The organism is Pseudomonas nicosulfuronedens, from assembly GCF_005877905.1.
GTDB classification, from domain to species: Bacteria; Pseudomonadota; Gammaproteobacteria; order Pseudomonadales; family Pseudomonadaceae; genus Pseudomonas; species Pseudomonas nicosulfuronedens.
Window position 1 is genome coordinate 1 of the sequence record NZ_SWDV01000008.1, and the last position, 57671, is coordinate 57671.

48 protein-coding genes (1 of these 48 running past the window's edge) are annotated in these 57671 nt (G+C 65.2%); 28 read left to right on the plus strand and 20 right to left on the minus strand.

Annotated elements, in window-relative coordinates; all coding sequences use genetic code 11:
* Positions 1-71: 71 nt before the first annotated feature.
* On the plus strand, positions 72-1235 hold the full coding sequence (locus tag FAS41_RS08320) for a type III PLP-dependent enzyme (protein ID WP_045209531.1): 1164 nt from the start codon (positions 72-74) through the stop codon (positions 1233-1235).
* A 281-nt stretch (positions 1236-1516) separates the two neighbouring features.
* Here FAS41_RS08320 and FAS41_RS08325 read toward each other — a convergent pair whose 3' ends face one another.
* The 3 genes from FAS41_RS08325 to FAS41_RS08335 form a co-directional block, all read right to left on the minus strand.
* Complete coding sequence (locus FAS41_RS08325) at positions 1517-3319, minus strand: phosphoethanolamine transferase CptA (protein WP_138521157.1); 1803 nt, start codon at positions 3317-3319, stop codon at positions 1517-1519.
* A 98-nt stretch (positions 3320-3417) separates the two neighbouring features.
* Complete coding sequence (locus FAS41_RS08330) at positions 3418-4212, minus strand: tetratricopeptide repeat protein (protein WP_138521159.1); 795 nt, start codon at positions 4210-4212, stop codon at positions 3418-3420.
* A 6-nt stretch (positions 4213-4218) separates the two neighbouring features.
* On the minus strand, positions 4219-4899 hold the full coding sequence (locus FAS41_RS08335; protein WP_138521161.1) for a Fe2+-dependent dioxygenase: 681 nt from the start codon (positions 4897-4899) through the stop codon (positions 4219-4221).
* A 201-nt stretch (positions 4900-5100) separates the two neighbouring features.
* On the opposite strand from FAS41_RS08335, the gene FAS41_RS08340 reads away from it, so the two are divergent.
* Both FAS41_RS08340 and FAS41_RS08345 read left to right on the plus strand, forming a co-directional pair.
* Positions 5101-7404: a TonB-dependent receptor gene (locus FAS41_RS08340; RefSeq protein ID WP_138521163.1), complete on the plus strand. Its 2304-nt coding sequence runs from the start codon at positions 5101-5103 to the stop codon at positions 7402-7404.
* A 187-nt stretch (positions 7405-7591) separates the two neighbouring features.
* Entirely contained in the window at positions 7592-10141 is a 2550-nt protein-coding gene (locus FAS41_RS08345; RefSeq protein WP_246084846.1) for a sulfite reductase flavoprotein subunit alpha, read from the plus strand.
* A 279-nt stretch (positions 10142-10420) separates the two neighbouring features.
* On the opposite strand, the gene lpxO is transcribed toward FAS41_RS08345, so the two are convergent.
* Positions 10421-11320 carry a lipid A hydroxylase LpxO gene (gene lpxO, locus FAS41_RS08350; RefSeq protein WP_138521409.1) on the minus strand — a complete coding sequence of 300 codons (900 nt, stop codon included), beginning with the start codon at positions 11318-11320 and terminating at the stop codon, positions 10421-10423.
* A gap of 130 nt (positions 11321-11450) precedes the next feature.
* Here lpxO and FAS41_RS08355 point away from each other — a divergent pair, with 130 nt between their 5' ends.
* Genes FAS41_RS08355 through FAS41_RS08365 form a run of 3 tightly spaced genes read left to right on the plus strand, consistent with a single transcriptional unit; the run spans position 11451 to position 13794 of the window.
* Positions 11451-12206, plus strand: a complete 756-nt coding sequence (locus FAS41_RS08355) for a 5-oxoprolinase subunit PxpA (protein WP_138521167.1) — start codon at positions 11451-11453, stop codon at positions 12204-12206.
* Positions 12203-12880, plus strand: a complete 678-nt coding sequence (gene pxpB / locus FAS41_RS08360; RefSeq protein ID WP_138521169.1) for a 5-oxoprolinase subunit PxpB — start codon at positions 12203-12205, stop codon at positions 12878-12880. Before FAS41_RS08355 ends, pxpB begins: the two co-directional genes overlap by 4 nt.
* Positions 12877-13794 carry a 5-oxoprolinase subunit C family protein gene (locus FAS41_RS08365; RefSeq protein ID WP_138521171.1) on the plus strand — a complete coding sequence of 306 codons (918 nt, stop codon included), beginning with the start codon at positions 12877-12879 and terminating at the stop codon, positions 13792-13794. The genes pxpB and FAS41_RS08365 overlap by 4 nt, the downstream gene beginning before the upstream one ends.
* Before the next feature lie 2 nt (positions 13795-13796).
* On the opposite strand, the gene prfH is transcribed toward FAS41_RS08365, so the two are convergent.
* The 3 genes from prfH to FAS41_RS08380 form a co-directional block, all read right to left on the minus strand.
* Complete coding sequence (gene prfH, locus FAS41_RS08370) at positions 13797-14408, minus strand: peptide chain release factor H (RefSeq protein WP_138521173.1); 612 nt, start codon at positions 14406-14408, stop codon at positions 13797-13799.
* Entirely contained in the window at positions 14408-15544 is a 1137-nt protein-coding gene (locus FAS41_RS08375) for an RNA ligase RtcB family protein (RefSeq protein WP_138521175.1), read from the minus strand. Before FAS41_RS08375 ends, prfH begins: the two co-directional genes overlap by 1 nt.
* A 210-nt stretch (positions 15545-15754) precedes the next feature.
* Entirely contained in the window at positions 15755-16237 is a 483-nt protein-coding gene (locus FAS41_RS08380; RefSeq protein WP_138521177.1) for an Lrp/AsnC family transcriptional regulator, read from the minus strand.
* Between the two features lie 135 nt (positions 16238-16372).
* Between FAS41_RS08380 and FAS41_RS08385 the strand changes: the two genes are divergently transcribed.
* Entirely contained in the window at positions 16373-16999 is a 627-nt protein-coding gene (locus FAS41_RS08385; RefSeq protein WP_138521179.1) for a LysE family translocator, read from the plus strand.
* Between the two features lie 102 nt (positions 17000-17101).
* Here the strand turns inward: FAS41_RS08385 and FAS41_RS08390 are convergent, their stop codons facing one another.
* The 8 genes from FAS41_RS08390 to FAS41_RS08425 form a co-directional block, all read right to left on the minus strand.
* Positions 17102-17761, minus strand: coding sequence for a hypothetical protein (locus FAS41_RS08390; RefSeq protein ID WP_138521181.1), 660 nt, complete (start codon positions 17759-17761; stop codon positions 17102-17104).
* A 161-nt stretch (positions 17762-17922) separates the two neighbouring features.
* Complete coding sequence (locus tag FAS41_RS08395) at positions 17923-18894, minus strand: peptide ABC transporter ATP-binding protein (RefSeq protein WP_138521183.1); 972 nt, start codon at positions 18892-18894, stop codon at positions 17923-17925.
* Complete coding sequence (locus tag FAS41_RS08400) at positions 18891-19868, minus strand: ABC transporter ATP-binding protein (protein ID WP_138521185.1); 978 nt, start codon at positions 19866-19868, stop codon at positions 18891-18893. Before FAS41_RS08400 ends, FAS41_RS08395 begins: the two co-directional genes overlap by 4 nt.
* Positions 19869-20016: 148 nt before the next feature.
* Positions 20017-20928: an ABC transporter permease subunit gene (locus tag FAS41_RS08405; RefSeq protein ID WP_138521187.1), complete on the minus strand. Its 912-nt coding sequence runs from the start codon at positions 20926-20928 to the stop codon at positions 20017-20019.
* Between the two features lie 14 nt (positions 20929-20942).
* Positions 20943-21953 carry an ABC transporter permease subunit gene (locus tag FAS41_RS08410; protein ID WP_054906646.1) on the minus strand — a complete coding sequence of 337 codons (1011 nt, stop codon included), beginning with the start codon at positions 21951-21953 and terminating at the stop codon, positions 20943-20945.
* Between the two features lie 97 nt (positions 21954-22050).
* Entirely contained in the window at positions 22051-23655 is a 1605-nt protein-coding gene (locus FAS41_RS08415) for an ABC transporter substrate-binding protein (RefSeq protein ID WP_138521189.1), read from the minus strand.
* Positions 23656-23704: 49 nt separating this feature from the next.
* Entirely contained in the window at positions 23705-25306 is a 1602-nt protein-coding gene (locus FAS41_RS08420) for an ABC transporter substrate-binding protein (RefSeq protein WP_138521191.1), read from the minus strand.
* Positions 25307-25528: 222 nt separating this feature from the next.
* The gene (locus FAS41_RS08425; RefSeq protein ID WP_138521193.1) at positions 25529-26245 is read right to left on the minus strand and encodes an SIMPL domain-containing protein; all 717 of its coding nucleotides are present in this window, start codon (positions 26243-26245) and stop codon (positions 25529-25531) included.
* Positions 26246-26476: 231 nt separating this feature from the next.
* On the opposite strand from FAS41_RS08425, the gene FAS41_RS08430 reads away from it, so the two are divergent.
* From FAS41_RS08430 to FAS41_RS08490, 13 genes are all read left to right on the plus strand, one after another.
* The gene (locus FAS41_RS08430; protein ID WP_138521195.1) at positions 26477-27733 is read left to right on the plus strand and encodes an ATP-binding protein; all 1257 of its coding nucleotides are present in this window, start codon (positions 26477-26479) and stop codon (positions 27731-27733) included.
* Positions 27734-27757: 24 nt separating this feature from the next.
* Positions 27758-28318 carry a response regulator transcription factor gene (locus tag FAS41_RS08435; protein WP_017518181.1) on the plus strand — a complete coding sequence of 187 codons (561 nt, stop codon included), beginning with the start codon at positions 27758-27760 and terminating at the stop codon, positions 28316-28318.
* 67 nt (positions 28319-28385) lie between these two features.
* A complete protein-coding gene (locus tag FAS41_RS08440; RefSeq protein ID WP_138521197.1) occupies positions 28386-30119 on the plus strand; it encodes an ABC transporter ATP-binding protein/permease in 1734 nt (577 codons plus the stop codon).
* A gap of 190 nt (positions 30120-30309) precedes the next feature.
* Entirely contained in the window at positions 30310-31278 is a 969-nt protein-coding gene (locus FAS41_RS08445; protein ID WP_138521199.1) for a peptidoglycan DD-metalloendopeptidase family protein, read from the plus strand.
* A complete protein-coding gene (locus tag FAS41_RS08450; protein WP_246084843.1) occupies positions 31259-31624 on the plus strand; it encodes a hypothetical protein in 366 nt (121 codons plus the stop codon). The genes FAS41_RS08445 and FAS41_RS08450 overlap by 20 nt, the downstream gene beginning before the upstream one ends.
* 18 nt (positions 31625-31642) lie before the next feature.
* Positions 31643-32077, plus strand: a complete 435-nt coding sequence (locus tag FAS41_RS08455; RefSeq protein WP_138521201.1) for a bactofilin family protein — start codon at positions 31643-31645, stop codon at positions 32075-32077.
* A 69-nt stretch (positions 32078-32146) separates the two neighbouring features.
* Entirely contained in the window at positions 32147-33088 is a 942-nt protein-coding gene (locus tag FAS41_RS08460) for an AEC family transporter (RefSeq protein WP_138521203.1), read from the plus strand.
* Between the two features lie 186 nt (positions 33089-33274).
* Positions 33275-34066, plus strand: a complete 792-nt coding sequence (locus FAS41_RS08465; RefSeq protein ID WP_246084848.1) for a YfaP family protein — start codon at positions 33275-33277, stop codon at positions 34064-34066.
* A gap of 38 nt (positions 34067-34104) precedes the next feature.
* Positions 34105-35856 carry a DUF2138 domain-containing protein gene (locus FAS41_RS08470; RefSeq protein WP_138521207.1) on the plus strand — a complete coding sequence of 584 codons (1752 nt, stop codon included), beginning with the start codon at positions 34105-34107 and terminating at the stop codon, positions 35854-35856.
* Positions 35857-35870: 14 nt separating this feature from the next.
* Positions 35871-36485, plus strand: a complete 615-nt coding sequence (locus FAS41_RS08475) for a DUF1175 domain-containing protein (protein WP_246084849.1) — start codon at positions 35871-35873, stop codon at positions 36483-36485.
* Positions 36482-41035 carry an alpha-2-macroglobulin family protein gene (locus FAS41_RS08480; protein WP_138521211.1) on the plus strand — a complete coding sequence of 1518 codons (4554 nt, stop codon included), beginning with the start codon at positions 36482-36484 and terminating at the stop codon, positions 41033-41035. The genes FAS41_RS08475 and FAS41_RS08480 overlap by 4 nt, the downstream gene beginning before the upstream one ends.
* 3 nt (positions 41036-41038) lie before the next feature.
* Positions 41039-42682: a DUF2300 domain-containing protein gene (locus FAS41_RS08485; RefSeq protein WP_138521213.1), complete on the plus strand. Its 1644-nt coding sequence runs from the start codon at positions 41039-41041 to the stop codon at positions 42680-42682.
* 5 nt (positions 42683-42687) lie between these two features.
* On the plus strand, positions 42688-43503 hold the full coding sequence (locus FAS41_RS08490) for a YfaP family protein (protein ID WP_138521215.1): 816 nt from the start codon (positions 42688-42690) through the stop codon (positions 43501-43503).
* An 84-nt stretch (positions 43504-43587) separates the two neighbouring features.
* Here the strand turns inward: FAS41_RS08490 and FAS41_RS08495 are convergent, their stop codons facing one another.
* From FAS41_RS08495 to gatC, 5 genes are read right to left on the minus strand one after another with little or no spacing between them, the layout of a single operon-like run.
* Positions 43588-43929, minus strand: a complete 342-nt coding sequence (locus FAS41_RS08495) for a carboxymuconolactone decarboxylase family protein (protein ID WP_138521413.1) — start codon at positions 43927-43929, stop codon at positions 43588-43590.
* Between the two features lie 59 nt (positions 43930-43988).
* Positions 43989-44372 carry a septal ring lytic transglycosylase RlpA family protein gene (locus FAS41_RS08500; protein WP_138521217.1) on the minus strand — a complete coding sequence of 128 codons (384 nt, stop codon included), beginning with the start codon at positions 44370-44372 and terminating at the stop codon, positions 43989-43991.
* 54 nt (positions 44373-44426) lie between these two features.
* A complete protein-coding gene (gene gatB, locus FAS41_RS08505) occupies positions 44427-45872 on the minus strand; it encodes an Asp-tRNA(Asn)/Glu-tRNA(Gln) amidotransferase subunit GatB (protein ID WP_138521219.1) in 1446 nt (481 codons plus the stop codon).
* An 11-nt stretch (positions 45873-45883) separates the two neighbouring features.
* Positions 45884-47338 carry an Asp-tRNA(Asn)/Glu-tRNA(Gln) amidotransferase subunit GatA gene (gatA, locus tag FAS41_RS08510; RefSeq protein ID WP_138521220.1) on the minus strand — a complete coding sequence of 485 codons (1455 nt, stop codon included), beginning with the start codon at positions 47336-47338 and terminating at the stop codon, positions 45884-45886.
* 19 nt (positions 47339-47357) lie between these two features.
* Entirely contained in the window at positions 47358-47645 is a 288-nt protein-coding gene (gene gatC, locus FAS41_RS08515; protein ID WP_015475813.1) for an Asp-tRNA(Asn)/Glu-tRNA(Gln) amidotransferase subunit GatC, read from the minus strand.
* A gap of 239 nt (positions 47646-47884) precedes the next feature.
* On the opposite strand from gatC, the gene mreB reads away from it, so the two are divergent.
* The 8 genes from mreB to tldD all read left to right on the plus strand — a co-directional run.
* A complete protein-coding gene (gene mreB, locus FAS41_RS08520; RefSeq protein ID WP_017518164.1) occupies positions 47885-48922 on the plus strand; it encodes a rod shape-determining protein MreB in 1038 nt (345 codons plus the stop codon).
* Between the two features lie 93 nt (positions 48923-49015).
* The gene (mreC, locus tag FAS41_RS08525; protein ID WP_138521222.1) at positions 49016-50077 is read left to right on the plus strand and encodes a rod shape-determining protein MreC; all 1062 of its coding nucleotides are present in this window, start codon (positions 49016-49018) and stop codon (positions 50075-50077) included.
* Complete coding sequence (gene mreD / locus FAS41_RS08530) at positions 50077-50565, plus strand: rod shape-determining protein MreD (protein ID WP_138521224.1); 489 nt, start codon at positions 50077-50079, stop codon at positions 50563-50565. The genes mreC and mreD overlap by 1 nt, the downstream gene beginning before the upstream one ends.
* Positions 50566-50625: 60 nt before the next feature.
* Positions 50626-51210, plus strand: a complete 585-nt coding sequence (locus FAS41_RS08535) for a Maf family protein (RefSeq protein ID WP_138521226.1) — start codon at positions 50626-50628, stop codon at positions 51208-51210.
* 47 nt (positions 51211-51257) lie between these two features.
* Positions 51258-52715 carry a ribonuclease G gene (gene rng / locus FAS41_RS08540; RefSeq protein ID WP_045209573.1) on the plus strand — a complete coding sequence of 486 codons (1458 nt, stop codon included), beginning with the start codon at positions 51258-51260 and terminating at the stop codon, positions 52713-52715.
* 158 nt (positions 52716-52873) lie between these two features.
* Positions 52874-56692, plus strand: coding sequence for a YhdP family protein (locus FAS41_RS08545; RefSeq protein ID WP_138521228.1), 3819 nt, complete (start codon positions 52874-52876; stop codon positions 56690-56692).
* 67 nt (positions 56693-56759) lie between these two features.
* Positions 56760-57608, plus strand: a complete 849-nt coding sequence (locus tag FAS41_RS08550; protein ID WP_138521230.1) for a carbon-nitrogen hydrolase family protein — start codon at positions 56760-56762, stop codon at positions 57606-57608.
* Positions 57609-57610: 2 nt separating this feature from the next.
* Positions 57611-57671, plus strand: the beginning of a protein-coding gene (gene tldD, locus FAS41_RS08555; RefSeq protein ID WP_138521232.1) for a metalloprotease TldD. 1382 nt of this gene lie beyond the right edge of the window; 61 of the gene's 1443 nt are visible here — the first part of the coding sequence; the start codon lies at positions 57611-57613; the stop codon falls past the right edge of the window.

Consider the following 57671-nt stretch of genomic DNA (forward strand, 5'->3'; position numbering starts at 1 on the left):
CCCAGGGCCAAGATCCAGTACTAGAAGCAATCTGGCGACTTCAGAAGTACTTCCCATTGGCCTTCCCAACCATGTCCATCAAGGTCGAGGATTACTTCGCCCCCGAAACCTTCCAGCGTATGAAGGCGTTTGCCGACAAGCAGGAAACCCCCTTCGTTGTCATCGACAAGCAGACCATCGCCGATGCCTACGACCAGCTGACCGGCTGCTTCCCGTTCGCCAAGATCTACTACGCCGTGAAGGCCAACCCGGCCACCGAAATCACCGAGTTGCTGCGCGACAAGGGTTCGAATTTCGACATCGCCTCCATCTATGAGCTGGACAAGGTGATGAAGACCGGCGTGCGCGCCGAACAGATCAGCTACGGCAACACCATCAAGAAAGCCCGCGACATCCGCTACTTCTACGAGAAGGGCGTGCGCCTGTTCGCCACCGACTCCGAGGCCGACCTGCGCAACATCGCCAAGGCCGCGCCGGGCTCCAAGGTCTACGTGCGCATCCTCACCGAAGGCTCCACCTCCGCCGACTGGCCGCTGTCGCGCAAGTTCGGTTGCCAGTCCGACATGGCCATGGACCTGCTGGTGCTGGCCCGCGACCTGGGTCTGGTGCCCTACGGTGTGTCCTTCCATGTGGGTTCGCAGCAGCGCGACATCGGTGTATGGGACGCGGCCATCGCCAAGGTGAAGGTCATCTTCGAGCGCCTGAAGGAAGAAGACGGCATCGAGCTGAAGCTGATCAACATGGGCGGAGGATTCCCGGCCAACTACATCGCCAAGACCAACAGCCTGGAAACCTACGCGGAAGAAATCATCCGTTTCCTCAAGGAAGACTTCGGCGACGAGCTGCCGGAAATCATCCTGGAGCCGGGCCGCTCGCTGATCGCCAACGCCGGCATCCTGGTCAGCGAAGTCGTGCTGGTGGCGCGCAAGTCGCGTACCGCCGTGGAGCGCTGGGTGTTCACCGATGTGGGCAAGTTCTCCGGCCTGATCGAAACCATGGACGAGTCCATCAAGTTCCCGATCCACGTGGAGAAGGCGGGCGAGTTGGAAGAAGTGGTGATCGCCGGCCCGACCTGTGACAGCGCGGACATCATGTACGAGCACTACAAGTACGGCCTGCCACTGAACCTGGCTGCCGGCGACCGCCTGTACTGGCTGTCCACCGGCGCCTACACCACCAGCTACAGTGCGGTGGAATTCAACGGCTTCCCGCCGCTGAAGGCGTTCTACCTGTAAGCCTCGCCTCGATGAAAAAGCCCCGCCGATGCGGGGCTTTTTCATTATCTGCCGGCGGCGCTTTTCGTAGGGCGAATAACCTGGAACAGTTTATCCGCCGTCTCTGAATGGCGGATAACGCTGGCGCGTTATGCGCCCTACCAACTTTGTGGTGCGTGGGCGCCGTGTAGGAGCGGGCCATGCCCGCGATCGCGCCCATGGGGCGCTCCTGCAGGTGCGGGTGGTGCTTGGAAAGAAAAACGCCCCGCAGTGCGGGGCGTTTTACGGTGCGTCGGGAAGACTCAACCCTCGTTGGGCTGCGCCTTCACCGGTGCCTGTGCCGTGGCGGGCGCCTTGGTGCCGTCGGCGATTTCCTGCTGCGTCGCGGCCTTGTCCTGCGGCAGCTTGTCGAACTCGTGCAGGCCATCCTTCTTGTACGGATCGCCGATCCAGCGCGGGGCGGCGGCAAACTGCTCGTTCACCAGGCTCTTGGCCGGTTCGTAACGGTCGTAGCTCAGGCCCGCAAGGTCCGACAGGGTGTGGATCAGGTGCGAGCTGCTGTAGGAACGATTGGCCACTGCCTGCAGGTCGCGCGGGTGCTCGGCCTGCCAGCTCGGCGAAGTCCAGACCATGAACGGAATGGTGTACATCGGTCGGGTCGGGTCCATCTCGTTGCGGCCCAGGCGGTCGTGGTTGCCCGAGCTGTAGACCTCCTCACCGTGGTCGGAGAGATAGAGCATGAAGCCGTTGGCGTTGGCGGCCGAGTAACGCTTGATCAGGCTCGACACCACGAAGTCGTTGTAGCGCACCGCGTTGTCGTAGAAGTTGTAGGTTTCCACCTGGTCATCCGACAGGGCCGAGGGGGCGCCCTGGCGGTCCTTGAAGTAGGCGAACTCGTCCGGATAGCGGTAGCGGTAGTCCATGTGCGTGCCCAGCAGGTGGATCACGATGAACTTCTTCTGCGCCGGGTCCTTCAGGGCCTTCTCGAACGGGTCGAGCACCACGCCGTCGTACTGGCTGGCGTTCTGGTTGCGCTGGTTGTTCAGGTACGCCTGCTCGTCCGTCTGCTGGGAGAAGGTGGTGAGCATGGTGTTGCGCTTGGTCATCGTCTGCTGGTTGGTGATCCAGAAGGTCTTGTAGCCCGCCTGTTTCATCAGGTTGATCAGCGACGGATCGGTGAGGAAGCGGTCCGGGTTCTGCTCATCGCCGAAGGTGAGGATCTGCTGCATCACCTCGATGGTGTAGGGGCGCGGCGCGACCACGTTCTGGAACACGGTCAGGCCCTGGCCGCTGGCGGCAAGGGCGTCGAGGTTCGGCGTGGTGTCGCGGCCGTAGCCATAGAGGTGCATGTGCTGGCGAGTGGTGGATTCGCCCAGGACCAGCACCAGGGTGCGCGGCTCGTTACCGCTGCTGTCCTTGAGGTTCTGCAGGGGAGGCAGGGAGGCGTTCTGCTGCAGCAGCTTCTGCATGTTGTCCAGTTGCTGGCGGTACTGGACGTAACCCACCACCAACTGCCACGGAACCGCCGGCTCCATGCGCGACTGCACCTTTTCCACCGCCTGGGCGAAGGTACGCTCCTGGGTGACCATCTGCTTGTAGAAGGGATAGAACAGGTTCAGCACGACCAGCAACACGGCCAGCGGTATGCGGGCATAGGCCGGCATGTTGATCGGACGGATGCGCTTCCACAGCACCACGGCGACCACGGTGTAGGCCAGCAGTGCCAGGCACAGCCAGAGGCTGAAGTACTGGCTGAAGTACTCGCCGGCCTCGGCGGTGTTCGACTCGAACATCACGAAGATGACGCTCTGCGAGAACTCCTGCTTGTAAATGCCGAAGTAGCTCAGGCCCACCAGCGAGGCGCCCCAGAGCACCAGGCCGATGATGGCGGCGACGCCCTTGGTGAAGCGCGGCAGCAGCAGCGGCGGTGCGAGCCACAGGCTGCTGAGGAAGAACGCGTCACGGAAACCGGCGAAGCCAGTGGTGCCGCTGAACAGGATCAGCGCCTGGGTAACGCCGGAGAAGTACCAGAAGAACAGCAGGAGCCAGCCCAGGGCGGCCCAGTCCACGCGTTTGCGCGCTGCGGGAGATGTGGTGTTCGACACTTGCGCCTCGTCGTTGCCAGGCGGCTGCCGAAACGGTCCGGCAGCCAGATTAGCCGGCAAAGCTAGCAGGGTGGGCGTGAAAATTACGTCAAGGGGCGTCAGGCGACGCCCATCTGCTCGGCGAGGTGACGCAGGTCCGACTCGTCACCCAGTTCGGCGGCGCGCTGGAAGTAGGCCAGGGTCAGCTCGCGCAGGCTCGGCGGCATGGAGGCCGCCAGCTGCTGGCGGGCCACGCGCAGGAAGTTGAGGTTGCCGCCTTCCAGTGCGCGCTCCAGCCAGACGCGCGCGGCGGGCAGGTCGCCGCGCTCGGCGAGCACCGAGGCGTGGCTGAACTGGCCACGGAAGTCACCGGCCTCGGCCGACCGACGGTACCACTGGTGCGCCGCGTCCAGGTCGCGCGCTACCACCAGGCCTTCCTCGTGGAAGCGTCCGACGAGGTTCATCGATTTGGCGTGCCCCAGCGCCGCCGCGCTTTGGTAAAGCGCCAGCGCGCGGGCGTCGTTGCGCTGCACGCCACGGCCGGTGGAGAGCAGGTTGGCGAGGTTGTACATCGCCCAGTCGAGCTTCTGCTGCGCCGCTATCGCGTAATGGCGAGCGGCGGCGGCCTCATCCTGCGGGCAACCCCAACCGTGTTCGAGGCAGCGCCCGAGCATGTTGCGCGCCATGGCGTGGCCGCGTTCGGCAGCGATGCCGAACCAGGTCAGGGCCAGGCTGACGTCCTGCTCGATGCCGTGGCCGTCGAGGAGGATCTGCCCGAGCAGCGCCTGGGCTTCGAGGTCGCCCTCGCGGGCGCCGGTCAGGATAAGCCGGGCGGTCTGCCGCGGGTCATCGGCGAGTTGGCCGGTGAGGTCCTCGACATTGATTTCTTCAGTGCGACGCAGGACGAAACTCATGACAGATCAGACATCCACCCAGCGGCGCAGCAGGTTGTGGTAAGTGCCGGTCAGCTCGATCAGCGCCGGATGGTCCGGCACGTCGCGGGTCAGCGCCTGGATCGACTGGTCCATCTGGAACAGCAAAGCGCGCTGGCTGTCCTCGCGTACCAGGCTCTGGGTCCAGAAGAACGAGGCGATGCGGGCGCCACGGGTCACCGGGTTGACCTTGTGCAGGCTGGTAGCGGGGTAGAGCACCAGGTCGCCGGCCGGCAGCTTCACCTGCTGGGTGCCGTAGGTGTCCTGGATCACCAGTTCGCCGCCGTCGTAATCCTCCGGGTCGCTGAAGAACAGGGTCGAGGACACGTCGGTGCGCACCCGCTCGCGGCCGCCCTGGGCATCGCGTACGGCATTGTCGATGTGAAAGTCGAACGAGCCGCCACCGGTGTAGCAGTTGAACAGCGGTGGGAAGACCTTGCTGGGCAGGGCTGCCGACTGGAACAGCGGGTTGCTCCACAGGCGCTGCAGCATGGCTTCGCCGATTTCGCGGGCCAGCGGGTGGTCCTGCGGCAGTTGCAGGTTGTGCTTGGCGCGGGACGACTGGTAACCGGCGGTGACCTTGCCGTCGGCCCACTCGGCCTGTTCCAGGGCCGCGCGGATGCGCGCCACCTCATCGCGGGTGAAGACGCCGGGAATGTGCAGCAACATGGGCCGGTTCCATCAGTTTCGATAATTTGCCAATGATAATGATTTGCAACATATCGGTACAACCGGCATACCCCTACTTCCGACAGGGAGAAAGTGTAAAAGTTGTAAATCATGTGCGTATGGTAATGAATGTGAATTGATACAAATTCTCAGTTGCAATAAATTGCGCGGCCTTCATGAACCCCTGGGGAGGGAGTTTCGATGTCGCGTCAATCCACCGAGTTCGCCGGCAGCAAGCCGCGCCTTCTAGTCAGCGCTGTCGGCGTGGCGATCACCGCCATGTCCGGCGCTCAACTGGCCCACGCTGACGAAGCGCCGAAGAAGTCCGGCCAGGACGTGCTGTCCCTGGACGCCGACACCGTCGTCGGCAGCCAGCAACAGGACCCGACCACCTACAACGTCGAGAAGTCCGCGTCGAAGAAGTACACCGCGCCGCTGCTGGATACGCCGCGTTCGGTGACCGTGGTGCCGCAGCAGGTGATCAAGGACACCGGTGCGCTGACCCTGCAGGACGCCCTGCGTACCGTGCCGGGCATCACCTTCGGCGCCGGTGAAGGTGGCAACCCGACCGGTGACCGTCCGTTCATCCGCGGCTTCGACGCGCAGAGCGACACTTACGTCGACGGCGTCCGCGACACTGGCGCGCAATCGCGTGAAGTCTTCAACCTCGAGCAGATCGAAGTCAGCAAGGGTCCGAACTCTGCCTTCGGCGGCCGCGGCTCGGCCGGTGGCAGCCTGAACCTGATCAGCAAGCAGGCCAAGGCCGGCAACTTCACCGACGGCAGCTTCACCTACGGTTCCGACCAGACCCGTCGCTACACCCTCGACACCAACCAGGAATTCCTCGACGGCAATGCCGCGTTCCGCCTGAACCTGATGACCCACGACCAGAACGTCGCCGGTCGCCAGGCCGTGGATGCCAGCCGCTGGGGTATCGCGCCGTCCCTGACCTTCGGCCTCAACGGCCCGACCCGCGTCACCGTCAGCCATTACCACCTGGAAAGCGACGACACGCCGGACTCGGGCATTCCGTACGCCAAGAGTGCCGACCGCAGCAAGCACAACCCCGACAAGCCGGTGAACGTCGACCGCGACAACTACTACGGCCTCGAGGATCGCGACTTCCAGAAGAGCCGCATCGACACCAGCACCCTCACCTTCGAACACGACTTCAACGATGCCCTGAGCCTGCGCAACACCCTGCGCTACGGCACTGCGCACCAGGACTACATCTGGACCCAGCCCGACGACAGCCAGGGCAACATCAACAACGGGACCGTCTGGCGCCGCAACAACAACCGCATCAGCACCACCACCACCGCGACCAACCAGACCGACCTGTTCGGCGAGTTCTACCTGGCCGGCTTCAAGAACAGCTTCACCACCGGCCTGGAATTCACCCGCGAAGACAGCAAGCGCGACGGCTACACGGTGAACACCAACACCGGCTCCAGTGCCGGTGCCAACAAGTGCCGTCCGGCCATCGTCGGCGCGCCCAGCGGCTACAACTGCACCAGCCTGGAAAACCCCAATCCGCACGATCCGTGGAACGGCAGCATCGTCCGTAACTACAAGCCGCTGAACACCGTGGCCACCACCAAGGCCATCTACGGCTTCGACACCATCGACCTGAACGAGCAATGGCAGGTCAACGTCGGCGCGCGTTTCGACAGCTTCGAGACCACCGCGAAGAACCATGGCGTGAGCCCGACCACCAAGTTCGAGGACAGCTCCAGCTTCTGGAACTGGCAGGCCGGCGTGGTCTACAAACCGGCGCCCAATGGCAGCATCTACGCCTCCTACGCGACCTCCGCGACCCCGCCCGGCTCGATGCTGGACAACGGTGACACCGGCAACGCCGTGGATACCTTCGCGGTGAAGAACAACCTGGAGCCCGAAGAAACCACCAACTACGAAATCGGTACCAAGTGGAGCTTCCTCGACGAGCGCCTGGAGCTGACCGCGGCGATCTTCCGCACCGACAAGGACAACGCCCGGGTACTGGTCTCCAACCAGACCTACGACAACGCCGGCCAATCCCGCGTCGACGGCATCGAACTGTCCGCCAGCGGCAAGATCACCGACAAGTGGAAAGTGTTCGCCGGCTACAGCTACCTCGACAGCGAGCTGGTCAAGGCGGGCAAGTCCGGTCGTAGCGGCACGGTGAACGCCACCGCGGCCTCCAACGACGGCAACCAGATGCCCAACACCCCGGAAAACAGCTTCAGCCTGTGGACCACCTACGATGTCCTGCCCAACGCCACCATCGGCGGCGGCACCTTCTACGTCGACAAGGTCTACGGCGACGTGGCCAACACCATGTACGTCCCGGACTACTGGCGCTACGACGCGATGGCCGCCTACAAGCTGAGCAAGAACGTCGACTTCCAGCTCAACGTGCAGAACGTCTTCGACAAGAAGTACTTCGATAAGGCCTACGCCTCGCACTACGCGTCCCAGGCGGCCGGCCGCACCGTACTGCTGTCCACCAACTTCCACTTCTAAGGCCGCGCACCTCTGGCGACCTGCCCCGGCCGATGCTCCTCGACCGGGGCTTTTCTTTGTCCGGGGCTGGCGCCCGTTCAACGAAGGTAAGGCCAGGGTAAAGATTGTTAAATGGGCTGCGTTTGCGAGCCATTCTCATTAAAATGCCCGCCCTGCGTGATGGGTCTGCGAAGGTGAAACCGCGGTGTTGAAGAAAGTCCTGTTCCAGTTGCATTGGCTGTTCGGTATCAGCGCAGGTCTGGTGCTGGCGCTGATGGGCATCACCGGGGCGATGCTGTCGTTCCAGGATGAAATCCTGCGCGCCATCAACCCCGACAGCCTGGTGGTGGAAAAGCGCGCCGAGTCCGTGCTGCCCATGGACGAGCTTATCCGCCGGGTGGAGAGCGCCGAGCCGGGCAAGAAGGTGTCCTTCCTCTGGCTCAAGACCGAGGGCGTGGAATCCGCGCGTCTCTTCTTCACGCCGCCGCCGGGCCAGCGCCGTGGCGAATCGCTCTATGTCGACCCGTACACCGCAGAAGCTCTGCCCGCGCCCGTGGGCGAGGGCGCCTTCATGTTCATCATGCAGCTGCATCGCTTCCTCGCCGCTGGCGAAGTCGGCCAGCGGATCACTGCCGCCTGCACCCTGATCCTGGTCTTCTTCTGCCTCTCCGGGCTGTACCTGCGCTGGCCGCGCAAGGCGCTGAACTGGCGCATCTGGCTGACTTTCGACTGGCGCAAGAAGGGCCGCGCCTTCAACTGGGACCTGCACGCGGTGGCTGGCACCTGGTGCCTGGTGTTCTACCTCCTGGCCTCGCTGACCGGCCTGTACTGGTCCTACGAGTGGTACCGCAACGGCCTGTTCAAGCTGCTCGACGATGCCCCCGCCGGCCAGGCCAAGGGCGGCCAGCGCGGTGGCGGCAAGCGCGGCCCGGCGCCCGAGGGACCGCCGCCGGTGGTGGATGCCACGGCCATCTGGAACACCGTCGCGCAGACCGGCGGCCCCAACATGACTGCCTACAACCTGCGCCTGCCGCCGGTGAAGGGTCAGCCGGCCACCGTGTTCTACCTCCTCGATGACGCCGCCCACGAGCGCGCCTTCAACGAGATGACCATCGACCCGGCCAGCGGCAAGCTGCTCAAGCATCGCCGCTATAACGACAGCAGCGCCGGCAAGCAACTGCTCACCAGCGTCTATGCCCTGCACGTGGGCAGCTACTTCGGCCTTACCGGTCGCATCCTGATGATGCTCGCCAGCCTGGCGATGCCGCTGTTCTTCATCACCGGCTGGCTGCTCTACCTGGACCGCCGCCGCAAGAAGCGCGCCGCGCTAGCGGCCCGTGGCGGTCTGGAGAACACGGCCGGTGGTGCCGACTCCTGGCTGGTGGGCTACGCCAGCCAGAGTGGCTTTGCCGAGCAACTGGCGTGGCAGAGCGCCGGTCAGCTGCAGGCCGCCGGGCTGCCGGTACGTGTCGAGCCGCTGGGCAATCTGGACCGCGCGCAGCTGGAGCAGACCCGTAATGCGCTGTTCGTGGTCAGCACCTTCGGTGAAGGCGAGGCGCCGGACAGCGCCCGTGGCTTCGAGCGCCAACTGCTTGGCCAGACCCTGGGGCTCAATGACCTGCGCTTTGCCATCCTCGCCCTGGGCGACCGTCAGTACGAACATTTCTGCGGCTTCGCCCGGCGTATGCAGGGCTGGCTGCAGGGGCAGGGCGCGCGCCCGCTGTTCGATGGCGTGGAAGTGGACAACGGCGACGCCGCCGCGCTGCATGACTGGCAGGTGCGCCTGGCCGAACTCTCCGGCACCGCGCCGCAAGTGGCCTTCACCGTGCCAGCCTTCGAAGTCTGGACGCTGAGTGGCCGTGAGCACCTCAATCCCGGCAGCCAGGGCGAATCCACCTGGCTGTTGCGCCTGAGTGCGCCGAACGATTCGCAGATCGACTGGGCCGCTGGCGACCTGGTGGAAATCGTCCCGCGTCAGCCACAGTTCCTCGTCGCCCGCTGGCTCGCCCGCCTCGGCCTGGATGGCGCCGCCCAGGTGCAGGTGGATGGCCTGGCGATGCCGCTGAAGGACGCCTTGGCTGGCTGCCTGCTGCCGGCGAACCTCGAGCATCTGGTCGGCCAGCACGGTCAGGCGGTGTACGACGCGCTGATCAAGCTCTCGGTGCGCCAGTACTCCATCGCCTCGCTGCGCAGCGCAGGGGCCATGGAGCTGATCGTGCGCCAGGAGCAACATGCCGACGGCTCACTGGGCATCTGTTCCGGCTGGCTGACCGAGTACCTGCCCGAAGGCGGCAGCCTGCTGATGCGCCTGCGCCGCAACCGCAGCTTCCACCTGACCGAGGAGGATCGCCCGCTGATCCTGATCGGCAATGGCACCGGCATCGCCGGCCTGCGCGCACTGCTGCAGGCGAGCGTGGCCGAGGGCCGCTCGCGCAACTGGTTGCTGTTCGGTGAGCGCAACATTGCCCACGACTTCTACTGCCGCGAGGAACTGGAAGGCCTGTTGGCGCGCGGCGAACTGCAGCGCCTGGACGTTGCCTTCTCCCGCGACCAGGACGAGAAGGTCTACGTGCAGGACCGTCTGCGTGCCAGCGGCGAAGTGCTCGCCCAGTGGCTCGATGACGGCGCGGCAATCTACATTTGCGGCAGCCTGCAAGGCATGGCCGAGGGCGTCGATTGCGCGTTGCGCGAGATGCTTGGCGACGCCGAGGTCGAGGCGTTGCTGGAGAGCGGGCGCTATCGGCGCGACGTGTACTGATCCTGCGTTGGGTGTAGGTCAATCGCGACGAAGTGGCGTTTTTTTTGTAGGAGCGAGCTTGCTCGCGAGCAGATATCCCGGCAGCTCCGGAGCTGGCTGGGTTCGCGAGCAAGCTCGCTCCTACAGGGAAACACTGCACTGCGCTCCCGGCAGTTTCGTAGGGCGCATGAAGTGCCAACGTTATTCGCCCTACGCACAGCTCCTCAAATGGCACAAACAAAAAGGCCCCCGCGAATGCGGAGGCCTTTTTTGGCTATCGGGGCGCTTGAATCCAGCCGCTCAGATCCACAGGAACAGTGCCAGCACCGCCGCGAAGAAGCCCCACTTCTGCAGGTAGTACAGCTTGCGGTTGCGCTTCTTCAGCGCCTTGCCCTGCAGGCGGATCTTGTACAGCGAGGCGAAGGCGCGGTTGATGCCGCCGGTCTTGTCGCCCGCGTCGTTGGGGGATGCGGCCGCGGCCATCACATTGCGGCTGAACCAGCGGTTGAACGCCGTCACCCAGCCATACTTCAACGGGCGCTCGATGTCGCAGAAGAGGATCACCCGGTCATGGTCCGTGGTGTTCTCGGCGTAGTGGATGTAGGTCTCGTCGAACACCACCGCCTCGCCATCGCGCCAGTGGTAGCGCTCGCCGTCCACCTCGATGAAGCAGCCCGGATCATTGGGCGTCAGCAGGCCAAGGTGGTAGCGCAGCGAACCGGCGTAGGGGTCGCGGTGGCGCACCAGGCGCGAGCCCGGCGGCAGCTCGGCGAACATCGCCGCCTTGACCGACGGAATCTGCCGCAGCAGTTCGGTGGTCTTCGGGCACAAGGCGTCGGCGGACGGGTGGCTGTCGTCGTACCACTTCAGGTAGAAACGCTTCCAGCCGGTCTTGAAGAAGGAATTGAAACCCACGTCGTTGAGTTGGTCGGAGCGCTTGATGCTGCCGGCGTCGCGCAGGTGCAGGGCTTCGCTGCGGATGGCTTCCCAGTTATCGCTGAGCAGGCGCATCTCGGGGAATTCGTCGGTCGCCAGGTAGGGGCGGCTCGGCACCTTGGAGAACAGGTACATGAGGCAGTTGATCGGCGCCAGGAAGCTGGAGTGGTCGCTCAGCTGGCGCGTGAACTTATGGCGCACCCGCCCACGCAGGTGGACATAAACGATGCTCAGGCCGAAGGCGGCCAGGATGGCGGCTTTGATCATTCGGGGGTGGTATCCGTTACTACAGACCGGGGATAGTACTCCTCCTGAACGTGACTGAGTATTCTCCGAAGGCCAAAGGCCAGCCGGTGCAGTAACCTGTGTCGGAGACAGAACCCAGGACCGACCGATGACCGAGCGCACGACGCCAATCCTGCTGAACTGCGACATGGGCGAAAGCTTCGGCGCCTGGCGCATGGGTGACGACACCCACGCCATGCCGTTGATCGACCAGGCCAACCTCGCCTGCGGCTACCATGCAGGCGACCCGTTGACCATGCAGCGCACCGTTCGTCTGGCGGTGGAGCAGGACGTCAGCATCGGTGCGCACCCGGCCTACCCGGACCTGGCCGGCTTCGGCCGCCGCCACATGAGCTGCTCGCCCGAGGAAGTCCACGCCCTGGTGCTCTACCAGATCGGCGCGCTGGACGCCTTCTGCCGCGCCGCCGGTACTCAGGTGGCTTACGTGAAGCCCCATGGCGCGCTGTACAACGACCTCGTGCGTGACGATGCGCTGCTCGCCGCGGTGCTCGATGCCTGTGCCGCCTACCGCAAGCGCCTGCCGCTGATGGTGCTGGCCCTGGCTGATAACAACCGCGAACTGCAACTGGCTGACGCTGCCGACGTGCCGCTGATGTTCGAAGCCTTTGCCGATCGTGCCTATCTGCCCGATGGCCAGCTTGCTCCGCGCCGCCTGCCCAACGCCGTGCACCACGAGCCGCAGCGCATCCTCGACCAGGCCCTGGCCATCGCCCGTGGGGAACCCTTCCCTGACATTGACGGCAACCCATTACGCCTGCGCGCCGACAGCCTCTGTGTGCATGGCGACAATCCCGAATCCCTGGCGGTGCTGCGGCGCCTGCGTGGCCTGCTGGACCAGGCATGATCCGCGTCGAAGCCTTCGGCGCCACGGCGCTGCTGATTACCCTCGCCGAGCAGCCCGACGACAGGTTGCCCTTGCGCATTGCCCGCTTGGCCGAGCGCTTGCGCGCCGAGCTGGGCGTTGCGCTGGCGGATTGCGTGCCGGGCTGGACCACCTTGCTGCTGCATTACGACCTGCTGCGCATCGACCTGCCTCAATTGCAGCTCCGCGTGCGAGCGGCCCTGGCGGACTGGCCTGATGACTTCCTCGCCGACCGCGCCGGGCGCCTGCATGAAATCGCCGTGTGGTATGCCGGTGAAGACCTCGCGGAAGTTGCGCGACTCTGCGGGCTCACCTCCGCCCAGGTGGTCGACCTGCACGCCGGGCGCGACTATTGCGTCGGCGCCATCGGCTTCTCTCCCGGCTTCGCCTACCTCGGCGAGCTGGACGAACGCCTCGCCTTGCCGCGCCGGGCGACGCCGCGCACGCATGTGCCCGCCGGCAGCCTGGCGATTGCCGAGCGGCAGACGGCGGTTTATCCACAGGCCTCGCCCGGTGGCTGGCATCTGCTCGGCCGCACCGCGCAACGCCTGTTCGATCCCGGTCAACAGCCGCCTTGCCCGTTGGCCGTGGGTGATCGCGTGCGTTTCGTACCCCTCGATAAGGCGGCTTATCGCGCGGCCGGAGGCGAGCCATGAGCCTGAAAGTCATCGCCTGCGGCCCGCTGTGTCTGCTGCAGGACGGCGGTCGGAAAGGCTGGCAGCACCTGGGCGTTTCGCCCGGCGGCCCTGTGGATAAACAGGCCGCGGCCTGGGCCAATCGACTGCTCGGCAATATGCCAGGCGTGCCGTTGCTGGAAATCGCGCTGGGCGGGGTGGTGCTGGAAGTGCAGGCGGACACCTGGCTGGCGCTGACCGGTGCCGACGTGCCGGCAACTCTGGATGGCGAGCCGCTGCCGGGTTGGTCGCGCTTTCGCGCAAGGGTAGGGCAGCGCCTGAAACTGGGCTTCGCCCGCGCCGGTCAACGGGCCTATCTCGCCACTGCCGGAGGCTTCCATGCGCAGTCGATTCTGGGCAGCATTGCGACCCAGACGCGGGAAAAGCTCGGAGGAATTGGCGGCAATGGCCAGCCGCTCCAAGCCGACGATCTGCTGGAATGCGCAGCCCACGGCGAAGGTTTCACTCTCGGTGCCAGCGTGCCCTGGCCTTATCGACCGGACTACTGCGAGACCCCTATCCTGCGCGTGCTGCCCGGCCCGGATGCTTTCAGCGAGGAGCAGCGCCAGGCCTTCTTCGAACAGCGCTGGCAGATCAGCCCGCAATCCGATCGCATGGGCGTGCGACTGCGCGGCGAGGCACTGAGCGCGCCTCGCCGGCAATGGTCGCTGGGGATCGTGGAAGGCGCCATCCAGGTACCGCCGGATGGCCAGCCGATTGTCCTGCTGGCCGACCGCCAGACCATGGGCGGCTACCCGTTGCTGGGCGTGCTGCATCCGCTGGACATCGGCCGTCTGGCGCAATGCCCGGCGCATAGCGATGTGCGTTTCGTGGCGGCGAGCGTGGAACAGGCGCAGGCGGACCTGCGCGCCTTCCTGCGCTTCTTCTCCGGCTGACCTCAGCCTTCGAAGCGTTCGCCACGAAACACCCGGCGCGGATTGCCGCGTTGCAGGTGGTGATGCACCAGCCGGCGTTCGGCACGCAGCTCGCTGCTCGCCTGCTCCGCGCGTTCCTCCAGCTTGCGGGCAATCAGCAGCAGCGCCAGACGTTTGTTGGCGTGCTGACTGCGCTCGCTCTGGACCTTCACGCTCAGGCCGCTGGCAACATGGGTGGCGCGCACCGCCGAGTCGGTGGTGTTGACGTGCTGCCCGCCGGGACCGGAGGAGCGCAAGGTTTCGAAGCGCACTTCACCTTCGAGGCTGGCCGGTGGCGCGTTGAATCGTGCGCCGCCGAAGTACCAGTTCTTGCGCCCGTGGTTGGGCCGGTAAGGGCTGGCGCAGACCCATTGCAGGGTGCCGCTCCACTCCTCGGCCAGGGTTGCTGCCGAGTCGCCGTCCAGCGCCAGCAGCACCGAGAGCAGGGTGCCCCGGCGCGGGCCGGCTTCTTCCTCGATCGTGCGAGCCTCGACCCCGCTGGCTTCGGCCTCGCGCAGCAGTCGCTGCAGGGCCTTGGCCACGGCCAGTGCGCATTCGTCCGGCCCCTGGGCCGCGGTAAGTTGCAGCAGGATCATCAGCAGCACTCCCCGCGGGTCTTGTAGGTCAGCACCGGCTTGAGTCGAGCCAGTACCCGCAGCAGGCCCGCTTCGCGCAGTGCACCGACTACCGAGTCGATGGCTTTGTAGGCTTCCGGCGCCTCCTCGTAGATCAGCCCGCGATCACCGCAGATCACCCGGCTGCCCAGCGCGGTGCGGGCCAGTTGCTCGACGCGATAGCGCGCCGAGAGACGGTCCTTGCACTCGCTGCGCATCCACTTGCGCCCCGCGCCGTGAGCGAGGGAAAAGAGGCTGCGCGGATCGGCGACCGGCTCCACCAGGTAGCTGTAGTCGCCGCGCGAACCGGGGATGACCATCACCCCGCGATCCGCCGGCGTCGCGCCCTTGCGGTGCAGCCAGCCGTTGATGCCTTCGACTTGCGCGGGGCTGACGAGGTTGTGGTTCACGTCCAGCACCTGCGCACCATCTGCACGCAGACGGTCGAGCATGCGCAGGGCGATCAGCTGACGGTTGGCTTCGGCGAAACGCAGCGCGCCGTCGTGGCGAGCCAGGTAGTGCGCACAGTCGTCGGTGCCTTCCTCCAGGCCCTGGTGGCTGAAGCGGTCCACCTGCTCGCGCAGGATGGCTTCGCCCAGGCCGCGCGAGCCGCTGTGCACCAGCAGGAGCAGGTGGCGACGGTCGAGACCGAGGGCTGCCACGGCGGCTTCGTCGTAGAGCTGATCGAGCTGCTGCAGCTCGGCGAAGTGGTTGCCTCCGCCGATGGTGCCCAGCGAGTGCTCGTGGCCGCAGGGTGGCAGAGCGAAGCCGGCAATGCGCTCGCTCCAGTCTTCGTCCAGCGGGCCGTCGAGGTTGCCCAGGCGCTTCTCCAGCTTGTCCAGGTTCAGCTTGGCGGTGGCGATATCGGTGCGCCACAGCGCCATGCCGCAGCCGATGTCGTTGCCCACCAGCGCCGGATACAGGCGGCCGATGGAGAAGAACGCCGCGCCGATCGGGTAGCCGCGCCCGGGATGCAGGTCCGGCATGCCGGCGACCCGTTGCATGCCCGGCAGGCGGGCGGTGGTTTCAAGTTGCTGGATCGCTTTACCTTCGATCCAGGTGTCGTCCGCGGCAATCAGGGTGATGCCGGCGGACAGATTTTGGATGCAATTGCCCATTGTCCAATCCCATGAGGAATGAAACGAAAAAAGAGGATGGGGGCAGGCCGGAGCCGGGCAATGCGATGCCGCCAAAGGGGCGGCGGGGAAACGATTACGCCAGACGCGACCTGCAAAGGGTGATCAGTGCTTGCATGATGTCTCTCCTTTGCTGTCGGTGGATGGGACGGTGGCGAATGATAGGCGCGCAGCCGCCCGCGCGCAATCCCGCTATTTCGGCAGGTGCCGCAGCGGCAGGGGGGCCGACTCCTTCACCGTCTGGATGGCGAAGTTGCTGCGGATATCGCTGACGCCCGGCAGCTTGAGCAGGGTGCCGGTGAGGAACTGCTCATAGGCGCGCAGGTCGGGCAGCACCACTTGCAGGAGGAAGTCCGACTCGCCGCTGACCAGGTGTACCGAGATGACTTCCGGCAGGTCGATCACTGCCTGGCGGAAGGCGGCGGCACTGGTGTCGCTGTGGCGTTCCACTTTCACCCCGACGAACACGGTCAGCCCCAGGCCGACTTCGTCGCGCCCCAGCTCCGCGTGGTAGCCACGAATCATGCCGGCTTCTTCGAGAATGCGGACGCGCCGCAGGCAAGGGGAGGGCGACAGGCCGATTTCTTCGGCGAGCTGCACGTTGGTCAGGCGGCCGTCGCGCTGCAAGGCAGCGAGAATGCGGTGGTCATAGGCGTCCAGTTTTTGGATTGGCATGAGTGACTACTCAATTGGCTTTAGGTTGGCAGGATATGCCAATTGTTAGCGCCAGGATGGTCGAATACGCAAGCACCTGCCTGGGCCTTCAGGCATAGAATCCTTATCCGCAATCACTGCTTCGGAGTGGCTCTTGTGGATATCGGCGTCTTCCTGCTGGCCCTGGCGATGGTCTACCTGCTGCCGGGGCCGGACATGATTCTCCTGCTGCACACCGGTGCCCGTGACGGTTGCCGCGCGGCGCTGGCAACTGCGCTCGGGTTGGGCCTGGCACGCGGCTGCCATGTGGCGTTGGCGGCGACCGGACTCGCACTGCTGTTCCGCACGGCGCCCTGGACCTTCGATGGGGTGCGCATCGGTGGCGGCCTCTACCTGGCGTGGATCGGTCTGCAACTGCTGCGTGCTCCGGTGGGCCTGCCGGAGGCAACCGGCGCGGTCGGGTTATCCACAGTCAGCTATCGGCGTGCATTCAGCCGGGGCTTGCTGACCAATCTGCTCAACCCCAAGGCGCTGCTGTTCTGTTCGGTGTTGCTGCCGCAGTTCATCCACCCACAGAACGGTCCTCTGGCGCTTCAGTTCGCACTACTGGGCGGCGTATTGGTAGTGGTCGGGCTGGGCTTCGACAGCTTCTATGCGGTCAGTGGCGAGCGCATGGGCCGCTGGCTGGCGCGGCACAGGACGATGCAACGGATGCAGCAGTGGGGCTTCGGCGGCATCCTGCTGGGGTTCGGTGTGCGACTGGCGCTGATCCGCGATCTGTAAGGCTGAAGTCTTTCGTAGGAGCGAGCTTGCTCGCGAACCAGTTTGCCAGCAGCTTCGAAGCCTGGGTTGTTCGCGAGCAAGCTCGCTCCTACAAGGATCTGCTCAGAGGTCTTGCGGTTGGATCTTCCACAGCCGTGCCACGGACGGATTCTGCGGATTGCGCGCGACTACCAGCAGGCCAACGTCGCCACCGCTCAGTTCCCGCACCAACTGTTCGCCCTTGCGTTGCTGCATGCCTTCGGCGAGATAACCCAAGGCAATGCTCGCCGCGGCCGGGTGGGTGGCGACTGGCACGTAACTGCCATCGTCCATGTCCAGCACCACATGCCGTTCTCCGGCATCTGGCGCGGGAACGTGCAGGTCGGCCTTGCGCAATTGCGCCATGGCTTCGCTGCGGTGTGCGCTGGACATCCGTTCTTGCAGCGCACGCTCCAGCGGCAGGAATGCTTCCCTGGGTTCGGCTTTCGGCTTTGCCGGAGGTGGCGGTGTGGGTGGCTCAGCTCTGACCGGTGCAGGTTTGGGGGGCGCTGGCGGAGTTGCAGCCGGAGGCGCTGGCGTGACATCCAGCTCTTCCTGGTCGAGACCGTCCCAGTCGATCTCGTCGAGATCGACTTCCTCCGTCGCCTTCTTCTTCGGCGCCGGTCGCTTCCGAGACTTGACTGCTTCGCGCACGTCCATCCGCCGCTGACGCTTCCACTTGTGCAACTGCACGTTGGCGACGATGGCGGTGACGAGGATGAGCAGAAGGAAGAACAGCAGCATGGAAGATCGTGGCCCTGTGGATAACGGCCACGGCGCGCAGGCGGTGGCGGGGTGCCACCCTGGCGGTATTGTCTGGCTCAGGCGATAGGCCTGGTCCGGCTACGTTGTAGGACGCAGCTGTTTCCGAAAGAGGGGCCGGCCTATGACCGGCCCGTTTCGGTTCAGTTCAGGAACTGCTCCGCATGGTGGCAAGCCACCTGGCGCTCATCGAGCAGGCGCAATTCCGGGACTTCGGCCTTGCAGCGCTCGGTCGCATACGGACAGCGCTTGTGGAAGGCGCAGCCAGTGGGTGGGTTGAGCGGGTTGGGGAGTTCGCCCTGAATTTTGATCTTGGGCTTGTCCGGATCGGGGTGGATGGCCGGGGTTGCCGATAGCAGGGCCTGGGTATAGGGGTGCAGCGGGCGCTCGTAGAGCTTGTCCGCCGGGCCCATCTCCGCCGGGCGGCCGAGGTACATCACCAGCACGTCGTCGGCCACGTGGCGGACCACGGCGAGGTTGTGGGAGATGAACACGTAGGCGGTGCCGAACTCCTGCTGCAGGTCCATGAACAGGTTGAGCACCTGGGCCTGGATCGACACGTCCAGCGCCGAGGTCGGCTCGTCCGCCACCAGCACCTTGGGCCGCAGCATCATTGCGCGGGCGAGGGCAATGCGCTGGCGCTGGCCGCCGGAGAACATGTGCGGGTAGCGCTGGTAGTGCTCGGGACGCAGGCCGACCTGCTTCATCATCGCCTGAACCCGTTCGCGGCGTTCGACGCGGGAGAGACTGGTGTTGATGACCAGCGGTTCGGCCAGCTGGTCGCCGATCTTCTGCCGCGGGTTGAGCGAGGCGTAGGGGTTCTGGAAAACCATCTGCACGTCACGGCGCAGTTGCTTGCGGGTGTCGTGGTCGGCGCCTTTCACCTCGTGGCCGGCGATCTGCAGCGAGCCGGAGGTGGGCTCCTCGATCAGCGTCAGGGCACGGGCGAGGGTGGATTTGCCGCAGCCGGATTCGCCGACCACGGCGAGGGTCTTGCCGGCCTGCAGGTCGAAGGACACGCCGTTGAGCGCGCGGACCAGGGCGTGCGGCTTGAACAGGCCCTGGGATATTTCGTAGTGACGGGTCAGGTCGCGGGCGGTCAGTACGGCGCTCATCGGGCCACCTCGGCGTTCAGGTTGAGCGGGTAGAAGCAGCGCACGGCTCCGCGCTCATGGGCGTCCAGGGCTGGGCGCACGCTGCGGCAGTTGTCCTGCACGTAGGGGCAGCGCGGTGACAGCAGGCAGCCCTGCGGACGGTCGTACTTGCCGGGGACGATACCGGGCAGGGTGGCCAGGCGTTCCTCGCCGGCGCTGTGCTCGGGGATCGCCTTGAGCAGCGCCTCGGTGTACGGGTGGGTCGGCAGGTCGAACAGCGCGGGCACCTGGCCGATCTCCACGGCTTGCCCGGCGTACATCACGCAGACGCGCTGGGCGGTCTCGGCGACCACGGCGAGGTCGTGGGTGATCAGGATCAGTGCCATGCCCTGGTCGCGCTGCAGGTTCAGCAGCAGCTCCATGATCTGCGCCTGGATGGTCACGTCCAGCGCGGTGGTGGGCTCGTCGGCAATCAGCAGCTTCGGCTCGCCGGCAATCGCCATGGCGATGGCGACGCGCTGGCTCATGCCGCCGGAAAGCTGGTGCGGGTAGGCGTCGAGGCGCTGCGCAGCGCCGGGGATTTCCACCCGTTCGAGCAGCTCCAGCGCGCGCTGGCGCAGGGCCTTGCCGCGCAGGCCGAGGTGCAGCTTGAGCACTTCCTCGATCTGGTAGCCGACGGTGAAGCTGGGGTTGAGGGCGGTCATCGGGTCCTGGAAGACCATGGCGATGTCCTTGCCGACGATGCGCCGACGCTCGCGGCCCTTCAGGCGCAGCATGTCGGTGCCATCGAACTGCATGGTGTCGGCGGTGATGATGCCGGGGGCGTCGATCAGGCCCATCAGGGCCATCATGGTCACCGACTTGCCGGAGCCGGATTCGCCGACGATGGCCAGGACTTCGCCCTTGTCCACTGAGAGGTCGAGACCGTCCACCACCGGGATGGCGTTGCGGTCGCCGAAGCGCACCGAAAGATTGCGCAGGTCGAGGAGGCTCATACGGCGGTCTCCATCAGGCTTCTGTTCTTTTTGTAGGAACGAGGGGGACGCCTTAGTCCTTGCTCGCGAACGGGGAACGCGGAGGAGTGCAGGTTCGCGAGCAAGCTCGCTCCTACAGACAGCGGGAAGGTATTCATCTGTCTGCTCCTCACGCCGCGTTCTTCAGCTTCGGGTCCAGCGCATCGCGCAGGCCGTCGCCCATCAGGTTGATTGCCAGCACGCTGAGCAGGATGGTCAGGCCGGGCAGCGAAACGACCCACCAGGCGCGCTCGATATAGTCACGCGCGGAGGCCAGCATGGTGCCCCACTCGGGCGTCGGCGGTTGCACGCCGAGGCCGAGGAAGCCCAGGGCCGCAGCGTCGAGGATGGCCGAGGAGAAGCTCAGGGTGGCCTGCACAATCAGCGGCGCCATGCAGTTGGGCAGCACGGTGACGAACATCAGGCGCAGGGTGCCGGCGCCGGCCAGGCGCGAGGCGGTGACGTAGTCGCGGTTCAGCTCGCCCATTACGGCGGCGCGGGTCAGGCGCACGTAGGCCGGCAGCGAGACGATGGCGATGGCGATCACGGTGTTGATCAGGCCTGGGCCGAGGATGGCGACGATGGCCACCGCCAGCAGCAGCGAGGGCAGAGCCAGCATGATATCCATCAGGCGCATGATCACCGGGCCCAGGCGGGTCGGCGAGAAGCCGGCGAGCAGGCCGAGGAAGATGCCGGGGATCATCGAGATCAGTACCGAGGTCAGGCCGATCATCAGCGACAGCCGAGCACCGTGCATCAGCCGCGAGAGCAGGTCGCGGCCCAACTCGTCGGTGCCCAGCAGGAACTGCGTGTTGCCGCCTTCGAGCCACAGCGGCGGAGTGAGCAGGAAGTCGCGGAACTGCTCGCTCGGATCGTGGGGCGCGACCCAGGGCGCGAACAGCGCGCAGAACACGATGACCAGCATGAACAGCAGGCCGCCGACCGCGCCCTTGTTGCGCGAGAAGGCTTGCCAGAATTCTTTCAGCGGGGACGGGTAGACCAGGCTCGGGTCGCTGGCGGGAGCTTTGGCGTTGGCAGTCATGGCGTCGGCTCCGGTTAGCGTTGGTGACGGATGCGTGGGTTGGCGAGGCCGTAGAGGATGTCCACGATGAAGTTCACCAGGATCACCAGGGTCGCCACCAGCAGGATGCCGTTCTGCACCACCGGGTAGTCGCGCCGGCCAATGGCGTCGATCAACCATTTGCCGATGCCGGGCCAGGAGAAGATCGTCTCGGTCAGTACTGCACCGGCGAGCAGCGTGCCGACCTGCAGGCCGAACACGGTGAGGACCGGGATCATGGCGTTGCGCAGGGCGTGCACGAACACCACGCGCGCCGGCGACAGGCCCTTGGCGCGGGCGGTGCGTACGTAGTCCTCGCGCAGCACTTCGAGCATCGAGGAGCGGGTCATCCGGGCGATCACCGCCAGCGGGATGGTGCCCAGCACGATGGCCGGCAGGATCAGGTGGCGCACGGCGTCCATGAAGGCGCCTTCCTCATCTGACAGCAACGTGTCGATGAGCATGAAGCCGGTCTTCGGTTCGATGTCGTAGAGCAGGTCCAGGCGCCCGGAAACCGGCGTCCAGCCCAGGCTCACGGAGAACAGCATGATGAGGATCAGGCCCCACCAGAAGATCGGCATCGAGTAGCCGGCCAGGGAGATGGTCATCACCCCGTGGTCGAACAGCGAGCCTCGTTTCAAGGCGGCGATCACCCCGGCGAGCAGGCCGAAGACACCCGCGAACAGCAGGGCCGCCAGGGACAGTTCGAGGGTCGCCGGGAACAGGGTGAGGAATTCGTGCCAGACGCTGTCGCGGGTGGTCAGCGATTCGCCGAGGTTGCCCTGGGCGAGGTTGCCGATGTAGTCGAGGTACTGCTGGTAGAGGGGCTTGTCGAGCCCCAGGCGGTGCATGGCCTCGGCATGCATCTGCGGATCGACGCGGCGTTCGCCCATCATCACTTCCACGGGGTCGCCCGGAATCAGGCGGATCAGCGCGAAGGTCAACAAGGTGACGCCGAAGAAGGTCGGGATCAGGAGCCCGAAGCGCCGGGCAATGAAGGACAGCATTGTGGGGAATTCTCCACATGGGATGGTCACGGTTGGGCCGCGTCATGGGCGGTCCGTTCTTGTCGACGTCGACCCTTATGAGGTCCGGTCCTTGTCGTTATGGTCCCGGCGCGCCCTGTAGCTGCACGCGGGAGAAATTATTCGAACCCAGCGGGCTCAGGGTAAAGCCTGTCACGCTTGGGCGCACCACGGCGAACTGCTTCGGGTACGCCAGGGCGATCCACGGCGCCTCGCGCTGGTAGATCGCCAATGCCTGGCGGTATAGCCCGGCACGGGTTTCCTGGTCGGTGATGGCGCGCGCCTTGCGCAGCAGTTCGTCGAACTCCGCATTGCACCAGCCCGCCTGGTTCTCGCCACTCTTCGCGGCAGCGCAGGACAGGTTCGGCGTCAGGAAGTTATCCGGATCGCCGTTGTCGCCCGCCCAGCCCATGAAGATCAGGTCGTGCTCGCCCTGCTTGGCGCGCTTGATCAACTCGCCCCATTCGAACACGCGGATATCGGCCTGGATGCCGATCTTGCCCAGGTCATCCTGCAGCATCTGTGCGCCGATGCCGGGATTGGGGTTGGTCGGACCGCCGCCGGGGCGGGTCCAGATCGACAGTTTCAGGCCGGGCTTGATGCCGGCTTCTGCCAGCAATTGTTTCGCCCGCGCCGGGTCGTGGGGCCAGACCTTGAGTTGTGGATCGGAACCCCACAATGTCGGCGGATAGGGCGCTACAGCCAGCGTCGCGGCGCCTTCGCCGAACTGCGCCCGCAGGTAGGCTTCGCGGTCGAAGGCGAGGTTGATCGCCTGCCGCACTCGCACGTCATCCAGCGGCTTGTGCCGGGTATTGAGGCCGACATAGGCGACCAGCAACGAGTCCAGTTCCTCGATGGTCAGCTTTGGATCCTGGCGCAGCGCAGGGATGTCGGTGGGCTTGGGGTAGACGGCTATCTGGCAATCACCGGCCTTGACCTTCTGGATACGCACGTTCGGATCGGGAGTGATTGCCAGCAACAGGCGTTCGATCTTCGGCTTGCCGCCCCAATAATCCGGATTGGCGGTGAAGCGCACCTGGGCGTCCTTCTGGTAGCGCTGGAAGATGAAGGGCCCGGTGCCGATGGGCAGGTTGTTCAGTTGGTCGGCTTTTTCGGCGGCCAGCAGCAGGTCACCGTACTCGGCGGAATAGATGGAGGCGAAGCCCATCGCCAGGTCGGCGAGGAAGGGCGCCTCGGGGTGCCTGAGAGTGAAGCGCACGTGGTGGTCGTCGAGCTTTTCCACCGCGCTGATCAGGCTGGGAAGACCCATCGCCTCGGCATAGGGAAAGCCGCGTGGCGCCAGTTTGTTCCAAGGGTGCTTCGGGTCGAGCTGGCGCTGGAAACTCCAGAGCACGTCGTCGGCGTCGAAATCACGAGTCGGGGTGAAGTAGTCGGTGCTGTGGAATTTCACACCCTGACGCAGGACGAAGGTGTACTGCAGGCCGTCGTCGCTGATCTCCCAGCTCTCTGCGAGGGCTGGTACCACGTGGGTGCTGCCGGGGGCGAACTGCACCAGGCGCTCGAAGACCGTCTCGGCGGAAGCGTCGGCGGTGGTGGCGGCGGTGTACTGGGTGATGTCGAACCCTTCCGGGCTGGCCTCGGTGCAGACCACCAACGATTGGCCGAATGCCGGCGCACAGCCGAGCAGGCTGGCCAGGGTCAGGCGGATGAGCGCTTTGCGCACGGCGGCTGCCGGGAGAAAGGGCCGCCGGGAAGCCCGGCGGCCGCTGGCCTTACTTGCCTACGCTGACGCCGTAGAACGAGTTCAGCGCGAACGGGCTGATCTTGAAGTCCTGCACCGTCTTGCGCATCGGCTGGTACACGGTGGAGTGGGCGATCGGGGTGATCGGCACCTGCTCCTTGAGGATGTGCTGGGCCTGCTTGTACAGCTCGGTGCGCTTGGCCTGGTCCGGAGTGCGCTTGGCATCCTTGATCAGCTTGTCGTAGGCCGGATCGCACCACTTGGAGAAGTTGTTGCCGTCCACGGCGTCGCAGCCGTAGAGGGTGCCCAGCCAGTTGTCCGGGTCACCGTTGTCGCCGCTCCAGCCGATCAGCATGGCGTCATGCTCGCCACCCTTGGCACGCTTGATGTACTCGCCCCATTCGTAGGTGACGATCTTCGCCTTGATGCCGACCTTGGCCCAGTCGGACTGCAGCATCTCGGCCATCAGCTTGGCGTTGGGGTTGTACGGGCGTTGCACCGGCATGGCCCACAGGGTGATCTCGGTGCCTTCGGCGACGCCGGCCTTCTTCAGCAGCTCCTTGGCCTTCTCCGGGTTGTAGCCGGCATCCTTGATGGTGTCGTCGTAGGACCATTGGGTCGGCGGCATGCCGTTCACGGCGAGCTGGCCGGCGCCCTGGTAGACGGCGTCGATGATGGCCTTCTTGTTCACCGCCATGTCCAGCGCTTCGCGCACTTCGAGCTTGTCGAACGGCTTGTGGGTGACGTTGTAGGCGATGTAGCCGAGGTTGAAGCCCGGCTGCGACGGCATGTTCAGGTTCGGGTCCTTCTTCAGCGACTCCAGGTCGGCGGGGCGCGGGAAGAGGGTGACCTGGCACTCGTTGGCCTTGAGCTTCTGCATGCGCACCGAGGCGTCGGTGTTGATGGCGAAGATCAGGTTGTCGATCTTCACCTCACCCTTGTTCCAGTAGTCCGGGTTGGCCTTGAAGCGGATCATCGCGTCCTTCTGGTAGCGATTGAACACGAACGGGCCGGTGCCGATGGGCTTCTGGTTGATGTCGGCGGCTTTGCCCTGCTTGAGCAACTGGTCGGCGTATTCGGCGGACTGGATCGAGGCGAAGCTCATGGCCAGGTTCTGGATGAACGCGGCGTCGACTTCGTTGAGGCTGAACTTGACGGTCTTGTCATCGACCTTCTCCACCTTGGCGATGTTCGCGTCCATGCCCATGTCGGTGAAGTAGGGGAATTCGGTCTGGTACGCCTTACGGAACGGATGGTTCTTGTCGAGCATGCGGTTGAAGGTGAACAGCACGTCGTCGGCGTTGAATTCGCGGGTTGGCTTGAAGTAGTCGGTGGTGTGGAACTTCACGCCGGAGCGCAGATGGAAGGTGTAGGTCTTGCCGTCATCGGATACGTCCCATTTTTCCGCAAGGCCCGGGATGACCTGGGTGCCGCCGCGCTCGAACTGGGTGAGACGGTTGAAGACCGTTTCGGCCGAGGCGTCGAAGTCGGTGCCGGTGGTGTACTGGCCGGGGTCGAAGCCCGCGGGGCTGCCTTCGGAGCAGTAGACCAGGTTGTTGGCGGCGTGGGCGAGCGGGGCGCTGGCGATCAGCCCAGCGGCAATCATGGAGCGGATGACGGCGTTCTTACGCATACGGACCTCTGTTTATTCTGGTTGTCATCGAGGGGCAGCCTCGTGAGCTGCGTTGCGTGAAACTATGCACGGCACATGCCGGGCGCAAGCTGCTGGCGGGGATGAGTGTAGAAGTTGTGACGCGGGTGCAAGGGAATGTCGCAATTTCGACAATGGGAACCGTGCAGTCGAGTGGCGGCGCCCCGGTCCCCGAAGGCGCCGCGCAGGAAGAGGTCGTGGGTGTTACGGCATCTGCACCTCGATCGTGCCGTCGGCGCTGACGGTGACCTGGCTGGTACCGGCTTCGATTTCCTGCGCCGGGGCGCCGCCGTAGCTGTCGGCCTTCATCGCGGCCATGCGCATCACGGGCATCGGGCGAGGCGCGCCGGAGGTGTTCAGGTTCAGGCTGACCAGCTTGTAGCCCTTGCCGCCGAGGGCATCGGTGAGCACCTGGGCACGGGCCTTGAAGGCATCCACGGCGCCTTTCATCATTGCATCCTCGTTCTTCGCGCGGGTCGCGTCGGCGATGCTGAAGTTCATGCTGCCCATCTTCAGCTTGCCCAGCAGGTCGGCGGTGAGCTGGGAGAGGGCGGCGAAGTCGGTGCTTTCCAGGCGCAATTCAGCGCGCTCGCGCCAGGCGGTGATCTTCTGGCCCTTGTCGTCATACACCGGGTAGCTGTTGCGACTGCCCAGGCTGACGGTCACGCCTTTCACCTTGCGCGCCTGCTCGACCGCCGCGTTCATCGCGGAGGTGGTTTCGGCCGCCAGCTTCGTCGGATCGTTGGCCTGGCCTTCGGTGAACAGGGTCACGTGCATCAGGTCGTGGGCGACTTCCTGGCTGACCTCGGCGCGCAGCGAAACCTGGTTGTAGCGAGGTTCGTCTGCCAGGGCTCCCAGGCTGGTGGCGCACAGGGCGATGGCGGCGGCGATGGCGGTGAAGGGTTTCTTCAGTACAGACATGGATGACTCCTTGCTCCAGAAAAGTGTCCGGGCCACAGCTTAGTAGAGCCGCTGGCGAGGACTGTCAGACTCTTTGACGACGATGGCGTCGAGTTCGGGTTATTGACCGGTGTCACTAAATGTTTCGGCATCGGGCGGCCAGCGCAGGGCGCGCTGGAGTATGCTGTGGCGCTATGCCGCATAAAGGAGAGGGGGCTCTTGGCTATACTCGCGCAAATTCCGGAATTCACCATGCGCCCACCGGTTTTCCAGCTTTCCGCCAGTCGTCAGAACCTCCTGCATCTGACGCTCATCCGTATTCTCGTGCTTGCCGCCCAGGCCGGTTCGGTCGGGCTTGCCTACAAGGCCCAGCTGATCCAACTGCCCTGGCTCGCGCTCGGCGTGACCCTCGGTGTCTCCCTCGTACTCTGCCTGGGCACTGCGCTGCGCCTGCGCGGTCCATGGCCGGTGACCGAACTCGAGTATGCCGTTCAGTTGGCCTGCGATCTGGTCATCCACAGCGTGCTGCTCTATTACTCGGGCGGTTCGAGCAATCCCTTCGTCTCTTATTACCTGGTGCCGCTGACCATCGCCGCGGCGACCCTGCCGTGGCTCTACACCATCGCCCTGGCGGGCCTCGCGCTGGCCAGCTACACCGTGCTGCTGGTGTGGTTCCACCCGCTGGAGATGGCTGCCGGGCAGCGCGACAACCTGCTGATCTACGGCATGTGGCTGAGCTTCGCCCTCGCCGCCGCGCTGATCACCTTCTTCGTCGCCCGCATGTCCGAGTCGCTGCGCCGGCAGGAACAGTTGCAGGCCCAGCGTCGCGAGGAGGGCATGCGCGACCAGCAATTGCTGGCCGTCGCTACTCAGGCCGCCGGAGCCGCCCATGAGCTGGGCACCCCGCTGGCGACCATGAGCGTACTGCTCAAGGAATTGCGCCAGACCAATGCGGACCAGCCGATGTTGCAGGAAGATCTCGCCCTGCTGCAGGAGCAGGTCAAGCTCTGCAAGACCACGCTTCAGCACCTGGTGCGCGCCGCCGAGGCGGACCGTCGCCAGGCGGTGGAGGAGCAGGGCGCCAACGAATGGGTCGAGTCGGTACTGCGTCGCTGGCACCTGATGCGCCCCGAGGCGAGCTATCGCTATCAGACGCTGGGCAAGGGCAAGGCACCGCGGATGACGCCGCCGACCGACCTGAGCCAGGCGCTGTTGAACCTGCTCAATAATGCGACGGACGCCTGTCCGGACGATCTGGACATCCGCCTGGACTGGGATGCCGGTGAGATCTGCCTGAGCATCCGCGACCAGGGCCCAGGCGTGCCGTTGGCCATTGCCGAACAACTCGGCAAGCCGTTCTTCACCACCAAAGGCAAAGGGTTCGGCCTGGGGTTGTTCCTCAGCCAGGCCAGCGTGACCCGCGCGGGTGGAACGGTGAAGTTGTATAACCATGAAGATGGCGGCACTCTGACCGAGTTGCGTCTGCCCAGAAGCTATGGCGTGGCCTGATCGCCGCGCCCGCGAGGAAGTACCATGAGCGAAGAGATCCTGTTCGAAGGCGAAGAGCAGCCCCACCTGCTGCTGGTGGACGACGATGCCACCTTTACCCGCGTCATGGCCCGCGCCATGACCCGTCGCGGGTTGCGGGTGTCGGTCGCCGGCTCCGCCGAGGAAGGCCTGGCCATGGCCAAGGAAGATCTGCCCGACTACGCCGTGCTGGACCTGAAGATGGACGGCGACTCCGGCCTGGTCCTGCTGCCCAAGCTGCTCGAGCTCGACGCCGAGATGCGTGTGGTGATCCTCACCGGCTACTCCAGCATCGCCACCGCGGTGGAGGCCATCAAGCGCGGCGCCACCAACTACCTGTGCAAACCGGCCGACGCCGACGATGTGCTCACCGCGCTGCTGTCGCAGCATGCGGACCTGGAGACCCTGGTGCCGGAAAACCCCATGTCGGTGGATCGCCTGCAGTGGGAACATATTCAGCGCGTGCTTGCCGAACATGACGGCAACATCTCCGCGACCGCCCGAGCGCTGGGTATGCACCGGCGTACATTGCAACGTAAGCTGCAGAAGCGCCCGGTGAGGCGTTAAGCGATCGATAAGACAAAGGAGCGCCAATGAGCGCTCCTTTTTATTTCCAGCCGTGCGAGCCGACCCCATGACCGACAGCGCCGAGTACCGGGCCGCGAACGATGCCGTTCGCAGCCGCTTCTTCCACCGAGTCTGGCAACTCACCGCGCCGTACTGGCGCAGCGAAGAGAAGGGCATGGCCTGGCTGCTGCTGATCGTGGTGATCGCCCTCTCCCTGGTGGGTGTGGCCGTCTCGGTCTGGCTTAACAGCTGGTACCGCGACTTCTACAACGCCCTGCAGAACAAGGACGTCGACTCTTTCATTCGCCTGGTCCTGTACTTTTGCGGCATTGCCGCAGCGGCCATCCTGATCGCCGTCTACCGTCTTTACCTGACCCAGATGCTCACCATCCGCTGGCGCCGCTGGCTGACGGAGAAACACTTCGCCGCCTGGCTCGGGGACAAGAACTACTATCGCCTCGAACAGCGTGGCCATACGGACAACCCTGACCAGCGCCTGACCGAAGACCTCAACAATTTCACCGACACTACCCTGACCCTGGGTCTGGGTCTGATCCGTAACGTGGTCAGCCTGGTGTCCTTCTCGGTGATCCTATGGGGTGTCTCCGGCAGCATCGAAGTGTTCGGCATCAGTATTCCCGGCTACATGTTCTGGGCTGCGCTGGTCTACGCCGCGGTCGGCAGTTGGCTGACCCATCTGATCGCCCGCCGTCTGATCACGTTGAACAACCAACAGCAGCGCTTTGAGGCGGACCTTCGCTTCGGCCTGGTGCGGGTGCGCGAGAACGCCGAGAGCATTGCTCTGTATAACGGTGAGGCCAATGAGAATGAGCGATTGATGGCCCGCTTCCGCAATGTATGGGGCAATTTCTGGGAGCTGATGAAGGTGCAGAAGCGCTTGACCTTCTTCAGCTCTGGCTATGCGCAGATCGCCATCATCTTCCCCTTGGTGGTCGCCGCGCCTCGCTATTTTGCCGGCAAGATCCAGCTCGGCGAGCTCATGCAGATCAATTCCGCGTTTGGCAACGTGCAGGATGGCCTGAGCTGGTTCATCGACGCTTATGCCAGCCTCGCCAACTGGCGTGCTACCTGTGACCGTCTGCTGAGCTTCCGCGGGGCCATGACCGAGACGGCTCAGGAGTCGGCCAATATTAATGTGCGCAAGACCGGCACCAACCTGCAGTTGCAGGACCTGACGCTGAGCCTGGGCAGTGGTCGTGAACTGCTGGAGCCAACCCGCCTGACTATCAATACTGGCGAGCACGTGCTGATCGGCGGCCCCTCCGGTGGCGGCAAGAGCACCCTGCTGCGTGCCATGAGCGGCCTGTGGCGCTACGGCAGCGGCGTGGTGCAGATGCCTGAGGCGCGCAGCCTGTTCGTGCCGCAGAAACCGTACCTGCCCATAGGCACACTGGCCGAAGCGCTGTGTTATCCCGAGGCGGGCGACCGGCATGATCTCGAAAGACTGAAGCAGGTGCTGCACTTGTGCCGCCTGGACTCCTTGGTATCCCGCCTGGAAGAGGCCGATCACTGGCAGCGCGTGCTCTCGCCGGGCGAGCAGCAGCGCCTGGCCATCGCCCGCGCGCTGCTTTATGCACCGCAGTGGCTGTTCCTCGACGAGGCCACCTCCGCGCTGGACGAGACCGACGAGGCTGCGCTTTATCAGGTGCTGATCGACCAGTTGCCGGGGGTGACCCTGGTCAGCATTGGCCATCGGGTCAGCCTGAAGCGATTCCACCCGCGCCAACTGCGCCTGGAGGAGCATCGTTTGCAGGAGATCGAGTCTGTTTTGCCGGCGTAGTGGCAGTTTGATTCACTGGAATAATGTGATCGCGTTAGTGGGAAACATCTGAAAGTCTTCTCAGACAGGATGATTTCTTCTTATTTATTTACATTTTTCAGTGTTTAGCCGCTGCGAAGTTTTCAAGAACAGGTACCCTGTGCACCCCGGCGGTCATCCGCCGGGCCGAATGCATTCCAACGGTACCGCCATGAAACCCCTTTCCCCCTCACGCCAAGCCCTGACTCGCTCGGACCTGCGCCTGATCGACACGCGCCGGTACGTGCTGGGCGCTGCCTGCGTGTCGCTGGTCATCGCCGCGGCTGCCTTCGCTGGCGGGCTGTGGATCGGGCGGGGCCAGGCCGAACCGGTGATGGTCCCGGTGGCGCAGTCCGACGAAGCGCCCGATGAGTCCGGCGAGCGTTTTGCCGCCGAGCGCATCGGCGAGCTGACCGGTCGCCTGCAAGTCCTGGAGAAGGACGCGGACTACCTGCTCAAGGCTGTCGATAGTCACGAGGAAATCGCCCGCAAGCTTTCCAAAGTCGACCCGGAGCTGGTCCCCGTCCCAAAAAGCAAGCCAGCCTCCACCCGCAACGAAGGTGGCATCCTGCTGCCGCCCCGAGCCTGCGTCGACCCGTTGCCCGCATCGGCCGCTGACCTCGAGCGCAATGAGCAATCGGCCAAGTGCCTGCGCCGGGTCTTCGACCTGCTGATGGACCAGGTGGCCCGGCGTAACGCCGATTTCATGGCAATCCCCGCGCGCCGCCCGATGGAGCAGGCGCGCCTGGGCTCGCCGTTCGGTAACCGGGTTGATCCGTTCAACCGCCACCTGGCCTTCCATTCTGGCCAGGACTTCTCCGCGCCCACCGGTAGTCCGATCCATGCCGCCGCCGGCGGCCGGGTGATCGTTTCCGGGCGACATGCTTCCTATGGCAATCGCGTCGAGATCGACCACGGTAATGGCCTGGTGACTCGCTACGCCCATGCCTCCAAGCTGCTGGTGAAAGTCGGCGACGTCGTACTGCCGGGGCAGGAGATCGCCAAGGTCGGTTCCACTGGACGCTCCACTGGTCCGCACCTGCACTTCGAAGTGCTCTACCACGGCGAATTCGTCGACCCGCAGAACTTCCTTTCCCTGGGCGGCATGGAGATCGACAGCGATGGCCTGGCCACGGACTAAGCGGCCCTCCACCCGCCACCTGTTGCGCGCCGAGCACCGCCCTCATGTTCCCCAGGGCTTTGCCTGGTTGGGCTGGGCGGCGCTGGTGCTTCTCGTGCTCGCAGCTCTCGCGCTGGGCGGCTGGCAACTGCGCGCCAGCGATGATGGCCAGGCGCGTGAGCGCATCGGTGCGCTCGAGGCGAAAAACGCCGAACTGACGCAGGAGCTGGAAGAAAGGCACCTGCAAGCCGAAGAGGAACGCGCCAACCGTGAGCAGCTGATGCGGCGGATCGACGCGATGTCCGCCGAAATCAAGAAACTCAAGACTGAGCTGGCCTTCTTCCGCCAGCAGAAACCTGGCAAGTAGTACGCGCGAGGAATTGCGATGTTCAGCAACAGCAAGAAGAAAGGCCCGCAGGTCTCGGTGGACAAGTTCTCCAGCCTGCTCTCGGGCAACGTCGATCTGGTCGGCGACATGCAGTTCCAGGACGGCCTGAAGATCCTCGGCACGGTGAAAGGCAACATCAGCCACAAGCCCGGCGCGGCCAGCCTGCTGGCGCTCAGCGCGGAAGGCCGGATCGAGGGCAACGTCAGCAGCTACGATGCCCTGATCGACGGCACCATCATCGGCGACCTCTACGTCGAGCACCTGCTGGAACTGCACTCGAACGCGAGGGTGGTCGGCAACATCCAGTACCGCCAGTTGAGCATGGAGAACGGTGCGACGGTGGACGGCAAGCTGACTCGTCTCGCCGACGGCGAGGCGCCCAAGCCCCTGGAGCTGCCGGCTCCGGTGCGCGATGAGGAAGCCGAAGCCTGATTTGCCCCGGCGCGGTGGGTACTTAGCTTGCTATGATTGTCGCCCCCACCGCCCAGACCCGCCCGTCCCATGCTCGCACTCCTGCTCCAGACCTTCAGCATCACCGCCCCGGTCTTTGCCATGCTGTTCCTCGGAGTGCTGCTGCGCCGCGTGGGGGCGATCAATCCGGAATTCATCCAGACGGCGTCGGCGCTGGTGTTCAACGCCACCATGCCGGCGATGCTGTTCCTCGGCATCTACCACTCCGACCTGCACAGCGCGGCGCGTCCGGAAGTGCTGCTGTATTTCTGTGCGGCAACCCTGGCGGGCTTCCTGCTGGCTTGGGGCTGGGCCGTCTGGCGGGTACCGCGCGAGGAGCGTGGTGTCTACGTCCAGGGCTCGTTCCGCGGCAACAACGGCATCATCGGCCTGGCGCTGGCCACCAGTCTCTATGGCGAGCACGGCCTGGCGCTGGGCTCGGTCCTCGCTGCCCTGGTGATCCTCTGCTACAACACACTGTCCTCGGTGGTGCTGGCGATCTACAGCCCGAGCATGAAGTCCGACCCACTGAGCATCGCCCGCAACGTCATCTGCAACCCGCTGATCATCAGTGTGCTGGCCGCACTGCCGTTCTCCTGGTTCGGTATCGGCCTGCCCCAGTGGCTGCTGACCTCCGCCGACTACTTCGCTCAGATGACCCTGCCGCTGGCGCTGGTCTGCATCGGCGGCACGCTGTCGCTGGCCTCGCTACGCGAGAGCGGCGGCCTGGCAATCAGCGCGAGCCTGATGAAGATGGTCTGGTTACCGCTGATCTGTACTTTCGTCGCCTGGGCGCTGGGCTTCCGGGGTGCCGAACTGGGGATTCTCTTCCTCTATTTCGCCAGCCCTACGGCGGCCGCCAGCTATGTCATGGCCCGCGCCGCCAATGGCAACCATGAACTGGCAGCGTCGATCATCGTCATCACCACTCTGGTGGCGGCGCTGACTACCAACGTCGGCATCTTTGTCCTGCAGTGGGGCGGCTGGATGTGACTCGGCGGAAGTCGATATCCTTCCAAGGGGTGTTGCGCCAAACGCTATTCGGTTTGTAGGAAATTTCTGAAAGATCGCTCTGTATCGCATCCGCGAGCGAACGCCGTTCCGCACACGTACAAGACCGGTTACATTTGGCACCCCGCTATGCACGATCAAGGAATGTTCATGCAGCTCACGCGTCGGATGGTTCGTGCCGTCTTTTTTCTATCAGCCAGTCTCCTGGCTGCGACGGTCGCTGCCGAACCGCGTGCGGACCTCTCCAGCCCAACCGCCGGCTGGCGCTACTCCGGCCTGACCGATGATCCGAGCGTGCCCCGCGTGGCCTATCCCACGCCGCCTATCGACCGTGGCGGTGTGCGTGGCCGCAGCCTGATCGAAGGCCATCTGCGTGAAGTCTCCGGTATCGACCGTGCCCAGCGCCTGGTGGTGAATGGCAATCCGCTTCCTCTCTATACCGACGCTGAAGGCAAGTTCGTTCGCCCCTACAACTTCGGTGCGGGCAGCAACAGCGTGGCGGTCAGCAGCGATCAGGGGAAATCCCTCAAGCGCGTCCAGTTCTACGAAGCCAACACTGGCCGCATTCCACCGCGTATCCGCCTGGCCCTGGGCTGGAACGACCCCAAGGCCGAACTCGATCTGCATATCGTCACGCCTGACGGCCAGCATGCCTTCTGGGCACGCCCGCGCCTGAGCAACGGCGGTGGCCTCGACCCGGATGGCGTCGACGGCCCCGGCCCGGAAATGTTCACCATGGCGGCGCCGTTGCATGGCACTTACCTGGTCTACGTCAATTACTGGGGCAACCTGAACAGCCAGGGTTACAACTTCCAGGCCGGCAGCAATGTGCAGGACGTGATCACCGCCGAGATCAACCTGGTGTTCAACGAAAACACCGTCAACGAGAAGCGCGAGACCTTCGTGGTGCCCATGCGCACCATCGGCGATCTGGTGCTGGTGAAGACCTTCAACTACTGAATTCGCCCCTCGCAGGGATGACACGGGACAAGCGATCCATGAGCGACAATACGCCCTCCAGCAGCCAAGACAGCACCCCTTCGCCGACGCCGGCCCAGGCCCCGAGCCGTGGCCCGTTGATCGCCATCGGCGCGCTTGCCGCCGCGCTGGTGGCCGGCGGCCTGGCCCTGGCCTTCGGCCTGATCCCTGCGTTCCATTCGGCGCCGGTGGGCACCCTGGAAGCGCCCGAAAGCCCAGAAGTGGTCCGCGACCTCAAGCGCCCGGATGCGTTGATCGAGAGTGCCTCTCTCAGTCAGCTGCCCAAGGCGCTGCTGGAAGTGCCGCTGCTGCGCGACGTGCTCACCGAGGACTTCGTCTTCTACTACGAGAACAACGCCGACCGCCTGGGCCTGGCCGGCACCCTGCGGCGCATCGTCTACGAACACGACCTGACCCTGAAGGACAGCGTGATCGAGGAACTGCTCGACCAGCCGGCCCAGGTAGCCCTGTGGCGTGGTGCCGATGGCCGTCTGCGTGACTTCATGGTGGTGCTCAGGCGCGGTGGACTGGCCAAGGTGCTGGAGCCGCTGGCCAAGGTCGCGGCCGATGACACCCAGCTGAAGAAGGTTGCGGAAATCCAGGTGAAGGGCGGTGCCACGCCGGTCTACAGCCTGCGCTACGGCGCTGAGAAGACCCTGCTGTTCGTCTCCCGTGGCGACCAGATGCTGGTGTTGTCGAACCCGAAGATGCTCTTCCCCAATCCGGACTACGACACTCTGGGTGAGCCCGATGCCGCGATCGCCAAGGATCTGGGCACTGCGCTGGAAGGTGAACCTCTCTTCGCCAAGGACTTCGCCCTGGAGCCGCGCGGCGAGCTGAAACAGCGCATCACCCTGGGCGCTGGCGTGCTCGCGATGGGCTACCAGCGCTTCATCCCGACCTTTGCCGGCGTGCGTTTCGAGCAGGGCAAGGATGGTTGGCACAGTTACCTCGCACTCAACGAAGTCGCCCGCCAGCCGGACCTGGACTTTACCCCCGTCTGGCAGGCGATGCCCATGGGCGCCAGCGCGTGCGTCGCGTTGCCGGTCACGCCGGGCCTGTATGACAACATGCTGGTGAAACTGGGCGCCGAGCAGAAGATGGCCGCGGCATTCTCCGAGCACCTCTCCGGCGCCGCCGGCTTGTGCTGGTACCCGGATTCGCGGCTGCACTCTCCGCTGTTGGCGGTGAAGCTCGACGCCCCTGCCAGCCCCGAGCTGGACGAGCAGCTGGGCAAGCTGTTCGGCAGCATGATTGGCGCCTACGAGGCCAACGTGGAGACCGGTGCCTTCGAGGTTGAAAGTCGAGCCGAGGGCGAAGGGCGTCTGTGGCAACGCCAGGTCAGCTCGCGCTTCGGCCAGTATCAGGCGAGCGAGGCGGAAAATCCCGACCAGGTCAGCGGCAACGGGTTCTTCCGCGTCAGCCTGCTGCGCGATGGCAACACCCTGCTGTTCTCCATCGACGACAAGCTGCTCGACAAGGCCCGCAACACCCTGGCCAAGCGCTTCCCGCCGCTGGCCGACGTGCTGCCCAAGGATGCCCTGGTGCCGGCGTACCTGGCACCCAAGACGCTGTCCGCACTGCTCCAGCGCGAAACCCTCGACAGCCTGCCGCAGGATATCGAACCGGTGTTCCGCAACGCTGCCGACACACTGCTCCTGCCACGCCTGAAGACCCTCGCCGGCAACGGCTCCTACGCCCTGACCCTGCCGGCCGGCAGCGAGCCCAGTGGCGAGTGGGAGTGGCTGCCGCTGGAATGGAAGGCACTGTGATCTGCAAACCCCTCATGCTGGTGGCCGGTCTGCTTGCTGCCACGCTGGCGCACGCGGCGGAGCCTGCACTGGATGCGCAGCAGACCCAGGTGTTCCGCGCCTGGTTCGTGCGTATCGCCGAGGAGCAGCTGCGCCGCGGGCCGAACCCGCGCTGGTACCAGCAGGACTGTGCAGGGCTGGTGCGCTTCGCCGCCAACGAGGCGCTGAAGGTGCACGACGCCAAGTGGCTGCGCGCCAACGGCATGTCCAACCGCTACCTGCCGCCGGAACTGGAACTGTCCGACGCGCAGCGCAACCTCGCGCAGACCTGGCAGCAGGGAGGCGGCAAGACCGGCCCCTACGTCAACGCGATCAAACTCATTCAATACAACAGCCAGCTCGTTGGCCGTGACCTCAACCAGGCACGCCCCGGCGACCTGATGTTCTTCGACCAGGGCGATGACCAGCATCTGATGATCTGGATGGGCCGCGACATCGCTTATCACACCGGCACTCGTACGGCGACCGACAACGGCATGCGCTCGGTCAGCCTGCAACAACTCATGACATGGAAGGACACCCGATGGATACCCGACGAATCCAATCCCAACTTTATCGGCGTCTATCGCTTGTCCTTCCTGACCCGATGAATACGCTGCGCGGCATTGCCGCCGCCCTGGCCTGCGCCGGCCTGTTCGCCGCCGTGCCCGCGGTCGTGCAGGCGGACGACGACGTGCCGGCGAGCAACTACACGCCCATGGCCGGCGAGTCGTTCTTCCTGCTCGCAGACAGCAGCTTCGCCTCCGACGAGGTGGCCAAGGTGCGCCTGGAGGCGCCGGGCCGCGACTACCGCCGCTACCGCATGGAGCCGTATGGCGGCGCGGATATCCGCGTCTACCGCATCGACCAGCCGCTGGACTTCCTCAAGCGCCAGAAGAACTTGCACCGCGTGCTGTCCGAAGGGCAGTTCAAGGGCGAGGGCTTGTCCAACACCCTGGCTTACCTGTGGGACAACTGGTACCGCAAGTCGCGTCGGGTGATGCAGCGGACCTTCTCCTACGAATCGCGCCAGCAGGTCACCGAAGTCGTGCCTGAGCTGAAAATGGGCAATGCCATGCGCGCGCCGACGCCGTATGACGCGCAGCCGCAGTACGCGCCGATTCCCGGCCTGCCCATGGTCAGCCAGTTCCGCTATCCGCTGTGGGACGCCAAGCCGATCCAGCCTCCGAAGGAGGTCACCCTCGCCGGTTCCTCCAGCGAGTTCATCAACGTCGCCCCGGGCAACGTCTATGTGCCGCTGGGCAAGCTGAAACCCGGCCTGTACCTGGTCGAAGCGCTGGTCGGCAAATACCGCGCGACCACCGTGGTGTTCGTCTCCAACAGCGTCGCGGTGAGCAAGATCGCCGGCAACGAGCTGCTGGTCTGGACGGCGCGCAAGCACGAAGGCACGCCAGTGAGCGGCGCCAAGGTGCTGTGGACCGACGGCCTGGGCGTGATGAGCAGCGGCAGCAGCGATGCCGACGGCCTGCTGCGCCTGCAGCACGTCAGCCCAGAGCGCTCCTTCGTGATCGGCGAGGACGAGGAGGGCGGCGTCTTCGTCTCCGAGAACTTCTATTACGACAGCGAGATCTACGACACCAAGCTCTACGCCTTCACCGACCGCCCGCTCTACCGTCCGGGCGACTGGGTGGCGCTGAAGATCGTCGGCCGCGAGTTCAAGAACTCCCGCGAATCGCAGTCGCCGCAGAGCGCGCCGCTGCGCCTGTCGGTGATCGACGCCGCCGGTACCACGCTGCAGACCCTGGACCTCAAGTACGACGCCAAGAGCGGCACCAGCGGCCGCTTCCAGCTGCCGGCCAACGCCGTCGCCGGCGGCTACGAGCTGCGCTTCGATTACCGTGACCAGACCTACAGCAGCGCCTTCCGCGTTGCCGAGTACATCAAGCCGCACTTCGAGATTTCCCTCGACCTGGCCAAGCCCGATTTCAAGACCGGCGAGCCGGTGAAGGGCAACCTGATCCTGCTCTACCCGGACGGCAAGCCCGTGGCCAATGCGCGCCTGGAGCTGAGCCTGCGCGCCCAGCAGTTGTCCATGGTGGACAACGAACTGCAGTACCTGGGCCAGTTCCCCGTGGAGCTGTCCAGCGCACAGATCACTACCGACGATCAGGGTCGCGCCGCGCTGGACCTGCCGGCGGCGGAGAAACCCAGCCGCTACATGCTCACCGTGTTCGCCAGCGATGGCGCCGCGTACCGCGTGAAGACCAGCAAGGAAATCCTCATCGAGCGCGGCGCCGCCCGCTACCGCGTGAGCGCACCGCAGCGTTTCAGCGCCGCGGGCGATCAGGTCGAGTTCAGCTATGCCGCTGAGCAGCAGACTCAGATCCAGCCCAGCGCCTACCGTTGGCTGCGCCTGGAAGACCGCAGCAGCGGAGATGGCGTTGTGGCCGATGGCAAGTTCGCCATCACCTTCGACAAGCCTGGCACCTACAGCGTCGAACTGCGCGACAAGGCCGGCCAACTACTGGGTGGCACCGGTCACTCGGTCAGCGGCGATGGCGTGAAGGCCGTAACGGGCACCGTGGAAATCGTCCTCGACAAGGCCGAGTACCAGGCCGGTGAAGAGGCGCTGGCGCTCATCACGTTCCCGGAACCGGTGGACGATGCGCTGTTGTCGCTGGAGCGCGACAAGGTGGAGGCCACCGCGCTGCTGTCCAAGGGCGGCGACTGGCTGAAGTTGGAGAAGCTCAATCCGACCCAGTACCGCGCGCGTATCCCGGTGAAGCCGGAGTTCTCGCCGAACCTGACCTTCTCCGTGCTCTACACCCGCAGCGGCGACTACAGCTTCCAGAACGCCGGCATCAAGGTCGCCGTGCCGCAGGTGGAGATCGCTGTCAGCACCGACAAGGAGCGCTACGAACCGGGCGAGACGGTCACCGTCAATCTCGACACTGCCTATGCCGGCAAGCCCGTTTCCAGCCACCTCACCGTGAGCGTGGTGGACGAGATGATCTACGCGCTGCAGCCGGAGATCGCCCCGGGCATCGACCAGTTCTTCTACCATCCGCGCCGCAACAACGTGCGCACCAGCGCGAGCCTCGCATTCATCAGCTACGACGTGGCACTGCCCGGCACGCCCAGCGCACCTGGGCGCGCCAACCGCAGCGAGCGGGGCGTGAAGGTGCTGGAGCGTCCGCGCCGCGAGGAAGTCGACACTGCCGCCTGGGAACCGGAACTGGTCACCGATGCCAACGGCAAGGCCCAGTTCAAGTTCCGCATGCCTGACTCCCTGACCCGCTGGCGCATCACCGCTCGCGCCATGGATGACGAAGGCCAGGTGGGCCAGAAGAAGCAGTTCATCCGCTCGGAGAAACCGCTGTACCTGAAGTGGAGCGGTCCGAAACGCTTCCGCAGCGGCGACGCGCCGGACCTCGGCCTGTTCGTCTTCAACCAGGGCGAGCAGGACACCAAGGCTGAGCTGCTGATCCGCGCCAACGGTGGGGAAAAGACCCAGACGTTGGAACTCAAGCGCGGCGTCAACTACATCGCTCTGCCGCAACAGCCGCTCAGCGATGGCGACTGGAGCGTGGAGCTGCGCCAGGATGGTCAGGTACGCGACAGCCTCGGCGTGCACTTCAGCCTGGTAGCGGACAGCTGGCAGGTGCTGCAGTCCAGGCCGTTGCAGGTCAATGCGCAGAACACCCCATTGCAGTTGCCGGCGGATGCCCGCGACGTCAGCCTGCGCCTGGATGACAGCGCCCAGGCCCTGCTGCGCGGTAACCTCGACTCGCTGCTTGACTACCCCTGGGGCGGCGTCGAGCAGACCGCCAGCCAACTGCTGCCGCTGAGCGTCGCCTACCCGATGCTGGCGAACGGCGAGCCGCGTGTTCGCGACCGCCTGCGCCTGATCATGCAGACCAGTCGCCTGCGCCTGGTGCAGATGGCCGGCCCGGACGCCTACTTTACCTGGTGGGGCGGCGAAGACTACGACGCCTTCCTCACCGCTTATGCCTACTACGCCGACTGGCATGCCAGCCGCGCACTGGACATCCAGCTGCCGCCGGAGCACTGGCAGCGTGTGCTGGAGCTTTACTCCGCGCGTGCCAGCGCCACGCCGCTGTTGCAGCGCGCACTGATCCTGGCGTTCGCCCGCGACATGAAGTTGCCGGTGCAGACCCTGGTCAGCGGCCTGCTCACCGACCTGGAGAACGCCGGCAATGGCGAGGCGGCGAAGTCGGTGAACGACTTCGACAGCGACGACAGCCTGGTCATGGGCCAGCCGGATTCCGAACTGGGCCTGGCAGTAGCCCGTGTGCTGACGGCCAGCCTGGCCGAGCAGAACAAGGTTGCGCTGCCGCAAGGGTTCGCCAAGCAATTGGATGGCGCGCGCCTGAAGCTGAACACCAGCGACCAGCCGTTCGCCCGTGCTGTGCAGCTCTACAGCGGTACCGTCGATGCCGGCCGTGCTCGCACACTGTTGCAGAGCCTGGCGCCGCAGCAGTCCACCGTCGAGCGCGCCCTGGCGCTGACCTGGATGCAGCGCGCTGTGGCCGATGCCCCGGCTGCCGAGCTGCCCAAGCCGATCACGGACTGGAAGGAAGGCCGCAGCACCACCGGCGACGCCTTCTGGCAGTGGCAGGGCAAGGCAGTGCCTGCGCAACTGGACCTGAGTGCCGCGCCTTCGCGTCCGCTCAACGCTTCCGTGACCTTCCGCAGCGCCGAAGCGCCAGCCAGCCAACTGCCGGTAACCATCAAGCGCCGCCTGCTGCGCCTGGTGCCGGGCGAAGATGCGTTTGCCTTCAGCGCCGAGGCACTGGGTGATAAGCCGCTGTCCAGCGACGAGTTGTACCTGGACGAAGTGACCCTGACCGCCGAACAGGCTCAGGCCCTGCGTTACGGCATGCTGGAAGTACCACTGCCGCCGGGTGCAGACGTCGAGCGCACCACCTGGGGCCTGCAGATCAGCGGCCTGGGCGGTGTCGAGGCAACCAGCCTGGAGCGCGCACGCAACGAGCCGGGTGACCTGTTCTACGGCGTGCCGGTGGACACCCTGGGCGGCGAGCTGCGCTTCCGTCATCTGGTCCGCTTCTCGCAGAAGGGCGAGTTCGTCCTGCCGCCGGCCCGCTACCAGCGCCTCTATGCGCCGCAGGAGCAGGCGCTGGAGCAGAACCCGGCCCTGGCGAAGATCAAGGTCCAGTAAGCCATGCACGCGCGCCTGGCCGGCCTGATCCTGCTGTTGCCGCTGAGCGCCCTCGCGGCGCCCGGTCCGCAAGAGCAGGCACAGCTGGCCTGGCGCACGGCGCAGGGCGATGAACTGCTGCGGCTCGGGCCGCAGCAGGTGCTCGATCGCCAGCCGTTGCCGGCCGACCTGCACGCTCCGCTGGGCAGCCTGTGGAAACTGTTCGTTTATGCCTGGCTCAACGATACCGGCCAGCAGGAGCCGGCCTACCAGTGCCGTGGCGAGAGCAAGGAAGAAGTCTATTGCTGCACCACCGGGCAAAGCATCGAGCGCGACGCCGCGCTGGTGAAGTCCTGCGGCCTGTACTTCCAGCCGCAGCGCCTGGGTATCGACGGCGCCGTCTGGAGCCAGTACTGGCAGGCGCGCCATGCGCCGGCCTGGGTCGCCCGGCTGGACGAGCTGGCCCCGCAGACCGAGGTGCCGGTCGCCGAATTGCTCGATCAATTGCAGCACCTGCCGGCCCAGGAGCAGGCGCGCAAGGTGCTGCTGGACGTCAGCCTCGCCGCCGATGAAGGCCGCACACCGGCCGCATTGGGCGGTCGCCTGCGGGTGAAGACCTGGAGTTGGGACGAGAATGGCCAGCGTGAAGGTGGCTTCGCCGGGTGGCTGGTCGATGGCACGCCGCTCTGGGCGCGCGGGCCGGGGACCAGCAAGACAGTCCTGGCGAAGTACGGCAACGCCATCGGTGCCGCACTGCCGGCTCCTTGGCCCAGCGATCCGGGCCGTTGCGTCGAAGTCGGGTTGTTCAGCCGCTATCCGCTGAAAGAGGTCTACGACGCACACAACCAGCCCGTCGCCGAAGGTCTTCTGCAAGGTCGGCAGAGCGTTCTGTTCGCCAATGGCGTCCGGCTGGATGTGGATAGCAGCGGCGATCTTTTCCTTGTGCGCGGCGTCGAAGGCCCGCGTCTGACCGCGCGCCTGTCCCGCGAGGAGTACGTCGCTCGCGTGCTGGATCGCGAGGCTTCCGCCGTGCCGCCGGAAGCGGCCAAGGCGCTGGCGGTGACCATCCGCACTTATCTGTTGCAGAACGGAGCCCCGCGCGGCGACTGCCTGAGCATTGACGACAGCAGCCAGCGCCAGCGCGTGGCACCGCGTCCGGCCAGCGAAGCAGCGCGTGGTATTGCCGCCTGGACGGCCGACCTGGTGCTGGCTGGCGGCACCGTCACCTACCACTCGGACGAGGCGGGGCAGTCGAAACTGTCCTGGCGCGACGCTCAGGAGCAGGCCGCCAAAGGCCTGCGCTATGACGCGATCCTCGCCCGCGCATTCCCGCGCACCAGCCTCAGCCGCTGGAGCAACCCGACTGCGGCCTGTCAGCCGCTGCCCGAGGCTGAGCGCTGGTTGAAGGCACAGCGGCGCGACTGGCGCCCGCGCCTGGAAACCGAGGCGGGCTATGAGGAGCTGCAGTCCTTCGCTGTGTGCCGCCTGAGCAGCGGCCGGCCCTATGTCGACCGCGAACGCCAGCGCATCTATGTGCGCGGGCTGTACTCCCAGCAGGACCGCCTCGACCTGGCTCATGAATACCTGCACCTGGCCTTCCAGGCGCACCCCAATGGACAAGACGAGGGCTACGTGGAAAGCCTGGCCCGTCGCCTGATACTGGAATGATCAGCATGAAACTCGCCCATGTGCTCCGCCTGTCCCTGCTCGCCAGCCTGATCCCGCTAGGCGCGCAGGCCGCCGAATCGCCGATCAGCCTGGATACCCCGCTGGGCGGCTGGCGCTCGGGCGACGGCGACAAGGCCGACTTCCGCCAGACGGTGAACTACCCGGCGTCCTCGGTGAACTCGCGGGAGGACCAGTCCGATACTGCGCGGATCCGTGGCGAAATCCGTGGGTTGCCCAAGGACAGCAAGGAGCCTGCGCGGCTGGTGGTCAATGGCGTGGCCATGCCGATGCGGGTCGAAAGCGACGGCAGGTTCGACCGCCCGTTCGCCTTCCCGGCGGGTTCCAACAGCGTCGAAGTCGTCAGCCCGGACGGCCAGCAGCGCAAGCGCGTGCAGTTCTACCACGGCGGCGGTGGCGGCGAGGTGGCGGCCAAGCTGCGGGTCATGCTGTCCTGGGATTCGGACAACACCGACCTCGATCTGCACCTGGTGACGCCCGATGGTGGGCACGTCTGGTACGGCAACCGCTCGCTGCCCAACGGTGCGGCCCAGGACGTTGACGTGACCACCGGCTACGGTCCGGAAATCATCGCCAGCCCGACTCCGCTCAAGGGCCAGTACCTGGTCTACGTGAACTACTACGGCGGTGGCTGGAGTTCGGATGAAAGCTCCGGCGACGTGAATGCGGCCAAGCCGCTGACCACGGCGCAGGTGACTATCGTCACGGAGGAGGGCACGGTGAACGAGAAGCAGGAGTCCTTCCTGATCCCGATGCGCCAGCCGGGTGAGCTGACACTGGTCAAACGGTTCAGTTATCCGTAGGGCTCATGTAGGAGCGAGCTTGCTCGCGAACCCGCACCGCTGCGGAGCTGTTCGTGAGCAAGCTCGCTCCTGCAGGTTCGCTGTTCAGGCTTTCTGATCCGCTTGCCACGCCTCGATCACTTCTTGCGCTGCGCGGAACGCGTCGATGGCTGCGGGGACGCCGGCATAGACCGCGCAATGCAACAGCGCTTCGCGAATTTCTTCCACGGTGCAGCCATTGTTCAGCGCACCGCGCACGTGGCCTTTCAACTCCTGCGGGCACTTGAGGGCGGTCAGCGCGGCCAGGGTGATCAGGCTGCGAGTCTTGCGCGGCAGGCCGTCGCGGTTCCACACGCCGCCCCAGGCGTGCTCGTTGACGAAGTCCTGCAGCGGCTGGGTGAACTCGGTGGCGTTGCCCAGGGCGCGGTCGACGAAGGCGTCGCCCATCACTTCACGGCGAACCTGTTCGCCGGCCTTGCGGTTATCGTTGCTCACTTCTGACTCCTTCAGAGACCTTCCAGGCGCACCCGGGCAGTGCCGGAGCGCAACATATTGAGTTGTTCGGCGGCGGCCTTGGAGACATCGATGATGCGTCCACGGCCAAATGGTCCGCGATCGTTGATGCGCACCACGACACTGCGGCCATTGTCGAGATTGGTCACCCGTACCCGTGTGCCGAAGGCCAGGGTGCGATGGGCGGCGGTCAGGGCATTCTGGTTGAAGCGCTCGCCGCTGGCGGTGCGTTTGCCGTGGTGGGCCTTGCCGTAATAGGACGCGGTGCCTTCGGCGCGGTAGCCGCGGCCGGAGACCTCCGAGTCGCTGTCGTAAGATGTAGTGCTACAGCCGGCCAGCAGGGCCAGGCAGCCGACGAGGGCCATGGGTCGCAGCATCGAACCTCCGGACGAAAAAACGCCGGGCAAGCCCGGCGTCGTTGAAGTGTGGGCTCAGGCTTCGAGCTTCTTCTTCAGCAGTTCGTTCACTTGTGCCGGGTTGGCCTTGCCCTTGGCGGCCTTCATGGCCTGGCCGACGAAGAAGCCGAACATCTTGCCGCGCTTGGCTTCGTCGCTGGCGCGGTACTGTTCCACCTGCTCGGCGTTGGCTGCCAGCACGTCGTCGAGCAGTTTCTCGACGGCGCCGCTGTCGGTGTTCTGCACGAGGTCCTTGGCCTTGATGATCTCGTCCGGCGAGCCTTCACCTTCGGCCAGGGCAGCGAACACGGTCTTCGCCGCCTTGCCGTTGATGGTGCCGTCCTTCAGGCGCAGGATCATCTGGCCCAGGTGCTCGGCGGAAACCGGCGATTGCTCGATTTCCAGGCCGTCCTTATTGAGCAGGCTGGAGAGCTCGCCCATCACCCAGTTGGCGGCCAGCTTGGCATCGCCACAGATGCTCTGGACCTGCTCGAAGTAGTCAGCCATTTCGCGGCTGGCAGACAACACGCTGGCGTCGTAGGCGGACAGGCCGTACTGGCTCTCGAAGCGCTCGCGCTTCTGGTCCGGCAGTTCCGGCAGCTGGCCGCGCAGTTCTTCGAGGAAGGCACGCTCAATGACCACTGGCAGCAGATCCGGGCAGGGGAAGTAACGGTAGTCGTTGGCTTCTTCCTTGCTGCGCATGGAGCGCGTTTCGTTGGCTGCTACGTCATACAGGACGGTTTCCTGGACGATCTTACGGCCGGATTCCAGTTCGTCGATTTGCCACGCGATCTCGGTGTTGATGGCGCGCTCGATGAACTTGAACGAGTTCACGTTCTTGATTTCGCGACGGGTACCGAACTCGGCCTGACCCTTCGGGCGTACCGACACGTTGCAGTCGCAGCGCAGCGAGCCTTCGGCCATGTTGCCGTCGCAGATGCCCAGGTAGCGCACCAGCGCATGGATCGCCTTGGCATAGGCCACGGCTTCCTTCGCGCTGCGTATCTCCGGCTCGGAGACGATCTCCAGCAACGGAGTGCCGGCGCGGTTCAGGTCGATGCCGCTCATGCCGTGGAAGTCTTCGTGCAGGCTCTTGCCGGCATCCTCTTCCAGATGCGCGCGAGTGATGCCGACGCGCTTGACGGTGCCGTCTTCCAGGGTGATGTCCAGGAAGCCCTTGCCGACGATGGGATGGTCCATCTGGCTGGTCTGGTAGCCCTTGGGCAGGTCCGGGTAGAAGTAGTTCTTGCGCGCGAACACGTTGCGCTCGGCGATCTCGGCGTTGATCGCCAGGCCGAACTGGCAGGCCATGCGCACGGCCTCCTGGTTCAGCACTGGCAGGGTGCCGGGCATGGCCAGGTCGACCAGGCTGGCCTGGGTGTTCGGGGCGGCGCCGAAGGTGGTGGCGCTACCGGAGAAGATCTTCGATTGGGTGGAGAGCTGTGCGTGGATTTCCAGCCCGATCACGGTTTCCCATTGCATGTGTGTCGTCCTCAGAATCCAGCCGGTGCTTGTTTGTGCCAGTCGCTGACCAGTTGGTACTGGTGCGCGACGTTGAGCAGGCGGCCTTCCTGGAAGTACGGCGCAAGCAACTGGACGCCCACCGGCAGGCCGTCGACGAAGCCGGCGGGCATGGACAGGCCTGGAATGCCGGCAAGGTTGGCGGTGATGGTGTAGATGTCTTCCAGGTACTGGGCGACCGGGTCGTTGTTCTTCTCGCCCAGTTTCCAGGCCGGGTTGGGCGTGGTCGGACCGAGGATCACGTCGACTTCGGCGAAGGCGTTGGTGAAATCGTTCTTGATCAGGCGACGAATCTTCTGAGCTTTCAGGTAGTACGCGTCGTAGTAACCGGCGGAAAGTGCGTAGGTGCCGACCATGATGCGGTTCTTCACTTCAGCGCCGAAGCCTTCGGCGCGAGAGCGCTTGTACAGGTCCTGCAGGTCCTTAGGGTCCTCGCAGCGATAGCCGTAGCGAACGCCGTCGAAGCGCGACAGGTTGGAGCTGGCCTCTGCGGGCGCGATCACATAATAAGCAGGGATCGCGTGCTGCATGTTCGGCAGGGAGATCTCCTTGACCACCGCGCCGAGCTGCTTGAGCTGCTCGACCACCTTCATCACCGCGTCGGCGATGCGGCTGTCCAGGCCGGCGCCGAAGTACTCCTTCGGCAGGCCGATGCGCAGGCCGGTCAGCGGCTTGCTCAGGGCGGCCAGGTAATCGTCCACCGGCTGATCGACGCAGGTGGAGTCCTTCGGATCGAAACCGGCCATGGCGCCGAGCATCAGCGCGCAGTCCTCGGCGGTGCGGGCCAGCGGGCCGCCCTGGTCGAGGCTGGAGGCGTAGGCGATCATGCCCCAGCGCGAGACACGGCCGTAGGTGGGCTTGATACCGGTGAGGTTGGTCAACGCTGCCGGCTGGCGGATCGAGCCGCCAGTGTCGGTGCCGGTGGCGGCCGGGATCAGGCGCGCGGCCACGGCGGCGGCGGAACCACCGGAGGAGCCGCCCGGTACGCGGGAAGTGTCCCAGGGGTTCTTCACCGGGCCGTAGTGGCTCGATTCGTTGGCCGAGCCCATGGCGAACTCGTCCATGTTCAGTTTGCCCAGGCTTACGGTGCCGGCGTCGGCCAGGCGCTCGACGACGGTGGCGTCGTAGGGCGAGACGAAGGCGTCGAGGATCTTCGAGCCGCAGCTGGTGCGCACGCCCTGGGTGCAGAACAGGTCCTTGTGGGCGATCGGTGCGCCCAGCAGGGCCCCGGTTTCGCCTTTGGCGCGCCGCTCGTCGGCTGCCTTGGCCTGGGCCAGGGCAATTTCCTCGGTGACAGTGATGAAACTGTTCAGCTGCGGGTCGAGCTGCTGAATGCGCGCGAGCAGGGCAGTGGTCAGTTCCTGGGCGGAGAATTGCTTGTCGGCGAGTCCGCGGGCGACTTCGGCGAGGGTCAATTGATGCAGCATATGTCCGTGTCCTTAGCGCTTACTCGATGACTTTCGGGACGAGGTAAAGGCCGTCTTCCACGGCCGGCGCGATGGCCTGGTAGGCTTCGCGGCGGTTCTCCTCGGTGACGGCGTCGGCGCGCAGGCGCTGCGTGGCTTCCAGCGGGTGGGCCAGGGGCTCTACGCCATCGGTGTCGACCGCCTGCATGGCGTCGATCAGGCCGAGGATGTTGTTGAGGGTATCGGTGGTGCGCGAAATGTCGGCTTCCTCCAGGCCCAGGCGGGCGAGGTGGGCGATCTTTTCCACGTCGGAGCGTTCAAGCGCCATCGGGGTCTCCAGCTAGAGCGGCCCGGTTCGAACTGGACCTGGCCGGAAGGAATTGAGGGGGCAGGGAACAGAACCCGCGGCAGACGGTCGAAGGCCGCTGGGATGGGCCTGCGGGCCCGAAAAACGAGGAATCTAGCATAAATTGCCGCCTTGCCCAAAACCCCCGTCATTGTTAGAGTTTGCCGCACTTTTTTACCCGCGCACTTTTCACCCACGCGCCACCTATGGGTTTCTTTCCAATGTTCAAAAAACTGCGTGGCATGTTCTCCAGTGATCTGTCGATCGACCTGGGCACTGCCAATACCCTTATTTATGTGCGCGAGCGCGGCATCGTCCTGAACGAACCGTCCGTGGTCGCCATTCGTAGCCACGGCAGCCAGAAGAGCGTGGTCGCGGTCGGTACCGAAGCCAAGCGTATGCTGGGCCGTACCCCGGGCAACATTGCCGCCATTCGTCCGATGAAGGACGGCGTGATCGCCGACTTCAGCGTCTGCGAGAAGATGCTGCAGTACTTCATCAACAAGGTTCACGAGAACAGCTTCCTGCAGCCCAGCCCGCGCGTGCTGATCTGCGTGCCGTGCAAGTCCACCCAGGTGGAACGCCGTGCCATCCGTGAATCGGCCCTGGGCGCTGGTGCCCGTGAGGTGTACCTGATCGAAGAACCGATGGCCGCAGCCATCGGCGCCGGTCTGCCGGTAGAAGAGGCCCGTGGTTCCATGGTCGTCGATATCGGCGGCGGCACCACCGAGATCGCGCTGATCTCCCTCAACGGCGTGGTCTACGCCGAATCCGTCCGCGTCGGCGGCGATCGCTTCGACGAAGCCATCGTTACCTACGTGCGCCGCAACTACGGCAGCCTGATCGGCGAATCCACCGCCGAGCGCATCAAGCAGGAAATCGGCACCGCCTTCCCGGGCGGCGAAGTCCGCGAAGTCGACGTCCGTGGCCGTAACCTGGCCGAAGGCGTACCGCGCAGCTTCACCCTGAATTCCAACGAAGTGCTCGAAGCGCTGCAGGAATCCCTGGCGACCATCGTTCAGGCGGTCAAGAGCGCCCTGGAACAATCCCCGCCGGAGCTGGCTTCCGACATCGCCGAACGCGGCCTGGTACTGACCGGTGGCGGCGCGCTGCTGCGCGACCTGGACAAGCTGCTGGCCCAGGAAACCGGCCTGCCGGTGATCGTCGCCGAAGACCCGCTGACCTGCGTCGCCCGTGGCGGCGGCAAGGCGCTGGAGATGATGGACCGTCATTCGATGGACCTGCTTTCCACCGAGTAAGGTAGGAAAGCCCTGTAAAGGTCGGTTGACGTTTCGCCCGCGCTGGTGAAACTTCAACCGACTTCGCACAGCTAGGAGCCGGTCATCAAACCGATATTCTCCAAAGGGCCCTCGCTGGGCGCGCGCCTGCTGGTGCTCGCCGTCCTGTCGGTCGCCTTGATGGTGGTCGATGCCCGCTTCGATTATCTGAAACCGGTACGCAGCCAGATGGGCCTCGTGCTGAGTCCCTTCTATGGCATTGCCGACTTCCCTGTACGTGCCTGGGAAGGCGTGCGCGACCAGTTCACCAGCCGCAGCGAGCTGCTGGCCGAGAACGAGCGCCTGAAGGCCGAGCAGCTGCTGATGCAGCGCCGCCTGCAGAAGCTGGCCACCCTGACCGAACAGAACGTGCGCCTGCGCGAGCTGCTCAACTCCTCCGCCCTGGTCGATGACAAGGTGCTGGTGGGCGAGCTGATCGGTGTCGACCCGAACCCGTTCACTCAACGCATCCTGATCGACAAGGGCGAGAAGGACGGCGTGTTCCAGGGCCAGCCGGTGCTCGACGCCAGCGGCCTGATGGGCCAGGTGGTCGAGGTCATGCCCTACACCGCGCGCGTGCTGTTGTTGACCGATACCACCCACAGCATTCCGGTGCAGGTGAACCGCAATGGCCTGCGCGCCATCGCCGTGGGCACCGGCAATCCGGAACGCCTGGAGCTGCGCTACGTCGCCGATACCGCCGATATCAAGGAAGGCGACCTGCTGGTCAGCTCCGGCCTTGGCCAGCGTTTCCCGGCCGGCTATCCGGTGGCGGTGGTGAAGGAAGTGCTGCACGACACGGGGGGGCCTTTCGCCACCATCCGCGCCGTGCCGACCGCGAAGATGAACCGCAGCCGCTACGTGCTGCTGGTGTTCAGCGACAGCCGTACTCCCGAACAGCGCGCCACCGATGCTGCCGAGGCCCAGGCCGAGGCCGACCGCAAGGCTGCCGAGTCCGGCACGCCGGCACAGCCGGCACCGGGCGCTCCGGCGGCTCAGCCGCATGAGGGCGCGCAGCCGGCTGCTCCTGCTGCTCCCGCCGCACAGCCCGCCCATCCGGCCGCTACCAATGGCACGGCCCCTGCCGCGCCTACCGGTGCGCCGGCATCGCACCCGGATGCAAGGACCCGTCACTGATGGCGGCCCAGGGCTCGAACAACGGCTGGGCCATCTGGTTGACCCTGCTGGCGGCGCTGCTGCTGTCGGTGGCGCCGATGCCCAGCTTCATGGAGATCGGCCGTCCGCTGTGGCTGGCGATGTTCCTCACCTACTGGGTGCTCTACCTGCCACACAAGGTCGGCATGCTGACCGCCTGGGTGCTGGGCGTCGCCGAAGACGTGCTCTACGGCAGCCTGCTGGGGCAGAACGCCTTGATCCTCAGCCTGATCATCTGTCTGGTGCTGTCGCTGCACCAGCGCCTGCGCATGTTCCCCATCTGGCAGCAATGCCTGGTGTTGCTGGTGGTCTTCGGTCTCGCCCAGCTGGTCCAGTTGTGGATCAGTGCCCTGACCGGCAACCGCCCGCCGACCCTGGTTTTCCTCCTGCCGGCACTGGTCAGCGCCTTGCTCTGGCCTTGGGTCTACACACTGCTGCGGGCCCTGCGGCTGCGCCTGAACATCAACTGATCGCCCCCTTGTGGGGGAATCGCCGGGCCCGCGTTGCGTGGGCCCGCTTCGGAGTCCCTGATGGCCCAGCTGTACCTCGCCTCCAGTTCGCCGCGCCGCCGCGAGCTGCTTACCCAGATCGGCCTGCCGTTCCACATAGTGCCCGCGTCCATCGATGAAACGCCCGAGTCCGGCGAGTCGGCGCACGCCTATGTCGAGCGACTGGCGCGCGGCAAGGCCCAGGCTGGGCTCAACTTCCTCGCTCAGCGCGCCGACGTCTGCGTGCTCGGCGCCGATACTGCCGTGGTGCTGGACGGCCGTATTCTCGGCAAACCGGTGGATCGCGACGACGCCCTGGCGATGCTGCAGGCCCTGTCTGGTCGCGAGCACGAGGTGCTGACCGCCGTGGCGGTAGCCGACCGGGATCGCTGCGAGGCGCGCGTGGTCAGCAGCCGCGTGGTCTTCCGCGAAGTATCCGTCGAGGAAGCCGAGCGCTATTGGGAAACCGGCGAGCCCCAGGATAAGGCCGGTGGCTATGCTATCCAGGGGCTCGCGGCGGTCTTTGTCAGTCGCGTCGAGGGCAGCTACAGCGCCGTGGTCGGCCTGCCTCTTTGCGAAACCTCGGCATTGCTGGCTGACTTCTCCATCCCCAGCTGGCAGTCTTGATCGGAAAATAGCGCTGGCAAGACTCCGGGCGCGATAAGGAAGGGCGCATGAGCGAAGAGATCCTGATCAATATCACGCCGATGGAATCGCGCGTGGCGGTGGTGGAGAACGGCGTCCTGCAGGAGGTCCATGTCGAGCGCACGTTGCGCCGCGGGATCGTCGGCAACATCTACAAGGGCAAGGTCGTGCGCGTGCTGCCAGGTATGCAGGCGGCCTTCGTCGATGTCGGCCTTGAGCGTGCGGCCTTCATCCATGCCGCGGAGATTTCCACCCGCGAGGGTAGCGCCGTGGAAAGCATCGGAGCGCTGGTCCACGAAGGGCAGAGCCTGGTGGTGCAGGTCACCAAGGACCCCATCGGCACCAAGGGCGCGCGCCTGACCACGCACCTGTCGATCCCCTCGCGCTACCTGGTCTACATGCCGCGCACCAGCCATGTCGGCATTTCCCTGAAGATCGAAGACGAACATGAGCGCGAGCGCCTCAAGCAGGTGGTCGCCAAATGCGTGGAGGCGGAGGGCATCGTCGAGCGCGGCGGGTTTATCCTGCGCACGGCGGCCGAAGGCGCCGGCGAGGACGAGATCCTTGCCGATATCCGCTATCTGCGCCGCCTGTGGGACCAGATCGACGCTCAGATCCAGACCGTCGGCGCGCCAACGATGATCTACGAAGACCTTTCCCTGGCCTTGCGCACCTTGCGCGACCTGGTGAATCCGCGCATCGAGAAGATCCGCGTCGATTCCCGGGAGAACTTCCAGAAGATCACGCAGTTTGTCGAAGAACTGATGCCGGAAATCGCCGATCGCCTGGAACACTACCCGGGCGAGCGGCCGATCTTCGATCTCTACGGGGTCGAGGATGAGGTGCAGAAGGCACTGGAGCGCAAGGTGCTGCTCAAGTCCGGCGGCTACCTGATCATCGACCCGACCGAGGCGATGACCACCATCGACGTCAATACCGGCGCCTTTGTCGGCCACCGAAATCTCGAAGAAACCATCTTCAAGACCAATCTCGAGGCGGCCACCGCCATTGCCCGTCAGCTGCGCCTGCGCAACCTGGGCGGGATCATCATCATCGACTTCATCGACATGGAAGACGAAGAGCACCGCCGCCAGGTCCTGCGGACCCTGGAGAAGCAGCTCGAACGCGACCATGCCAAGACCAATATCATCGGCATCACCGAGCTTGGCCTGGTGCAGATGACCCGCAAGCGCACCCGCGAAAGCCTGGTGCAGGTGCTCTGCGAGCCCTGTCCGAGCTGCCAGGGGCGCGGCATGCTGAAGACCGCCGAAACCATCTGCTACGAGATTTTCCGCGAGATACTCCGCGAAGCACGGGCTTACCAGGCCAATTCCTATCTGGTGCTGGCCAACCAGAAGGTCGTGGATCGCCTGCTCGACGAGGAGTCGGGTAATGTTGCGGACCTGGAGCTGTTCATCGGTCGCCCCATCAAGTTCCAGGTCGAGGCCATGTATTCCCAGGAGCAGTACGACGTGGTCCTGCTTTGAGCGGCGGATCGCACAACCTGGGATTCCGGCGGGAGACCGCCGTGCAATGGGGTTTTTTGGAGCTTTGCCTGACGCACACTGTCAGACCTGGTTCGACATTGCCTGGCTGGGAGGCCGCTCGATGACCCTTCGCTTCGCTTCACAGGTAGCCGGCTGACATGGAGCGTGCCGGCCGCCTGTTTGCCACTTCCCTGCGCATCCTCCTGGGCCTCCTGGCGCTGGGGCTGGTGCTGCTCGCGCTGTATGTCAGCCTCGGCCGACAATTGGTGCCACTGGTGGCGGAGTACCGCGATGACCTGGCGCAGAAGGCCAGCGAACAGCTGGGCCTGCCGGTGGCCATCGGCGCGCTGGAGGGGCACTGGCATGCCTTCAGCCCGATAATCGTCGTGCGCGACATCCAGCTGGGTGAAGGCAATGACTCCCTGCGCCTGGAGAGGGTGCGCCTGACTCCGGATATTCTCGGCAGCGTGATGGCGCGCCAGCCGCGCATCGACAGCCTGGAGCTGGAGGGCCTGCACCTGACCCTGCGCGAGGACGAGGACGGCAAATGGCACGCCGACGGCCTGCCCAGCCGTGGCGGCGACACCGACCCGCGCAAGCTCATCGACCTGCTGCTGACCCCGCGTCGCCTGTCGCTGATGGACAGCCAGCTGACCGTGCTGCCGCAACAGGCCAACCCGCTGTCGCTCACCTATGTCGGCATGACTCTGCGCAGTGGCAGCCGACAGCGTCTGGAAGCACGCCTCAGCCTGCCCGGTGGCGAGCCGGTGGCGGCGCGGCTGGAAACCCGCCTGAACCGTGACGACTGGGCGAAGAGTTCGGCCCAGCTGTACCTCAGCCTGCCGCAGGCCGACTGGGCCAAGTGGCTGCCCGAGCGGCTCACCGGTGCCTGGAAGCTGGCCCAGGCCAAGGCCGGTGGCGAGTTCTGGGCGACCATCGACAAGGGGGTGCCGGTCTCTGCGGTGGCGCGCCTGAACGCGCCGAAGATCGATGCTGCGTTAGGCGACCGCAAGCCGGTCAGCCTGAGTGACCTGGGTGTCAGTCTCTACTTCCAGCGTAATGGGGACGATCTCGACGTGCGCGTCGCCGATCTGGCGGCGAACCTCGGTGAAATCCGCTGGGGGGAAGTGGAGCTGGAGCTGACGCGCCGTATGAAGGACGAGGAGCATTGGCAGCTTCGCGCCGACCGCCTCGACCTGACCCCGCTGGGGCCGACCATTACCGCCCTGGCACCGCTGCCGGACAAGGTCATCGAGTGGCTCGACGGCCTGAAGCCGCATGGCGTCCTGCACAATGTCAATTTCGACTACTGGCCGCAGCGCGAGGGCGCTGAGCGGGCCATGTACGCCACCAACCTGGAGAAGGTCGGCGTCAGTGCTTTCCATGACGTACCCGCGGTGGCCAATGTCGACGGCACCCTGCGCGGCAACCTTGGCGGCGGCACGCTGGACGCCAATGCCCAGGATTTCATGCTGCACCTGGCGACCCTGTTCCCCGAGCCCTGGCACTACCGAACTGCACATACGCGGATGTTCTTCCAGCTCAACGACGAAGCCTTCACCCTCGGCAGCCACCTGATGCAGGTGGAGGGCGAGGAGGGCACTCTCGCTGGCGACATGCTGATCCGCCTCATGCGAGACCCGGCGCAGGAGGATTACATGGACCTGCGTGTTGGCATGAGCAATGGCGACGCGCGCTATACCAGCAAGTACCTGCCCACCGTCATCCCGCAAATGAGCAAGGACCTCGCTGCCTGGCTCAAGGGCTCGATCAAGAGTGGCCGGATCGAGCAGGGCTACTTCCTCTGGCAGGGCTCTTTGCAGAAGGGCTCGGCGCCTGAAGCCCATGCCATGACCCTGTACTTCAAGGTCCATGACGGCGTTCTCGACTACCAGCCCGGCTGGCCCGGCCTGAGCAAGGCGGAGGGCGAAGTGCGGGTCGAGGACACCGGTGTCAGCATCAACGCCACCAGCGGGCAGATCCTCAATAGCCAGGTGCGCGATGTTTCGGTGGAGATTCCTCACTCTGACCCGGGCGAGGTCGCCCACCTGCACGTGAATGGCGACATCGACAGCAACCTCGTGGATGGCTTGAAGATCCTCCAGGACTCGCCGATCGGCGCGACTCATACCTTCGCCGGCTGGGAAGGCTCCGGAGACCTGAACGGCCATCTCAATCTCGACATTCCCCTGGCCAAGGGAGAGGCGAGCAAGGCGCGGGTGATAGTCGACTTTGACACCGACAAGGCGAAGTTGAAGATTGCCAAGCCCGAACTGAACCTCGAACAGGTCAAGGGCAAGTTCCGTTACGACACCGACAGCGGCCTGAGCGGGCAGAGCGTCGCTGCCCAGGTGCTGGGTAGCCGGATCACCGGCAGCATTCGTGCCGAAGGTCGCAACGGCGTACCGCGTACGCGAGTGCTGGTCGGTGGCCAGGTACCGATCAAGTCCCTGCTCGACTGGGGCAAGGTACAGCAGCAACTGCCGGTGGATGGCCGGGTGCCGTTCCAGCTCAACCTGCTGCTCGATGGCAAGGACAGCCAGTTGCAGGTCGCCTCGAACCTGCAGGGTGTCACCATCGACTTGCCGGCGCCGTTGGGCAAGGCCGCGCAGGAGACCCGAGAGAGCGAGTGGCGTATGACCCTGGACGGTGCCGAGCGGCGCTACTGGGCGACTTATGGCGACCGCGCCAGCCTGGCCTACGCCGCGCCGGCTGACCAACCGCTTGCCGGTCGTGGTGTGTTGCGCCTGGGCGGCGATCCGGCCGTGCTGCCCAACTGGAGCGGCGTGCAGGTGCGCGGCAAGATCGACGAAATCGACGCCGACGCCTGGATGGCGGTCGCGAAGAAGCACTCCAACGCCGGGGTTGAGGGCGCGGCTGGCCTGCTACGCGGGGCTGACCTGCAGATCGCTCGCTTCAAGGGCTTCGGCCAGACCCTGGAAAACCTCTCGCTGGACCTGGCGCGCGTCGACAGCACCTGGCAGGTCGGACTGGTCAGCTCGCTGGTCTCCGGCAAGGTCACCCTGCCCGACAGCAAGGTGAGGCCGATCCAGATCGCCCTGGACCGCATCGACTTGCCCAAGGGCGAGGCCATCGATTCCGAGAAAGCGGTGGAAGCGCCGGACCCGCTGGCGAAGATCGACCCGCGCACCCTGCCGCCGATGGATGTGAGCATTCGCCAGGTGCTCAAGGCCGGCAAGCCCGTTGGTGCCTGGAGCTTCAACCTGCGCCCGACGACGACCGGCGTCAGCTTCAACGATGTCAATCTCGACCTGCGCGGGCTGTCGGTGAAGGGCAACCTGCGCTGGGACGGTATGGATACCAGCGCGCGCAGCACCTTCCAGGGCAAGCTCGAGGGCAAGAACCTGGGGGATGTGCTCAAGGCCTGGGACTTTGCGCCCAGCGTGACCAGCGAGCGCTTCAGCGTGGACATCAACGGCAACTGGCCGGGCTCGCCGGCGGCGCTGAACCTGCGGCGCTTCGGCGGCACCCTCGATGCCAGCCTGCGCAAGGGCCAATTCGTCGAGGTGGAGGGGGGCGCCAATGCCCTGCGCGTGTTCGGCCTGCTGAATTTCAACGCTATCAACCGCCGCCTGCGCCTGGACTTCTCCGATCTGCTGGGCAAGGGCTTGAGCTACGACCGGGTGAAGGGTGTGCTCACCGCCACAGACGGGGTGTTCTTCACCCGCGAGCCGCTGCGCCTGGATGGTCCGTCGAGCAACCTCGAGCTCAACGGCACGCTGGACCTTGCCCACGATCAGATCGACGCCAAGCTGCTGGTGACCCTGCCGGTGACCAACAACCTGCCACTGGCAGCGCTGATCGTCGGTGCGCCTGCCATTGGCGGTGCCCTGTTCGTCGTGGACAAGCTGCTGGGTGACAAGGTCGCGCGTTTTGCCAGTGTGCAGTACAGCGTGAAGGGTCCGTGGCAGAGTCCGGCCATCACCTTCGAGAAACCTTTCGAAAAGCCTCATTGAGCCCCTCAATCGAGCATAAAGTCCGGGCTTCAGTTAGCATGAAATCCAGACACCGACGGAGCTCAGCATGTCCATTGCCGTCATCCAGATGGTCAGCCAGGACGATGTCCTGGCCAATCTCGCCGCCGCCCGTCGCCTGCTCGAGCAGGCTGCCGAGGGCGGTGCGCGCCTCGTCGTGCTACCGGAAAACTTTGCCGCCATGGGCCGCCGCGATCTCGCACAGATCGGTCGTGCCGAAGCGCTCGGCGAAGGCCCTGTCCTGCCCTGGTTGAAAAGCACCGCCCGCGACCTCAGGTTGTGGATAGTCGCCGGTACCCTGCCGCTGCCGCCTGAAGGCCAGCCCGACGCGAAGGCCAATGCCTGTTCGCTGCTGGTAGACGAGCGCGGCGAAGTGGCGGCGCGCTACGACAAGCTGCACCTGTTCGACGTGGACGTCGCCGACGCCCGTGGCCGCTATCGCGAGTCGGATGACTACGCCTTCGGCCAGCGCGTGGTGGTGGCGGACACGCCGGTGGGGCGACTGGGGATGACGGTCTGCTACGACCTGCGCTTCCCTGAGCTTTACACCGCACTGCGCGAAGCCGGTGCGGAGCTGATCAGCGCCCCTTCGGCCTTCACCGCGGTGACCGGCGCGGCGCATTGGGAAATCCTCATCCGAGCCCGTGCCATCGAGACCCAGTGCTACCTGCTGGCGGCCGGGCAGGGCGGTACCCACCCCAAAGGACGGGAAACCTGGGGCCAGTCGGCCATTGTCGATCCCTGGGGGCGTATCCTCGCCGAACAGGCCAAGGGCGAAGCCGTGCTGCTGGCCGAGCGCGACAGCGAGGAACAGGCGGCGGTCCGGCAGCGCATGCCGATTGCCCGGCACAGAAGATTTTTCCCGCCGGTCGAACCACGACCGGCGCGTACGGAGTGAATATGAGCGAACTGTTGTCATCCGTCAGTCAGCACCTGCTGGCCCCCGGTGGTCTGGATATCG

What these genes read in the sequence shown, in the direction of transcription:
- FAS41_RS08320 (WP_045209531.1), top strand. Translation starts at nt 72, where the DNA reads ATGTCCATCAAGGTCGAGGATTACTTCGCCCCCGAAACCTTCCAGCGT.
- FAS41_RS08330 (WP_138521159.1), bottom strand. Translation starts at nt 4,212, where the DNA reads ATGAGTTTCGTCCTGCGTCGCACTGAAGAAATCAATGTCGAGGACCTC.
- FAS41_RS08335 (WP_138521161.1), bottom strand. Translation starts at nt 4,899, where the DNA reads ATGTTGCTGCACATTCCCGGCGTCTTCACCCGCGATGAGGTGGCGCGC.
- FAS41_RS08340 (WP_138521163.1), top strand. Translation starts at nt 5,101, where the DNA reads ATGTCGCGTCAATCCACCGAGTTCGCCGGCAGCAAGCCGCGCCTTCTA.
- FAS41_RS08355 (WP_138521167.1), top strand. Translation starts at nt 11,451, where the DNA reads ATGACCGAGCGCACGACGCCAATCCTGCTGAACTGCGACATGGGCGAA.
- pxpB (WP_138521169.1), top strand. Translation starts at nt 12,203, where the DNA reads ATGATCCGCGTCGAAGCCTTCGGCGCCACGGCGCTGCTGATTACCCTC.
- FAS41_RS08365 (WP_138521171.1), top strand. Translation starts at nt 12,877, where the DNA reads ATGAGCCTGAAAGTCATCGCCTGCGGCCCGCTGTGTCTGCTGCAGGAC.
- prfH (WP_138521173.1), bottom strand. Translation starts at nt 14,408, where the DNA reads ATGATCCTGCTGCAACTTACCGCGGCCCAGGGGCCGGACGAATGCGCA.
- FAS41_RS08375 (WP_138521175.1), bottom strand. Translation starts at nt 15,544, where the DNA reads ATGGGCAATTGCATCCAAAATCTGTCCGCCGGCATCACCCTGATTGCC.
- FAS41_RS08380 (WP_138521177.1), bottom strand. Translation starts at nt 16,237, where the DNA reads ATGCCAATCCAAAAACTGGACGCCTATGACCACCGCATTCTCGCTGCC.
- FAS41_RS08390 (WP_138521181.1), bottom strand. Translation starts at nt 17,761, where the DNA reads ATGCTGCTGTTCTTCCTTCTGCTCATCCTCGTCACCGCCATCGTCGCC.
- FAS41_RS08395 (WP_138521183.1), bottom strand. Translation starts at nt 18,894, where the DNA reads ATGAGCGCCGTACTGACCGCCCGCGACCTGACCCGTCACTACGAAATA.
- FAS41_RS08400 (WP_138521185.1), bottom strand. Translation starts at nt 19,868, where the DNA reads ATGAGCCTCCTCGACCTGCGCAATCTTTCGGTGCGCTTCGGCGACCGC.
- FAS41_RS08405 (WP_138521187.1), bottom strand. Translation starts at nt 20,928, where the DNA reads ATGACTGCCAACGCCAAAGCTCCCGCCAGCGACCCGAGCCTGGTCTAC.
- FAS41_RS08410 (WP_054906646.1), bottom strand. Translation starts at nt 21,953, where the DNA reads ATGCTGTCCTTCATTGCCCGGCGCTTCGGGCTCCTGATCCCGACCTTC.
- FAS41_RS08420 (WP_138521191.1), bottom strand. Translation starts at nt 25,306, where the DNA reads ATGCGTAAGAACGCCGTCATCCGCTCCATGATTGCCGCTGGGCTGATC.
- FAS41_RS08425 (WP_138521193.1), bottom strand. Translation starts at nt 26,245, where the DNA reads ATGTCTGTACTGAAGAAACCCTTCACCGCCATCGCCGCCGCCATCGCC.
- FAS41_RS08430 (WP_138521195.1), top strand. Translation starts at nt 26,477, where the DNA reads ATGCGCCCACCGGTTTTCCAGCTTTCCGCCAGTCGTCAGAACCTCCTG.
- FAS41_RS08435 (WP_017518181.1), top strand. Translation starts at nt 27,758, where the DNA reads ATGAGCGAAGAGATCCTGTTCGAAGGCGAAGAGCAGCCCCACCTGCTG.
- FAS41_RS08440 (WP_138521197.1), top strand. Translation starts at nt 28,386, where the DNA reads ATGACCGACAGCGCCGAGTACCGGGCCGCGAACGATGCCGTTCGCAGC.
- FAS41_RS08445 (WP_138521199.1), top strand. Translation starts at nt 30,310, where the DNA reads ATGAAACCCCTTTCCCCCTCACGCCAAGCCCTGACTCGCTCGGACCTG.
- FAS41_RS08450 (WP_246084843.1), top strand. Translation starts at nt 31,259, where the DNA reads ATGGCCTGGCCACGGACTAAGCGGCCCTCCACCCGCCACCTGTTGCGC.
- FAS41_RS08455 (WP_138521201.1), top strand. Translation starts at nt 31,643, where the DNA reads ATGTTCAGCAACAGCAAGAAGAAAGGCCCGCAGGTCTCGGTGGACAAG.
- FAS41_RS08460 (WP_138521203.1), top strand. Translation starts at nt 32,147, where the DNA reads ATGCTCGCACTCCTGCTCCAGACCTTCAGCATCACCGCCCCGGTCTTT.
- FAS41_RS08465 (WP_246084848.1), top strand. Translation starts at nt 33,275, where the DNA reads ATGGTTCGTGCCGTCTTTTTTCTATCAGCCAGTCTCCTGGCTGCGACG.
- FAS41_RS08470 (WP_138521207.1), top strand. Translation starts at nt 34,105, where the DNA reads ATGAGCGACAATACGCCCTCCAGCAGCCAAGACAGCACCCCTTCGCCG.
- FAS41_RS08475 (WP_246084849.1), top strand. Translation starts at nt 35,871, where the DNA reads ATGCTGGTGGCCGGTCTGCTTGCTGCCACGCTGGCGCACGCGGCGGAG.
- FAS41_RS08480 (WP_138521211.1), top strand. Translation starts at nt 36,482, where the DNA reads ATGAATACGCTGCGCGGCATTGCCGCCGCCCTGGCCTGCGCCGGCCTG.
- FAS41_RS08485 (WP_138521213.1), top strand. Translation starts at nt 41,039, where the DNA reads ATGCACGCGCGCCTGGCCGGCCTGATCCTGCTGTTGCCGCTGAGCGCC.
- FAS41_RS08490 (WP_138521215.1), top strand. Translation starts at nt 42,688, where the DNA reads ATGAAACTCGCCCATGTGCTCCGCCTGTCCCTGCTCGCCAGCCTGATC.
- FAS41_RS08495 (WP_138521413.1), bottom strand. Translation starts at nt 43,929, where the DNA reads ATGGGCGACGCCTTCGTCGACCGCGCCCTGGGCAACGCCACCGAGTTC.
- FAS41_RS08500 (WP_138521217.1), bottom strand. Translation starts at nt 44,372, where the DNA reads ATGCTGCGACCCATGGCCCTCGTCGGCTGCCTGGCCCTGCTGGCCGGC.
- gatB (WP_138521219.1), bottom strand. Translation starts at nt 45,872, where the DNA reads ATGCAATGGGAAACCGTGATCGGGCTGGAAATCCACGCACAGCTCTCC.
- gatA (WP_138521220.1), bottom strand. Translation starts at nt 47,338, where the DNA reads ATGCTGCATCAATTGACCCTCGCCGAAGTCGCCCGCGGACTCGCCGAC.
- gatC (WP_015475813.1), bottom strand. Translation starts at nt 47,645, where the DNA reads ATGGCGCTTGAACGCTCCGACGTGGAAAAGATCGCCCACCTCGCCCGC.
- mreB (WP_017518164.1), top strand. Translation starts at nt 47,885, where the DNA reads ATGTTCAAAAAACTGCGTGGCATGTTCTCCAGTGATCTGTCGATCGAC.
- mreD (WP_138521224.1), top strand. Translation starts at nt 50,077, where the DNA reads ATGGCGGCCCAGGGCTCGAACAACGGCTGGGCCATCTGGTTGACCCTG.
- FAS41_RS08535 (WP_138521226.1), top strand. Translation starts at nt 50,626, where the DNA reads ATGGCCCAGCTGTACCTCGCCTCCAGTTCGCCGCGCCGCCGCGAGCTG.
- rng (WP_045209573.1), top strand. Translation starts at nt 51,258, where the DNA reads ATGAGCGAAGAGATCCTGATCAATATCACGCCGATGGAATCGCGCGTG.
- FAS41_RS08545 (WP_138521228.1), top strand. Translation starts at nt 52,874, where the DNA reads ATGGAGCGTGCCGGCCGCCTGTTTGCCACTTCCCTGCGCATCCTCCTG.
- FAS41_RS08550 (WP_138521230.1), top strand. Translation starts at nt 56,760, where the DNA reads ATGTCCATTGCCGTCATCCAGATGGTCAGCCAGGACGATGTCCTGGCC.